The sequence below is a fragment of the Stenotrophomonas sp. CCNWLW162 genome (assembly GCF_037203745.1).
Taxonomy (GTDB): domain Bacteria; phylum Pseudomonadota; class Gammaproteobacteria; order Xanthomonadales; family Xanthomonadaceae; genus Stenotrophomonas; species Stenotrophomonas maltophilia_AQ.
This window is the reverse complement of the sequence record NZ_JBBCBL010000014.1, coordinates 1-44,929: the sequence shown is the minus strand read 5'-3', so window position 1 is coordinate 44,929 and position 44,929 is coordinate 1. Positions and strand designations below refer to the sequence as shown.

Sequence of the window (44,929 nt, the reverse complement as noted above, 5' to 3'; positions counted from 1 at the left end):
CCGCACCCACGCCAAGCAGGATGAGGTGTTTAGCCGTGAGGGTCCGTTTCAACGTGGCTTCGCCGTCCAGGCTGCCTTCGATGGGTTCGCCAGCATCGACGTGCCCGGCCGGTTCAACCGGCTTGACCCTCAACAGAGCTTTCAGCATGCAGTACTTCCTAGTGATCGGATTGGGTGGGCCGCCGATACGTTGCCGGCAACCCTGGAATGGTGAAGGCCGCGCGAACGGCCCGCTGTACCTTAGCCAAAGCTGAAGCCAACGCACAAGCGCAATCGCAACAATGAACGGCGATAATGAGCAGTATTTTTCCAAACGCCGCCCATTCATGAGCCAGACCGCCGAAACCCTTGCCGTGCTTGACGATCGCCTGCGTGGCCTGCTGCGGGACTATGCCCGCCGCGAGCCCGCCCACGACGCACTGGCTGCCGAATTCGGCACATTGTTGGACGATCCGGAAGATCCGTTCCGTCGTGAACGGCTGGCTGGCCACTTCACCGCCAGCTGCTGGCTGGTCAGTGCCGATGGCCAGCGCCTGCTGCTGACCCACCACCGCAAGCTGCAGCGCTGGCTGCAGTTGGGCGGCCACGCCGACGGCGACCGCGACCTGGCTCAGGTGGCGCTGAAGGAAGCCGAGGAGGAGTCGGGCCTGAGCGGCCTGGTGCTGGAAGACCCGGCCATCTTCGATATCGACAAGCATTGGATTCCGGAGCGCAAGGACGTGCCAGGGCACTGGCACTACGACCTGCGTTTCGTGATCCGGGCGCTGGGTGGCGAGGTCTTCGTGCTCAGCGAGGAGTCACTCGACCTGGCCTGGCGGCCAGTGACCGAGGTCGCCGCCGATCCGCAATCGGATGAGTCCATGCAGCGCATGGCGCGCCGCTGGTTGGCGCGCTAGCAACCTGTAGAGCCGAGCCGATGCTCGGCTCAATGCGGGCCGGAACCGCAGCCGAGCATGGGCTCGGCTCTACAAGTGCACGGCGGGATCCGCGTCAATACAGGATGCGCGTGCGCAGCGTACCCGGAATCGCGGCCAGCTCGTCGCGCACCGCAGCAGCCTGTTCCTCGCTGGCGGTGATATCGATCACCACGTAGCCCACCTTCGGGTCGGTGCGCAGGAACTGGCCGTCGATGTTGACGTTGTGGCGCGAGAAGATCTCGTTGACCTTGGACAGCACGCCCGGCACGTTCTGGTGGATGTGCAGCAGGCGCAGGCTGTCGGCGTGCTCGGGCAGGGTCACTTCCGGGAAGTTGACCGCCGACAGGGTGCTGCCGTTGTCGCTGTAGCGCACCAGCTTGGCCGCTACTTCAATGCCGATGTTGTCCTGTGCTTCCAGCGTGCTGCCCCCCACGTGCGGGGTCAGGATCACATTGTCGTGGCGGGTCAGCGGCGATTCGAAGATATCGCCGTTGCCCTTCGGTTCGACCGGGAACACGTCCAGCGCTGCGCCGCCGAGGTGGCCGCTGGCCAGGGCTGCATCCAGCGCATCGATGTCGACCACGGTGCCGCGCGCGGCGTTGATCAGGTGCGCGCCCTTGCGCATCTTCGCCAGCTCGGTGCTGCCGATCATCCACTGCGTGGACGGGGTCTCCGGCACGTGCAGGGTGACGATGTCGGCGCGCGCCAGCAGGTCGTCGAGGCTGGCCGCGGCCCGGGCATTGCCCAGTGACAGCTTGGTTTCCACATCGTGGAAGATCACCTGCATGCCCAGCGATTCGGCCAGCACACCCACCTGGGTGCCGATGTGGCCATAGCCGATGATGCCCAGGGTCTTGCCGCGCACTTCGTGGCTGCCGCTGGCCGACTTCGACCAGCCGCCGCGGTGGCATTCGGCATTCTTCTGCGGAATGCCACGTGTCAGCATGATCGCCTCGGCGATCACCAGTTCGGCCACGCTGCGGGTGTTGGAGTAGGGCGCGTTGAACACCGGGATGCCGGCCAGTTCGGCCGCGTCCAGGTCGACCTGGTTGGTGCCGATGCAGAAGCAGCCCACCGCGATCAGACGCTTGGCCTCGGCCAGCACTTCGGCGCTGAGCTGGGTGCGCGAGCGGATGCCGACGATGTGTGCCTCGGCGATGCGCGCCTTCAGTTCGTCTTCGGGCAGCGCCTTGGTGTGCGCTTCGATCTGGCTGTAGCCGGCGGCGCTGAACACCTCCACGGCGGTCTGGCTGACCCCCTCCAGCAACAGCACGCGGATATCCTGCTTCGGGAACGAGGTCTTCTTCGGCGACATGGGGCGACACGGCCAGTGGGACAGGGGCTGACCACTATGCCAGATCGTGTCGCCCATGGTGCAGTGCGCAATTGGTTGCATCCGTAGCTATCTGGGCCGCTGCAGGGCTGGACGCTGGCGCGCGCCGCTGGCACGCTTGCCCGTTCTTCACGCACCGCGCTGGACCGTCATGACCGATTCCCGCATTGCCTCGCTGCAACAGGCCTGTCCCGCCCTGAAGCTGAAGACCGACCCGGCCGACCTGGAGCATTACGGGCGCGACTGGACCCGGCGCTGGACGCCGGCGCCGCTGGCGATCGCACTGCCGGCCACGGTCGAGGAAGTGCGGGCGGTGATGCGTTGGAGTATGGAAGAGGGCGTGGCCGTGGTGCCGTCCGGTGGCCGCACCGGCCTTTCCGGTGGCGCGGTGGCCGCCAACGGCGAGCTGGTGCTCAGCCTGGAACGGATGAACAAGGCGCTGGCCTACGACGCGGTCGATCGCACCCTGGTAGTGCAGGCCGGCATGCCGCTGGAAGCCGTGCACAACGCCGCGCTGGACCACGGCCTGATCTACCCGGTGGATTTTGCCGCGCGCGGGTCCTGCACGATCGGCGGCAACATCGCCACCAATGCCGGCGGCATCCGCGTGATCCGCTACGGCAACACCCGCGAGTGGATCGCCGGGCTGAAGGTGGTCACGGCTGATGGCGAGTTGCTGGAGCTCAACAAGGGCCTGATCAAGAACTCCAGCGGCTATGACTTCCGCCAGCTGCTGATCGGCTCGGAAGGCACGCTGGGCGTGATCGTCGAGGCGACGGTGAAGCTGACCGACCCTCCGCCGGCCAGCAACGTGATGCTGTTGGCACTGCCCAGCTTCGACGTGCTGATGCAGGTATTTGCCGCGTTCCGCGCGCGCCTGCAGCTGCAGGCCTTCGAGTTCTTCACCGACCGGGCACTGGAGCACGTGCTGGCACATGGCGCACAGGCGCCGTTCGACGAAGTGCACCCGTATTACGTGGTGACCGAGTTCGCGGCCGGCGACGAGGCTCAGGAAGCGGCGGCGATGGCGGCCTTCGAGGACTGCATGGGCAATGGCTGGGTCAGCGACGGCGTGATCAGTGCCAGCGACGCCCAGGCCGCGCAGCTGTGGCGCCTGCGCGAGGGCATCACCGAATCGCTGGCGCGCTACAAACCCTACAAGAACGACGTTTCAGTGCGGATCTCGGCGATGCCGGCGTTCCTGGCCGAGACCCAGGCGCTGATCGGGCAGGCCTATCCGCATTTCGACGTGGTCTGGTTCGGCCATATCGGTGACGGCAATCTGCACATCAATGTGCTCAAACCCGACGACACCAGTGACGCTGATTTCGTGGCGCAATGCGAGCACGTAACCAAGCTGCTGGCACAGGTGCTGGCCCGCTTCGATGGCAGCATCTCGGCCGAGCACGGTATCGGTCTGGTCAAGAAGCGCTACCTGGACAGCACCCGCGGCCCGGCCGAGATCGCCCTGATGAAGGCGGTCAAACGCGCGTTCGATCCCCAAGCGCGGCTGAATCCCGGCAAGCTGTTCGACCTCTGAGTCGGGCAAATCCTTCACGTACCCGTTACGCTCCACGCATTCTCACAACCGGCTTCGAACCGATGACCCGTCCGCTTCTGCTGCTTGCCCTGCTGTCCCTGCCGCTGGCCGGCTTCGCTTCCAGCTTCGCTGGCACTTCGGCCGGCTCGGCCACCGGTGCGTCCTCCGGTTCGTCGGGCAGCAGCTCGGGCGATGACAAGGTGGTACTGGCTGCGCGCGACGATGCGGCTGCGTTCGTCGCCAGCGACGGCCAGATCCGTGGCGCCCGCCTGCAGGCGGCGCTGGTCCACCTGCGCGAGCAGAGCACCGCCGCACAGCAGCAGAGCGACCTGGAACTGGCCCGCACGCTGCTGGCGCGTTGATCCGGGCCGCATGACACCCGTGTTGAATGCCGCCGGGCATCGCCCGGCGCCACCGAAACGCGGGTGGCTTGTCGCATTGGCGTGGCTGGGCATTCCCGCGGCATATGCCGCTGACCGCCTGCAGCTGGACCCTGCCGGTCTCGACCCGGCGCAGCAGCAGCTCGCCCGCCAGACCCTGGCCGACGTGCAGTCGCTGTTGCCGCAAGGCCTGCTGCACGCCTTGCCTGCGCAGGTACGGGTGGCCTGGCGCGATGACCTGCCGGATGACGTGCACGGCCGAACCTTCGCCGGTCACATCGCGCTGCGCCGCGAGTTGCTGGATGACGGCATGCCCGGCGCCCGCCGTGCGCGCCGCAGTGCGCTGGTACACGAGCTGACCCATGTTGCCGACCGCAGTGGCGCGAACTGGTCGCGCAGTGCGCGTTGGCGGGACCTGGCGGGGTGGCAGCGCAAGCCGTGGCACCTCGGCCGTGGCGACAACGACTTCCGTGACCGTAGTCCGGATGCCTATGAACTGAAAAGTCCGGCCGAGTATCTGGCGGTGAACGCCGAGCATTTCGTGCTCGACAGTGAGTTCGCCTGCCGGCGACCGGCGCTGGCGCATTGGTACCAGGCGCATTTTGGAGCGCCGCCTTCGCTGCCTCAGCCGCACTGCTCTACGACAATGCCGTTGCTGCAGGCCGAACCGGAAGAGGGCGCTGCATCGCTGCTGCAACTTGACCCGGCGCGCGTCTACGCGGTGGATTACCTGTTTGCCGAAGGCAGTGCCCAGCCGATGAGCCGCTGGGGCCACAGCATGCTTCGGTTGGTGATCTGCCGGCCTGACCGTGCGCCGGGGCCGGACTGTCGCCTGGACCTGGAGTACCACCGGGTACTGTCGTTCCGTGCGTTCGTCGGTGATGTGCAGATTTCCAACTGGCGTGGGCTGACCGGCGGTTATCCCTCGCGGCTGTTCGTGCTTCCGCTGCAGCAGGTTGTGGACGAGTACACCAAGGTCGAGCTGCGCGGGTTGCAATCGCTGCCGTTGCAGTTGGAGCGCAGCGAGATCGCCAGCCTGCTTGAGCGCACAGCACAGGTGCACTGGAGCTACGACGGGCGCTACTACTTCGTCAGCAACAACTGCGCGGTGGAAACCGCAAAGCTGTTGCAGGCCGGCGTGCCGAGGTTGGGCGAGGCAGGCCTGGCCCAGCTCAGCCCGCGTGGGTTGAAGCGGCGGCTGTCGCGGCTGCAGGTACTGGATGAGCAGGTGCTGGCTGATCGCGATTCAGCACAGGCGCAGGGTTACTACTTCGCCTCGGCACGCGACCACTACCAGCAGTTGTTCGGCGTGGCGGCAGCCCGGCTGGCATTGCCCGCACGTGATGTACGCGGCTGGTTGAAGCTGCCTGCACAGCAACGGGCACCGTGGTTGCTGAAGGGCGACCTGCGCGCCAGCGCCGGCCTGCTGCTGCTGGAACAGGCCGCACAGCGGCGTGCCGAGCTGCGCGCACGTGACGTGCTCAAGCGCCGGTTGCTGGCCGCGCCCGACAGCGCAGAAACCCGCAGCCTTCGTGGGCTGCTTGAGCAGAGCGGGCAATGGCTGCGGCCGGGCACCCTGCTGCGGGACGCTGGCTACGGGCTGCCGTTGGCTGACGAACAGGCGGTGCTGACCGAGGCCGTGTCCACCGCCAGCGCACAGGCAGTACCGGCGTGGCAGGCGCTGCGCGTGCAGCTGCGTCAGCAGCTGCCGGTGAAGCAACGCGATGAGATGGATGCGATCGATGCCAACCTGGCCAGGCTCGGCGCGCATCTGCGCGAACAGGCCGCTGCACCGGCTACTGGCGCGGCAGTTCGATGACGAAACGGCTGCCGCCGGCACTGCCCGGCGAGCAGTAGACGCGGCCGCCGTGCGCGTCTGCGATGGCCTTGACCACCGCCAGACCCAGCCCGCTGCCGCCGCCCTGGCGTGAGCGCGAGCCATCGGCGCGCATGAACGGGGTGAAGATATCGGCATGCAAGGCCGGGTCGATGCCCGGGCCCTCGTCCTCGATCGCCACCTGCACATGGCCGGGCGTGTCGTGCACGGCAATCCGCACCTTGCCCGGGCTGGCGTAGCGGCGCGCGTTCTCCAGCAGTGCCAGCAATGCCTGGCGCAGCCGGGTCGGATCGCAATGGGCGGTGTGCTCCTCGCGGCTGGTTTCCAGTTCCAGCACGAAGCCGGCGGCGCGGAACTGGGGGTCGACCAGGGTCATCACCGAATGCACCTCGGCCACTACGTCGGTGCGCGCGCGGCGTACATCCAGCCGTGCATTGTCGGACAGGCTCAGCACGCGCAGATCTTCGATCAGGCGCGAAAGGCCTTCGACCTGGGCAAGCAGGCTGCGGAACTGGGATTCGTCTGGCTGGAAGACTCCTTCGGCCAACCCTTGCAGGCGGCCGCGCAGGATCGTCACCGGTGTCCGCAGCTCATGGGCGATGGCCGCATGCCACATCGAACGTTCGCTCTCCATGTGCTGCAGGCGGCGCGCCATCGCATTGAAATCCTCGACCAGGGTGGCCACTTCGCCCGGCGAGTTTTCCTCGACGCTGGCGCGCGCGCCGAGGTCGCCGCCCGCGAGCGCGCGCACGCTGTCGACCAGTGAATTCAACGGTGACAGGATGCGGTGGGCAAGACGGAACGAGGCGGCGATGGCCAGTGCCAGGCCAGTCAGGATCACGCCGACCATCCATGCCAGTTCGGGGCCTGTCGGCAGCCAGCTTTCCGGCTCATCGGTAGTGCCGGGGAAGAATTCGACCAGCACTGCATACAGCAGCCAAGACGACAGGATCATCATCACGATGACGCCGATCACCATCAGCGACATCGAAACGATGATGTGGCGGCTGAGCCCGGAGCGGCGCAGTCGGGCCATCAGCGGTCGGCCATCAACCGGTAGCCGACACCGCGCACGCTGGCAGGAACGTTGACCATGCCAACTTCATCCAGCTTGCGGCGCAGCTTGCTGACATGGCTGTCGACCGTGCGCTCCAGCGCCTCGCTTTCCGGCAGGCATTCGTGCATCAGTTCGCTGCGGCTGAAGATGCGGGTCGGCGCCAGCGCCATGCAGTGCAGCAGCTTGAACTCGGTGAGCGTGAGCAGCACCTCGTGGCTGTAGCCTTCGCCCTCGACGTGCACGGCATGGGTGGCCGAATCGATCAGCAGCGGGCCCACGCGCAGTGCGGTGGGCGCGTCCACGCGCGAGGTGCGCAGCGTACGCCGCAGCACGGCACGCACGCGCGCCGCCACTTCGGCGGGATTGAACGGCTTGACCACATAGTCGTCGGCGCCCATGCGCAGCGCGGTCAGCTTGTCCAGGTCCTGGTCCAGTGCAGTCAGCATTATCACTGGCGTCTCGCCGCGCTGGCGCAGCTGGGTCAACACGCTCCATCCATCCAGGCGCGGCAGCTGCACATCGAGCAGGACCAGGTCGGGGCGGGCGCTGCGATGCAGGTCCAGCGCACTGTGGCCATCGGCGGCACGGAGCGTGCGCAGTCCTTCGCGTTCGAGGTAGGCGGTGAGAATGTCGGCGATCTCGCCCTCATCCTCAACGATCAGGACGAGGGCGGCGAGGGCAGGGGAGGCTTGCATGCGGGGGGCGGGGCCTTAAGGTGCTTGCCTCCATCGTATCTCCACAGTTCCTCCATCGAAACCCCATCATCGCCACGCAGACTGCACGCTTCAGAACCTATCAGCCGCCTGCGCGGCATTGTGCACAACAATGAGAACCTTCAGGACTCCGGTCGCGTTGATCGCGGCCCTCGCCCTGGCCATGACGGCCTGTTCCTCTCCCGACGCCACGCCCGAAGCCGCACCGCGCGTCAGCGTGGTCACTGTCGGCCCGCAGGTGGTGCAGCGTGACGACGAGCTGCCCGGCCGCGTGGCCGCGGTACGTACCGCGCAGATCCGCGCCCAGGTGGGCGGCATCGTGCAACGCCGGCTGTTCGACCAGGGCGCGGAAGTCAGCGCCGGCGAGGCGCTGTTCCAGATCGATCCGGCCGCGTTCAAGGCCGACGTCGATTCGGCATTGGCCGCGCTGCAGCGCAGCGAGGCGGCACTGGGCCGCAGCCGCGTGCAGTCGCAGCGCCTGCAGGCACTGGCCGCCGCACAGGCCGTCAGCCAGCAGCACCGCGACGATGCCAGTGCCGAGTACGAACAGGCCCGTGCCGCCGTCAACGAAGCGCGCGCGATCCTCTCCCGCCGGCAGCTGGACCTGCGCTATGCGACGGTCAGCGCGCCGATTGCCGGCCGCATCGACCAGGCGCTGGTGACCGAAGGTGCGCTGGTCGGCGTGGCCGATACCGAGCCGATGGCGGTGGTGCAGCAGATCGACCAGGTCTACGTCGACGTGCGCCAGCCCGCCGCGCAGCTGGAGTCGCTGCAGCGCAGCGCCGCCGGTGGCGGCGAGTTGCCGGTAACCATCATCGGCGCCGCCGGCAAGCCGATGCCTGAGCGCGGACAGCTGCTGTTCTCCGGCATAAACGTCGACGCGCGCACCGGTGACGTGATCCTCCGCATCCTGGTCGACAACCCGGATCGTCAGTTGCTGCCCGGGATGTATGTGCGTGCCCGGGTGCCGCGTGGCGCGCCGGCCAGTGCATTGACCGTGCCGCAGCAGGCGGTGCTGCGCAGTGCTGGCGGCCAGGCGTACGCCTGGGTGATCGGTGGCGATGGCAAGGCAGTGATCCGCACGCTGGAGGTCGACGGCAGCGTTGATCGCCAGTGGCTGGTGCGCACGGGCCTGAAAGCGGGCGAGAAGGTGGTGGTCGAGGGCCAGGAGCGCCTGCAGGAAGGCGTGGTGGTCGATGCGCGCGACTGGCGGATGCCGGTCGCTGGCGCCGGTGCGGTGCAGGCCGGCAGCAAGGGCTGAGCCCGCTCCGGGCCAGCCTTCCAGGAAAAATCCAACATGGCACGTTTCTTCATCGATCGCCCGGTGTTCGCCTGGGTGCTGGCGATCTTCATCATCCTGGCCGGCGTGCTGGCGATTCCGCGCCTTGCGGTGGAGCGCTATCCGGCGGTTGCGCCGCCCAGCGTCAGCATCTACGCCAGCTACCCGGGCGCCAGCCCACAGACATTGAACGATGCGGTGGTCGGCCTGATCGAGCGCGAGCTGTCCAGCGTCAAGCACCTGCTGTACTTCGAATCGTCGGTGGATACCTCCGGTGAGGCCTCGATCACCGCCACGTTCAAGCCTGGCACCAATCCGGAGCTGGCGCAGGTGGACGTGCAGAACCGGATCAAGGCGATCGAGCCGCGCCTGCCGCGCAGCGTGCGCCAGAACGGCCTGTTCGTGGAGGCTGCCGATTCCGGCTTCCTGATGCTGGTCGGCCTGCGTTCGCCGGATGCGAGCGTGAGTGAGGCGGCGCTGGGTGACTTCATGGCGCGCAACATCATCGAAGAGCTGCGGCGCATCGATGGCGTCGGCCGTGTGCAGCTGTTCGGTGCCGAGCAGGCGATGCGGGTGTGGCTGGACCCGACCCGGTTGACCGGCTACGGGCTGACCATGGGTGATGTGGCCAGCGCCATCGAGCAGCAGAACCTGGAGATCTCGCCAGGGCGCATCGGTGATTCGCCGGGCGTGCCAGGCCAGCGCATCACCGTGCCGCTCAGCGCCGACGGCCAGCTGTCCACGCCGGAACAGTTCGCGGCGATCGTGCTGCGTGCCGGCGCCGATGGTTCGCGCGTGCTGCTGGGTGACGTCGCCCGCATCGAGCTGGGTGCGCAGAGCTACGCCTGGGGCACCCGCGAGGACGGCCATCCGGCGACGGCGGCCGGCGTGCAGCTGCGCCCCGGAGCCAACGCAGTACGGACCGCCTCGGCGGTGCGCGAGCGCATGGCCGAGCTGGCGCCGCTGCTGCCGCGTGGCGTGCAGTCGAGCATTCCGTTCGACACCGCGCCGTTCGTCAAGATCTCGATCCAGAAGGTGGTGCAGACGCTGCTGGAAGCGATGCTGCTGGTGTTCGCGGTGATGTACCTGTTCCTGCAGAACTGGCGCTACACGCTGATCCCGGCGCTGGTCGCGCCGATCGCGCTGCTCGGCACCTTCGCGGTGATGCTGGCGCTGGGCTTCTCGATCAACGTGCTGACCATGTTCGGCATGGTGCTGGCGATCGGCATCATCGTCGACGACGCGATCGTGGTGGTCGAGGGCGTGGAGCGGATCATGACCGAGGAAGGCCTGCCGCCGCGCGAGGCGACCATCAAGGCGATGCGCGAGCTGACCGGTGCGGTGATCGGCATCACCCTGGTGCTGACCGCCGTGTTCATCCCGATGGCCTTGGCCAGTGGCTCGGTGGGCGCGATCTACCGTCAGTTCACCGTGGCGATGGCGGTGTCGATCCTGTTCTCGGCGCTGCTCGCGTTGAGCCTGACGCCGGCGTTGTGCGCGACGCTGCTGCGCCCGAACACCCATGGCCACCATGGTCGTGGCGGGCTGTTTGGTGCCTTCAATCGTGGCTTCGAGAGAATGACCGGGCGCTACCAGCGTGGCGTGGCTTCGGTGCTGCAGCGCAGTGGGCGGGTGATGGGCGTGTTCGCCGCACTGGTGGTGGCACTGCTGCTGGGCCTGCACTGGTTGCCGGGTGCGTTCCTGCCAGAAGAAGACCAGGGCTATTTCATGACCTCGATCCAGCTGCCGGCCGAAGCCACCGCCGAGCGCACGCTGGCCGTGGTCGAAGCCTACGAACAGCATGTGGCGTCACGCCCGGGCATTGGCTCCAACCAGTCGATCCTCGGCTACAGCTTCTCCGGTTCCGGCCCGAGCGCGGCACTGACCTATACCATGCTGAAGGACTGGGGCGAGCGTGCAGGGGCCACCGCAGCCGGCGAAGTGGAGGCCGCGCAGAAGGCGATGGCGACGATTGCCGAGGGCGAGGTGATGAGCGTGATGCCGCCGGCCATCGACAGCCTGGGGCGTTCGTCCGGCTTCTCGCTGGCGCTGCAGGCGCGCACCGGGCAGGGCCAGGCAGAGCTGCGCGCGGCCCTGCAGCGGCTGCTGAAACTGGCCGAGGCCAGCCCGCTGCTGTCGGAGGTGCATGCCGATGGCCTGCCGGCCGGCACCAGCGTGCGGCTGGACATCGATCGGGCCAAGGCCGAGGCGATGGGCGTGGGTTTCGCCGATATCAGCAGCACGCTGTCGGCAGCGATGGGCTCGCAGTACGTCAACGACTTCCCCAACAAGGGACGGCTGCAGCAGGTGATCCTGCAGGCCGACGCCTCGCACCGGATGGAACTGGAGGACGTGCTGAAGCTCTATGTGCGCAACAGCGAAGGCGGCATGGTGGCGTTGTCCGAGCTGGTGACCCCGCACTGGACCGAGGCACCGCTGCAGCTGCAGCGCTATCTCGGTTTCCCGGCGCTGAACCTGTCCGGTGCACCGGGATCCGGTGTTTCCACCGGCCAGGCGATGGCGGAAATGGAGCGCCTGGCCACGCAGCTGCCGTCCGGCTTCGCCCTGCAATGGACCAGCCAGTCGCTGCAGGAGCGCGAATCCGGCGCACAGGCGCCGTGGCTGTTGCTGCTGTCGATGCTGGTGGTGTTCCTGGTGCTGGCGGCGCTGTACGAGAGCTGGTCGATTCCGCTGGCGGTGATGCTGGTGGTACCGCTGGGCCTGCTCGGTGCGGTCGTGGCGGTGTTGCTGCGCGGCATGCCCAACGACGTGTTCTTCAAGGTCGGCATGATCACGGTGATCGGGCTGTCGGCGAAGAACGCGATCCTCATCGTCGAGTTCGCACGCCAGCTGCAGCAGCAGGGCCGGGGCCTGGTGGAAGCGGCGCTGGAGGCGGCACGGCTGCGCCTGCGGCCGATCGTGATGACCTCGCTGGCGTTCGCGCTGGGCGTGGTGCCGCTGATGCTGGCGCAGGGCGCATCGAAGGAAACCCAGCAGGCGATCGGGACCGGCGTGTTCGGCGGCATGGTCAGCGCGACCGTGCTGGCGGTGTTCTTCGTGCCGGTCTTCTATGTAGTGGTGCAGGGCGCGCGGCAGTGGATCGCGCAGCGCCTGCACAGACGCCGGCCGACGCCGGAAGGATCCGTGGATGGAACGGAACATCGTTGACGATCTGCATGAACTGCAATTGAGGGCGCTGGAGCAGCGCCTGTGCGAAGCGCTGTTGGGCGATGATCACGATGCGCTGACCGCGTTGGTATCGCCGGCCTTGTTCATGATGGACGGGCAGGGTGGGCGCATGCTCGACCTGCCGTGGTTGCGCGAGTGGCTGGGCGGCCGCCTGCAGGTGCATGGCCTGCAGTCCTGCGCGACGGAAACGCTGCTGTGTGGCCGCTTGGCGCTGCTGTCCAGCGACGTGCGCTTGTCGGTGCGTGAGCAGGGCCAGGAGCGCGAGCTGAAACTGCGCCTGCTGCGGGTCTGGACCTGCAGTTCCGGCGGCAGCGGCGCACAGTTGCTGTCGATGGCGGTGCTGGCCGCATGAACGCGGTCAGGCCGCTTTCAGGCCCCGCTCACCGGCAGGTGGTAGGGTCGAACATCTATGTAGTGTCGACAAGGAGTCGAGCCATGCGTGTAGTTCCCAGTCTGTTGGCAGCCTCCCTGGGGTTGGTGCTGGCCGCGTGCCAGCCGGCCCAGCCGCCCGTCGCGGGCAGCAGCAACCCCGAACCGGCTGCTCCTCAGCCAGGCGCCAGTACCGGCGCCAGTGTCGGTAGCGAGACCACCTATCGCTGTGGCGATCTGGACGTGCGCGCGACCTTCAATGGCGAGGATGCGGCCACGGTGGTGATCGGCGACCGTACCTTCGCCATGACCTCCGAGCGTGCGGCGTCCGGCGCCAAGTACGGTGATGGCCAGGGCAACACCTTCTGGACCAAGGGCAGCGATGACGGCCTGCTGAGCCTGAAGGGTGAGGCCGACCGCGAGTGCCATGCGGTGGAAGCCACCGAGGGCGATGGCAGCGCCGGCAATGCCGCGTTCCGTGCCACCGGCAACGAGCCGGGCTGGCTGGCCATCGTTGACGGCGACACGCCCGGCCTGCAGGTGGAAGTCGACTACGGCGAGCGTCGCTTCGACGTCGCCAAGCCCACCGAAGGTGCTGACGGCTGGAGCGGCAAGGCGTCCGATGGCACCGACGTCAAGCTCAGCTTCCAGCGTACTACCTGCCAGGACGACATGAGTGGCGAGGCGTTCGATGCCAAGGTGAACCTGACCATCGGCACCCGCCAGTATCACGGCTGCGGCAATTTCGGCGCGAAGTAACGCGTGATTGCGCGGATCGGTGGCGCCGGGCGATGCTCGGCGTTGATCGATCAGCCCTCGCAGGGCTTCAGGTCGAGATCGAAGTCCAGGTCGTAGCGGCTGTTGATCCCGATCAGCGCTTCGCGGACAGCGCAGTCGCCGCGATGACGCGCGACCAGGCCGGTGAAGATCTTCTCGCGGCCCTCGCAGTACTTCGCGCTGGCCTCTTCCAGTTCGCGGCGGCGCTCGTCGTCGTAGGGTTCCTCACCCGCAAAGTGCTGGCAGGTGTTTTCGCGCGCGAGGAAGGCCTGCACGTCGGTCGGCATCGCGCAGTAGATGCGCACGTCGTCGACGTCATACACATCCTCCGGAACCGGGCAGCCAGCGGCTGCGCGTGCCTTGTCCAGTTCCTCATCGCCCGAGGTCAGGTCGGTAGAGGGCTCCGCTTCGGCGGTGGCCTCCACGGCGGCCGGTGCCTCCACCGCCGGTGCTGCCGTCACGGCCGGTTCAACAGGCGCTGCGTTCGGCGCAGCATCGGCCGTGCTGTCCGTTGCCTGCGGCGAACACGCCGCAAGCAGGGACAGGCAACCGATCAGCGCAAGGCGCTTAGTCGGCACGGCCAGCGAATTCGCCGGTGGCGGTGTTCACCAGCACGCGCTCGCCGTTGACGATGTACTCCGGCACCATGATTTCGATGCCGGTGTTGAGCTTGGCCGGCTTCGGGCGCTTGGTGGCGGTGCCACCCTTCAGTTCCGGCGGCGTCTCGATCACTTCCAGCACCACCGAGGCCGGCAGCTGGATCGCCACCGGCTGCTCGTCGATCACCTGCACGTAGATGCCGGTCAGGCCGTCGGTGATGTAGCCGGCGTCGTCGCCGATCACGTCCGCGTCCAGGGTGTAGGGGGTGTAGTCCTCGTCATCGAGGAACACGAACGCATCGCCGTCCTTGTACGAATAGGTGGACTGGCGGCGCAGCAGTTCGACCTCGACCAGGTTGTCGTCGGCATCGAAGCTGGCGTCGAGCTTGTTGCCGCCCGGCACGCTGTACATGATGAAGCGGAAGCGGACGTTGCCGCCGCGACCCTGCGGCGAGCTGCGCTCGATGTCGCGGATCTGGTACACGCCGTTGTTGAACTCGACGACGTTGCCCTTCTTGATGTCGTTGGCTTTCATGGTGATCTAGGTCGTTGGGGGAGGGCGCCGTCCCGGCGCCCGGGGGGAATCACTTCGGAGCGAGCCGGGTAGCGCCGTCCAGGCGGATGGTCTCGCCGTTGAGGTAGGTGTTGCCGAGGATGAAGCCGACCAGGCCGGCGAAGTCTTCCGGCTTGCCCAGGCGCGACGGGAACGGGATCGAGGCGGCCAGCGACTGCTGCACGGCTTCGGGCATGCCGTCGACCATCGGCGTCCAGAACACGCCCGGAGCGATGGTATTGACGCGGATGCCGAAGCGCGACAGTTCGCGCGCCATCGGCAGCGTCATCGAGACCACGCCGCCCTTGCTGGCGGCATACGCGGCCTGGCCGATCTGGCCTTCGTAGGCAGCGATGCTGGCGGTGTTGATGATCACGCCGCGCTCGCCGTCCACGCCGGCTTCGTTGTGCTGCATGCGGTTGGCCGCAGCCTTGGCGATGTTGAAGCTGCCGACCAGGTTCACCATCACTGTGCCCTGGAAGCCGGCAAGCGGCATCGGGCCCTCCTTGCCGAGTACGCGGCCGGCACCGAGGATGCCGGCGCAGTTCATCGCGACGTTCAGGCCACCCAGGAAGTCGTGGGCCTGGTCGATGGCCGCAGCCACGGCTGCCTCATCGCTGACGTTGACGTTGAAATAGCGGGCCTTGTCGGCACCCAGCCCGGCAACGGCGGCAGCACCCTTGCCGTCGTTGAGGTCGAACAGGGCCACCTTGCCGCCCTGGGCGACGAGGTGCTGGGCCACGGCCAGGCCGAGGCCGGAGACGCCGCCAGTGATCACGGCACGTACGGAAGACAGCTGCATTGAACGGTCCTGCAGGTTCGAGAACCGCCGATTCTAACGGAAGCCGCGACCGCCGCTGTTGTGCACTGCGCCGCCTTTGCGGGGCGGCACAGTGCGGTGGTCAACCGGCCGCGGCCAGCGCCTGCCCGGTGCGGCTGGCAGTGGCGCGGCCGAGCAGGCCGGCCAGCCAGCGGCCGGTCTCGGCCAGTGCCGGCAGGTCCACGCCGCTGTCCAGGCCCAGGCCCTGCAGCAGGTAGACCACGTCTTCGCTGGCGACATTGCCGCTGGCGCCCTTCGCATACGGGCAGCCACCGGCGCCGGACACGGCGCTGTCGACCACGCGCACGCCTTCTTCCAGGCAGGTGGCGATGTTGGCGATGGCCTGGCCGTAGGTGTCGTGGAAATGCACGGCCAGCGCCTCCATAGGGATCTCGGCAGCGACCGCCTGCAGCATCGCCCGTGCCTTGCGCGGGGTGCCGACGCCGATGGTGTCGCCCAGCGAGATTTCGTAACAGCCCATCTGGTGCAGGGCGCGTGCCACGCGCACCACGTCGGCCAGCGGTACCTCGCCCTGATAAGGGCAGCCGAGCACGGTGGAGACGTAGCCACGCACGCGCACGCCATCGGCGGCGGCGCGGCGCAGGATCGGCTCGAAGCGGGCCAGCGACTCGTCGATGCCGGCATTGGTGTTGGTGCGGTTGAAGGCTTCGGACGCGGCGGTGAACACCGCCACTTCCTCCACGCCCACCGCACGGGCGCGGTCGTAACCCTGTTCGTTCGGGACCAGCACCGGGTAGTGGATGCCCGGCCGGCGCTGGATGCCGGCATAGACCTCGGCGGCGTCGGCCAGCTGCGGGACCCATTTCGGGCTGACGAAGCTGGTCGCCTCGATGCTGCGCAGGCCAGTGGCCGACAGGCGGTTGATCAGTTCGATCTTGTCGGCGGTGGAGACCGACTGCTTTTCGTTCTGCAGGCCGTCACGCGGGCCGACCTCGACGATGCGGACGTAGTCGCTCATGCGCTCACCCCACCGGCTGGGTGGTGGCAGACCGCCTCGATGTTGTTGCCGTCGGGGTCGAGCACGAAGGCGCCGTAGTAATCGGGGTGGTACCAAGGGCGCAGGCCCGGGGCACCGTTATCCTGGCCGCCGGCGGCGAGCGCGGCGGCATGGAAGGCGTCCACCTGGTCTCGGCTGATGCAGGCGAAGGCCACATGCACGCCGTGGCTGGCGGTGCCGCCATTGCCGAGCCAGAAGAACGGCTTGCCGTCGCTGCCGAAGCCGATGTGATCGTGCGCGCCGGTCTGTTCGGCGGTGACTTCCATCACCACGCCGATCTGCAGTGGCGCCAGCGCCTGCAGGAAGAAGGTCTTGCTGCGCGCCAGGTCGGCGCTGGTCAAACCAAGATGATCGAGCATGTTCAGGCTTCCGTGACCCAATGGGGGGCGCGCTTGTCGAGGAAGGCGCCCAGGCCTTCCTGGCCCTCGGCGGACACCCGCAGGCGCGCGATCAGGGCGGCATTATCCCGATCCAGCGCGTCGCGGTCATGGCTGTCGCGGACCTGCCGGACCAGCTGCTTGGCGGTGGACGAGGCGATCGGGCCGGCCTTGTCGAGCAGGGCCAGCTGCCGCTCCAGCGCCTCGTCCAGGCGCTCGGGCTCGACCAGCTGGTGGACCAGGCCGATGCGCAGTGCGGTATCGGCGTCGAAGTGCTCGCCGGTGGCGAACCAGCGCCGCGCCTGGCGTGGGCCGATGGCCTCGATCACGTAGGGCGAGATCACCGCCGGCAGCAGGCCGAGGCGGCTTTCGGTCAGGCCGAAGCGGGCCGAGGTGCTGGCGATGGCGATGTCGCAGCAGGCAACCAGGCCGACGCCGCCACCGAAGGCCGCGCCGTGGACCCGGGCCAGGGACGGCTTGGGCAGCTCGTCCAGGGTGCGCATCAGCCGCGCCAGGGCCAGCGAGTCCTCGCGGTTGTCGGCCTCGCTGGCGGCGGCCATGCCGCGCATCCACTGCATGTCGGCGCCGGCGGAGAAGGAGGCGCCGTGGCCGGCCACCACCACGGCCCGGACCGAATCATCGCGGCCGGCGGCTTCCAGTGCGGCGGTCAGCCGGGCGATCAGGCTGGCGTCAAAGGCGTTGTGCAGCTCCGGCCGGTTCAGCCAGAGGGTGAGGACGGCGCCACGGCGCTCGATCTGCAAAGCATCGTTCATGGGATTCCAGGGTCACTCCATACCTGTATGGATCATAGCGGGCCATTGGTCATGGGCCATGACGCGACGCGGGAATGTTAGAATCGAGAACCATTTACATCCAGCAGAGAACACGCTAGATGACGCTGTCCGAACTGCCGCTGCACACCTCGGCCGTGGTCGAGTCCGTGCAGGACCTGCATGCCAACGATGCCATTGCCCGTCGCCTGCGCGAGCTGGGTTTCGTGAAGGGCGAGGAAGTGCGCCTGGTGGCCAAGGGCCCGGTGGGTGGGGAGCCGCTGCTGGTGCAGGTCGGGTTCACCCGGTTCGCGCTGCGGATCAGTGAAGCCAAGCGCGTCGTGGTCGACGCCAACCGCCAGGAGCGTCGCGCATGACCGCTGCAGCCTCTACCGCGCCCCTGCGCATCGCGCTGGTGGGTAACCCCAACAGTGGCAAGACCGCGCTGTTCAACCAGCTGACCGGCAGCCGCCAGAAGGTCGCCAACTACACCGGCGTCACCGTCGAACGCAAGGAAGGCCGCCTGCGTGCGCCGTCCGGTCGTGAGTTCGCGGTGCTTGACCTGCCCGGTGCCTACAGCCTGCATCCGGCCAGCCTGGACGAGGCGATCACCCGCGACCTGTGCCGGGGCTTCTACCCGGGCGAAGCCGCGCCGGACGTGCTGCTGTGCGTGATCGACGCCACCAACCTGCGCCTGCACCTGCGTTTCGCGCTGGAGCTGCGCGAACTGGGCAAGCCGATGGTGGTGGCGCTGAACATGGTCGATGCGGCCCAGCGCCGCGGCATCCAGGTGGATGTGGCCGCGCTGGAGCGCGAGTTGGGCGTGCCGGTGGTGGAGACCGTGGCGGTACGCAAGCAGGGTGCCAAGGCCCTGGTCGAGCGCCTCGACGCGATGGTGCCGCACCTGGACGCACCGGTGCCCGGCCCGGAGGGCGGCATCGACTACCACGCCAAGGTGCGCGAGATCCTGTCGGTGGCCGTGCGCATGCCGGCGCGCACTGCGAAGATCGACGACGCGCTGGACCGCTGGCTGCTGCACCCGGTGTTCGGCCTGATCAGCCTGGCGGTGGTGATGTTCCTGATCTTCCAGGCGGTGTACGCCTGGGCAACACCGTTGATGGACGGTATCGAGGCCGGTTTCGCCTGGCTTGGTGCCTTTGTCGGCAGCGTGCTGCCCGAAGGTCCGCTGGCCAGCCTGCTGACCGATGGCATCATCGCCGGCGTCGGTGGCGTGGTGGTGTTCCTTCCGCAGATCCTGATCCTGTTCTTCTTCATCCTGGTGCTGGAGGAATCCGGCTACCTGCCGCGTGCGGCGTTCCTGCTCGACCGCATGATGGCGGCCGCAGGCCTGTCCGGTCGCTCGTTCATCCCGCTGCTGTCCAGTTTCGCCTGCGCGGTGCCGGGCATCATGTCCACGCGCAGCATCCAGGACCCGCGTGACCGCCTGGCCACGATCCTGGTCGCGCCGCTGATGACCTGCTCGGCGCGCCTGCCGGTGTATGCGCTGCTGATTGGCGCGTTCATTCCGCAGAAGACGGTGTGGGGCGTGTTCAACCAGCAGGGCCTGGTGCTGTTCGGCCTGTATGCGGCCGGCATCCTCAGTGCGCTGGCGATGTCGTGGATCATGAAGAAGTGGCGCCGCGACAAGAGCGAGCACCCGCTGATGCTGGAGCTGCCGTCGTACCGCCTGCCGCATGTGCGCGATCTGGCGGTGGGCCTGTACGAGCGCGGCATGATCTTCCTCAAGCGCGTCGGCGGCATCATCCTGGCGCTGACCATCCTGCTGTGGGTGCTGCTGTCGTTCCCGGCGGCCCCGGTCGGCGCCACCATGCCGGCCATCGATTACAGCTACGCCGGCCAGATCGGCCATGCGATGGCGGTGTTCTTTGCGCCGCTGGGCTTCAACTGGCAGATCTGCATCGCGCTGATTCCGGGCCTGGCCGCGCGCGAAGTGGCGGTGTCTTCGCTGGCCACCGTGTACGCGCTGTCGGCGGCCGATGACGATGCCGCCAGCCAGGCACTGACCCCGCTGATCAGCGACGGCTGGTCGCTGGCCACCGCGCTGTCGCTGCTGGTCTGGTACATCTACGCCCCGATGTGCATCTCGACGCTGGCCACCATCAAGCGCGAGACCAATTCGTGGAAGACGATGGCCTTCTCGGCGTTCTACCTGTTTGCTGCGGCCTACGTGGCGGCGCTGATCACCTACCAGGTGACCAAGGCGCTGGGGGGCGGCTGATGGACGGCGGACTGCTGCTGCAGTACCTGATCATTGCGGTGGCCGTGCTGGTCAGTGCCTGGGTGGTGTTGAAGAAGCAGTTCCCCGGCACCGTGCGCAAGCTGCGTGGCGCGCTGGCGCTGGCCCTGCTGAAGCCGGGCCGCGCCGCCTGGATGCAGGCGCTGGGGCGAAAGATCGCGCCACCAGCGAGCGGAGGCGGTGGCGCCTGTGGCGGTTGCGACAGCTGCGGACCGTCGCCGCCCAAACAGCACTGACTCTGCCTTGGTAGGTGCGAGCCTTCGGCCGGTGGGTGCGGACTTCGCCCGGTGGGTGCGAACCTTGGTTCGCACGCTTTCCGGAGTTCAGACCTCCCTGCGGATGATTGCCCGGAAGCTTCCATCCTGATTCAATCGCCGCACCGACTCCCGGTCTCCATGGGTTGTCGCGAAGCTCGCCACGTCGGCAAGGGCGCCGAGCAGCAGGCATTTCATCGCATCGCGATTGCCGGCCTCCAGCAGATCATCAAGATCCTGCTGGATGAAGGCCCGGCGCAGGCCTGGCGTCGCTTCGATCCGCCAGTCGACATGGGGCGTAGGAATGCTGGAGCGGTACCTGAAAGCCGTTTCAAGATCGTCAGGCGCGAGGGGATACGCGAGCAGCTCTGGAAAGTAGAGCCCGGCATTCACATAGAAGCCCCGGCTTTCACTGGCGCGTTGGTGATTCACGACAAGCAGGGCGTCATCCAGCAAGCGGTAGCGGGTCGTCGACGTGCCGGCAAAGCCGGTCTTCCTGGCGCACTTGCTGAAGACAGTCGAGGATTTCATGGGCTTTGCCTGGGCCGGAAGAGGGCTCTCAGCCTTTAGGTGCAGCGCCTTGGGGTCAATTGGCAAACGCGACACGCGCAACGAGCGCCGCAGGTAGGTGCAAACCTTCCAGGTGGGTGCAAATCCTCGCCCCAGGTGGGTGCGAACCTTGGTTCGCACGCTTTACCCATGGCTGCGGATCTACCCGGCCCGCGCTCCCAGCTCCGCTGCCAGTGCCAGCCATTTGTTGCGTTGCGCCGGGCTGCTGCTGCGCACCGCCCCCAGCCGGCTGACCCGCACCGGGCGGATGCCGCAGAACTCCAGGATGGTGGCGCGGATCTGGGTGATGCCCGGGTCGCGGTAGATCCAGCGGTAGTACCAGGGCGGCGTGTCCAGCGTGGTGATCACGCGCGCGCTGCGCCCGGCCAGCAATCGGTCCCACCACACCGAATCGCGCCGGTAGCGGAAGGCGTACCCCGGCAACAGCACACGATCGAAAAAGCCCTTCAGCAGCGCCGGCATCGCACCCCACCAGGTGGGATAGACCAGCACCAGGTGATCGCAGGCCTCGATCGCATCGGCGGCGTCCTGCAGATCGGCTTCCAGTGGCTGGATCTGGCGATAGCCATGGCGCAGCACGGGATCGAACTCAAGGTCACCCAGTGCGATCAGTCGCACCCGATGGCCGGCGTTCTCGGCGGCGGTGGCGTAGCGCTGGGCGAGGGCGCCGCACAGGCTGTCGCGGTCGGGATGGCCCAGCAGGATCAGGATGGAGCGGGACACGGCAACCTCGGGCAATGGAAAGTGCGCGAGGGTGCGGTCTGCCCCAGGGGCAGAGTCAAACGCCGGTGGGGCAGCCGCTGGGTTGCAGGACGCAATCAGTGCCGCCGGAGTGCAGCCATCGCTGCAGTTCATCGCGGACCTGCCGCAGGGCAAGGTCGACCTGTTCCAGCCGCGCCCGCTCACTGGCAATGCGGGTGCGCTGCTGTTCCAGCAAGGCCAGTACCGCAGGCCAGTCGAGCCGTCCATCGCGACCCTGCAGGCCGGATATCGCGGCCAGGGTGATGCCCAGCCCCAACGCCTGGCGGATCAGTTGCACCCAGGCCACGTCCTGTTCGCTGTAGTCGCGATAGCGGTTCAGTCGTGGCACCGGCGGCAGCAGTCCGCGTGCCTCGTACAGGCGGATGGCCTTGGCGCTGGCCCCGGTCAGGCGGCTTACCTCGGAGATGCGCATCGGCTCAGTCCCGCACCAGCCCGCCGTCCACCACCAGGTTCTGGCCGGTCACCGCGCGCGACCAGGGGCTGGCGAAGAACAGCGCCGCATCGGCGAACTCGGCCGGGGTCGTGACGCTGCGCAGTGGTGTATTGGCGGCGATGTAGTCGAATACCGCTTCGGGCGTGGCGGCGCTGGCATCGGTGGTGCGCAGCAGGCCGCCGGACAGCATGTTGACGGTGATGCCGTGCGGGCCGAGGTCGCCTGCCAGGGTGCGGGTCAGCGACAGCAGCGCGGCTTTGGCGGCAGTGTAGTCGTGATAGGGCACCACCGGATTCTGGAACAGGTTGGTGCCGATGTTGATGACGCGACCGAAACGGCGCGCCTGCATCCCGGGCAGGGCGGCCTGCACGGTGTTCAGCGCACCGCGCACACTGCCTTCGAACTGTGCCTGGAAGGCCGGCCAGCCGATGTCGGCAGCGCTGTCGCGGGCGTCGCCATTGAACGAGAAGGCGGCCAGCGCGTTGTTGACCACGGTGGTGACGCCCTGGCCGAAATGTGCCAGCGCGTGCTGCAGCATTGCATCGACCTGGGTGCGGTCGGTGACATCGGCCGGCAGCGCGATCGCCTGGCCACCCAGCTCGCTGGCCAGCGCACGTGCGACGGCCTCGCTGCGGTGATAGTTGATGATGACGCGGGCGCCCTGTGCGGCGAAGGCGCGGGCGATGTGCTGGCCAAGGCCGCGGCCGGCGCCGGTGACCAGCACCAGCTGTTCGCTGATCTGCATGGTGGAACTGCCATCCATTGCATGAAAGGGCATGCAGCGTAGCAGCGATGGCGCTTGCCGGAGCAGGCGTGCTGCCGCTAGCCTGCAGGCATGAACCAGACTCCCCTGCGATTGCTCATTCACGGCGCCTCCGGGCGCATGGGCCAGGCCCTGCTGCGGCTGGCCGCCGAACATCCCGAAACCCTGCAGATCGTGGCCGCGGTGACCGGCCGTGCACCGGCCCAGCGCGTGGTCGACGGCGTCCCGTTCTTTGCTGCCAGCGAGCTGCCCGGTGCGCCGGCGTTCGACGTAGCGATCGACTTCAGCCTGCCGGAGGGCTTCGACCCGCTGCTGGCGCTGTGCGTGGAGCGGGGTGCGGGCCTGGTTTCAGGCACCACCGGCATCTCCAGCAGTCAGCGCCAGGCGCTGGAAGCCGCGGCAACGACCATCCCGCTGGTCTGGGCCTCCAACTTCAGCCTGGGCGTGGCGGTGCTGGACGAGCTGGTCGAGCGCGCCGCGCAGGCGCTGGCTGGCTGGGACTGCGATGTGGTCGAATCGCACCACACCCAGAAGAAGGACGCGCCGTCGGGCACCGCGCTGACCCTGGGGGCGGCCGCGCAGCGGGGTGGGGCGGAGCCGCATTACGCCAGCCTGCGTGCCGGCGACATCGTGGGCGAGCATCTGGTGCAGTTCACCGGGCTGGGCGAGCGCATCGAGCTGGTGCACCGGGCCACCAACCGCGACATCTTTGCCCGCGGCGCGCTGTTCGCCGCCCGCCAGCTGCAGGGGCGGGCCCCGGGCAGCTATCGGGTGCGGGACCTGCTGCAGTAAGGCGGGCTGATTCCGGGGGTCGGATCCCTTTCCAGTGGAAAGGGCTCTGCCCCCACCCGAGGGCGCCTGGGGTCAGAGCCTTTCCCATCCGGGAAAGGATCCGACCCCGCCTCCGGCCCGCATACGCCGCCGGATTGAAATGAATACGCAATCGCCTGTTCATGAAGCGCGATAACCGCTGGCGCGCGGGCCCCGGCACCGCTACAATTCGCACTCGCCGAATCACGAAAGCCGGACCGGTCCCAGACCGTACGTCCGCGCTTTTTTGCAACCGGATTTCCGTGAAGCGCAGGCGTGACTTCGGCAGCCCCCTCGGTAGCCAAAGTGAGATTCCAGTGACCCAAGCCGCAATCCTCGTCCTCGAAGACGGCACCGTATTCGAGGGCGAATCCGTAGGCGCGCCCGGCCTGTCCGTCGGTGAGGTGGTGTTCAACACCGCCATGACCGGCTACCAGGAAGTGTTGACCGACCCGTCCTACGCCCGGCAGATGGTCACGCTGACCTATCCGCACATCGGTAACACCGGCATGACCGACCAGGACGATGAAGCGTCCAAGGTGTGGTCGGCCGGCCTGATCGTGCGCGATGTACCGCGCCGCCCCAGCAACTGGCGCAGCCAGGTGTCGCTGCAGGACTGGCTGATCCAGCGTGGCGTGGTCGCCATCGCCGGCATCGACACCCGCAAGCTGACCCGCATCCTGCGCGAGAAGGGCGCGCAGAACGGTGCGCTGATGGCCGGTGACATCGACGTGGAAAAGGCACTGGAAGCCGCCCGCAAGTTCCCGGGGCTGAAGGGTATGGATCTGGCCAAGGTCGTCACTACCGAGAAGACCTACGTCTGGACCGAGGGCCAGCTGGACCTGGATGCCAACGCCTTTGTCAGCGTGCCGGCCAAGCACAAGGTGGTGGCCTACGACTTCGGCGTGAAGACCAATATCCTGCGCATGCTGGCCGAGCGCGGCTGCGAGGTCACCGTGGTGCCGGCGCAGACCCCGGCCGCCGAAGTGCTGGCGCTGAAGCCGGACGGCGTGTTCCTGTCCAACGGCCCGGGTGACCCGGAACCGTGCGACTACGCCATCGAAGCGATCAAGACCTTCATCGAGCAGAAGATCCCGACCTTCGGCATCTGCCTGGGCCATCAGCTGCTGGGCCTGGCCTCGGGCGCGAAGACCATCAAGATGGGCCACGGCCACCATGGCGCCAACCACCCGGTGCAGGACCTGGACAGCGGCCGGGTGATGATCACCTCGCAGAACCACGGCTTTGCGGTCGACGAAGCGACCCTGCCGGCGACCCTGCGCGTGACCCACCGTTCGCTGTTCGATGGCACCAACCAGGGCATCGCCCGCACCGACGTGCCGGCGTTCTCGTTCCAGGGCCACCCGGAAGCGTCGCCGGGCCCGCACGATGTCGGCCCGTTGTTCGACCGTTTCGTGGTGCTGATGGAGCAGGCCAAGGCGTGATCAGTACGCCGCCGGCCCCCCGGTGGCGTCGCGATGGACCGTAAGCCCCCGCATCGCTGCTGCCCCTGGCGCGGCGCTGCGGATCAAGATTCCTGATCGACAGCGTGCGATCACCCCCCTTGTCACGCTGTACTGACTTAGAGAAGAAAATGCCCAAGCGCACTGACCTCAAGACCATCCTCATCATCGGTGCTGGCCCGATCGTCATCGGCCAGGCCTGCGAGTTCGACTACTCCGGCGCGCAGGCCTGCAAGGCCCTGCGTGACGAGGGTTACCGCGTGGTGCTGGTCAACAGCAACCCGGCCACGATCATGACCGACCCGGAGATGGCCGACGCCGTCTACATCGAGCCGATCAACTGGCAGACGGTCGAGAAGATCATCGCCAAGGAAAAGCCCGATGCGCTGCTGCCGACCATGGGTGGGCAGACCGCGCTGAACTGCGCGCTGGACCTGGCCGACAACGGCGTACTGGAGAAGTACAACGTTGAACTGATCGGAGCCAAGCGCGAAGCGATCCGCATGGCCGAAGACCGCGAGCTGTTCCGCGTGGCCATGGGTGAGATCGGCCTGGAATGCCCGACCGCCGCTGTCGCCCACACCCTGGACGAAGCGCTGGAGATCCAGACCCGCGTCGGCTACCCGACCATCATCCGCCCCAGCTTCACCCTGGGCGGCAGCGGTGGCGGCATCGCCTACAACCGCGAAGAACTGGTCGACATCGTCAGCCGTGGCCTGGAGCTGTCGCCGACCACCGAAGTGCTGGTGGAAGAGTCGGTGCTGGGCTGGAAGGAATTCGAGATGGAAGTGGTCCGCGATACGGCGGACAACTGCATCATCGTCTGCTCGATCGAGAACCTGGACCCGATGGGCGTGCACACCGGTGACTCGATCACCGTGGCCCCGGCGCAGACCTTGACCGACAAGGAATACCAGCGCCTGCGCGATGCCTCCATTGCCGTGCTGCGCAAGATCGGCGTGGATACCGGTGGCTCGAACGTGCAGTTCGGCATCAACCCGGACACCGGCCGCGTCGTGGTGATCGAGATGAACCCGCGCGTGTCGCGTTCCTCGGCGCTGGCTTCGAAGGCCACCGGCTTCCCGATTGCCAAGGTCGCCGCCAAGCTGGCCGTCGGCTACACCCTGGACGAACTGAAGAACGAGATCACCGGCGGCCTGACCCCGGCCTCCTTCGAACCGTCCATCGACTACGTCGTCACCAAGATCCCGCGCTTCGCCTTCGAGAAGTTCCCCGCCGCCGATGCGCGCCTGACCACCCAGATGAAGTCGGTGGGTGAGGTGATGGCGATGGGCCGCACCTTCCAGGAATCGATGCAGAAGGCACTGCGCGGCCTGGAAACCGGCAAGGTCGGCTTCGACCCGACCGGCCTGGACCTGACCAATGAGGACGATCTGCAGACCCTGCGCCGCGAGCTGAAGGCACCGGGCCCGGAGCGCCTGTTCTTCGTCGCCGACGCATTCCGTGCCGGCATGAGCGTGGAGGACATCTTCAAGCTGTCCTACATCGATCCGTGGTTCCTGGACCAGATCGAAGAAATCATCGCCGCCGAGACCCAGGTCGCAGCCGATGGCATCGACGCACTGGATGCCGCGCGCCTGCGCAAGCTGAAGCGTTCCGGTTTCTCCGATGCGCGCCTGGCGCAGCTGACCGGCACCAACGAAGCGGCCATCCGCGCGCTGCGCCGTGCGCACAAGGTGCGCCCGGTCTACAAGCGCGTTGACTCCTGCGCCGGTGAGTTCTCCACCGGTACCGCCTACCTGTACTCGACCTACGAGGACGAGTGCGAGGCCGCGCCGAGCAACCGCGACAAGATCATGATCCTGGGCGGTGGCCCGAACCGCATCGGGCAGGGCATCGAGTTCGACTACTGCTGCGTGCACGCGGCACTGGCGCTGCGCGAGGATGGTTATGAAACCATCATGGTCAACTGCAACCCGGAAACCGTGTCGACCGACTACGACACCTCCGACCGCCTGTACTTCGAACCGCTGACCCTGGAAGACGTGCTGGAAATCGTCGAACTGGAACAGCCCAAGGGCGTGATCGTGCAGTACGGCGGCCAGACCCCGCTGAAGCTGGCGCGCGCGCTGGAAGCCAATGGCGTGCCGGTGATCGGCACCAGCCCGGACTCCATCGACCTGGCCGAAGACCGCGAGCGCTTCCAGCAGCTGGTCGACACCCTGGGCCTGAAGCAGCCGCCGAACCGCATCGCACGCAACGACCAGGAAGCCCTGCTGCTGGCCCGCGAGATCGGCTACCCGCTGGTGGTGCGTCCGAGCTACGTGCTGGGCGGCCGCGCCATGGAAATCGTCTACGGCGAATCCGACCTGGCCCGCTACGTGCGCGACGCGGTGAAGGTGTCCAACGATTCGCCGGTGCTGCTGGACCGCTTCCTCGACAACGCCGTCGAGTGCGACGTGGACATCATTGCTGACAAGGATGGCAACGTCCTGATCGGTGGCGTGATGGAGCACATCGAAGAGGCTGGCGTGCATTCGGGCGATTCCTCGTGCTCGCTGCCGCCGTACTCGCTGTCGGCTGGTACCCAGGCTGAACTGCGCCGCCAGGTGGTGGAGCTGGCCAAGGCCCTGAACGTGGTCGGCCTGATGAACACCCAGTTTGCGATCCAGACCAGCGATGAGGGTGATGACACCATCTACCTGCTGGAAGTGAATCCGCGTGCCTCGCGCACCGTGCCGTTCGTGTCCAAGGCCACCGGCATGCCGCTGGCCAAGATCGCCGCCCGCTGCATGGCCGGCAAGACCCTGGAAGAGCAGGGCGCAACCAAGGAAATCGTGCCGGACTACTACTCGGTGAAGGAAGCGATCTTCCCGTTCGCCAAGTTCCAGGGCGTCGACCCGATCCTCGGGCCGGAGATGCGTTCCACCGGTGAGGTGATGGGCGTGGGCCGCACCTTCAACGCCGCCTTCGCGCGTGCCCAGGAGGCGGGCGGCATCAAGGCCCCGCCGATCGGCAAGGCCTTCGTTTCGGTTCGCGACCCGGACAAGAAGCGCGTGCTGCCGGTGGCCAAGGCACTGCTGGCGCGTGGCTACAGCCTGGTCGCTACCCGTGGCACCGCCGCGTGGCTGCAGCAGCATGGCATGGACTGCGAGATCATCAACAAGGTGGTCGAAGGCCGTCCGCACATCGTCGACTCGATCAAGAACGGCGAGATCGTCTACATCGTCAACACGACCGAAGGTCGCTCGGCGATCAACGATTCGTTCTCGATCCGTCGCGAGGCGCTGCAGCATCGCGTCACCTACTCGACCACCATTGCCGGCGCCAAGGCGCTGGTGGATTCACTGGAATTCCGCGGCACCGGCCCTGTCTGGTCGCTGCAGGAGCTGCACAAGGAGTTGAATGCATGAGAGCCCCCATCACCATGAAGGGCGCGCAGAAGCTGCGCGACGAACTGGATCACCTGAAGTCGGTCAAGCGCCCGAAGGTGATCGCCGCGATCGCCGAAGCCCGTGAGCATGGCGACCTGAAGGAGAACGCCGAGTACCACGCCGCGCGCGAGGAACAGGGCTTCATCGAAGGCCGCATCAAGCAGCTGGAAGGCGAGCTGTCGCATGCCGAGATCATCGACGTGAGCAAGCTCAATGCCGGCTCCAAGGTGGTGTTCGGCGCCAGCGTGACGCTGGCTGACGTGGAAACCGACGAAGAACGGAAGTACCAGATCGTTGGCGACCTCGAGGCGGACATCAAGCAGGGCCTGATCGCGATTTCCTCGCCGGTGGCGCGCGCGATGATCGGCAAGCTGGAAGGCGATTCGATCGTGATCGACGCCCCGGCAGGCCAGCGCGAGTACGAGATCGTCAGCGTCAGCTACCTGGACTGACCAGGTGGCGACGGCGACCCTGCTGTTGCCCGCGCGCAGCCGCTTTGCGGCGGCTGCGCTGCCCGATGACGTGGCCCGTGCCCTGGGTCGCGCCAACGCCTCGCAGCATGAGGCGGGCGAGCGCGCGCAGCTGACGCGCCATTTCATGGTCGCCGCGTCGCATTGGCCGGTGGCCGCATTGACCCGCCAGCGTGACGTCGGTGATGCCGCTGGCGCCAGCTGGCTGCGTGCCGATCCGGCCTGCATGGTGCCGGACATGCACGGTGCGCGGATGATGGCATATGGCGAAACGCTGCGGCCGACGCTGGCAGACTGCCTGGCACTGCTGCCGGTACTGCAGCCGTTGTTCGCCGACGCCGGGTTCGCGCTGGATGCACCGGACCCTTCGCGCTGGTACCTGCGGCTTCCGATCGACAGTGAGCTGCCGGACTTCGACAGTCCGGACGAGGTGCTCGGCGATGACCTGTTCGCGCACCTGCCCGAAGGCGAGGTCGGCCGCCGCTGGCGTGCATTGATGACCGAGGCGCAGGTGCTGCTGCACAACCATTCCTGGAACCAGCAACGTGCGGCCCAGGGGCAACAGCCGATCAATTCACTGTGGTTCTGGGGCGGCGGCGTGATGCCGGTGTCGGTCAATACACCGCACGCGCAGGTGCGCAGCCGCGATGCATTGCTGCAGGGTCTTGCGCTGGCATCCGGTGTGGCGGTGGATGGCGATCAGTCCGTGGATGCGCTGGTCGATCTGCGCCAGCTGCGATCACTGCAGCAGCTGGGCAACGACGCGATCCGGCCACTGCTGGCCGCGTTGAAGCGCGGCGAGCTGCAGCGGCTGGTACTGGATTTCGAGGATGGCCGGCAGTTCCAGCTGGACCGCGGGCAACGCTGGCAGTTCTGGAAGAAGCCGCGCCAGCTTCACGACGCCTGAGGCAATCTGCGCACGCAGGCCATGCCTGGCGGAATCCGGTGATTGTGGTAGCGCTGGGCCATGCCCGGCGGATGCCCTAACGGAATTCAGTGATATAGGTCGGCAGTCGCCAAGTGGAAGCTCCAGCGCCACTGCAGGTGCCACCAACGTACTCCATGCTCAGCTGCATCCGCTGGCCATCCCATGCCCAGTAGCGCCCCGTTCCGCAGCGATCCCGATCGGTCTCCACAGTCTCTTCAACGAACATCAGCTCCCGTGAGTACGGGAACAGTGCGCCCTGGGTAATGAAAACGGGATTGAACGGTGCCTGGTCGTTGATCGACCACGTCCCACCCGGCACATTGAGCCCCGGGATGTGGCAGACAACGGAGGCCAGTAAGTGATGGTCGTCCAGGCGCTGGATGGCGATGTAGGGTGCGCTGGTCTGTGGTACATCCGCCGCGCACGCCCAGCCCGCCTTGTTGCCGGGCCGAAGCAGCCGGCGCAGGTCCTCGCGTTCGCCCAGGCGCGCATTCTCCTCACGCGGAGGTACCCGCTTGGATGGCATGGCCAGCACCGGCTTCGGCAGAGCGGGCGGCACGCTCGACTCCGGTCGGCTTCCGCGTTGCACCAGTGCACCGGGCGTATCCAGACGCTGCTGGATCTGATCCATCTTCAGCATCAGTGCGGCTGCGCCGGATGCAGACAGCGACCATGCCTGTCCCCTGCCATCGGTGATGCTGATGCGGGATTGCCTGATGAGGGCGGTGTTGAACGCCTGCACTTGAGCCGGGGTGAGCTTTGCATGCTCCGTGGCTGACTCAAGTGCCCCGATGCTGCCCACGCGTTTTCCGTCCAGCTGCAGGTGCAGTGCGCCAACAGGAGACTGCGCTTGTGACTCGGGGTCGTCAGCGTCGTCGCGGGCGAGTACCAGCCGGATCTCCACCGCTTCCCCGGGTCCGCCATTGCGCTCGATCAGCGCGGCCAGCCTCAGCGGTGCGGAGGCGCCGACACCGGCGATGCGGCAGGCACGCGTGTTGTCGCATACCATGAACCAGTCGCCCTCGGCGAACGATGCGCCAACCGGAACCGTGGCCCAGGCAGGCGAAGACATCGCCAGCAATCCCAGCAGGAACATCGGCAATTGCGGCAGAGCTGGGCAGCGCATTCAACGAACCTCGCTGACCAGGGTCGGCAGCATCCAGTGTCCGCCCGGCATGCCACGGCACAGCCCGGTGCTGAAAGCACTGCTTGGCTGGAATCGGCGGCCATCCCATGTCCAGTCCGAGCCGGAGACGCAGTCGCCGATGCCTCTGCCTTTGGAGCGTGCGTACAGCGTGCGCTCGAAGTGCGAAAAACCTTCCGCTTCGAGCGTGACCGTCTGCGGGGCGAACGGAGGGCGATCACGCGCGATCCAGAAACCATTGCTGTAGTTGTATGCACCCATCTGGCACAGCGCCTGCACCAGTACATGGCTGTCGTCCAGCCGCTCGATCACCATTTCCGGGGTGCCCTTGTACTCGATCAGACGCGGACAGTCGTCACCGTCGTCGAGCGTGGCAATCAGCGCGTCGCGCAGCGCTTCGCTGCTACCCAGTTTGCTGTCTCCGGGGCGAGTGGCCACCAGCGTGGCGCGCATGATCACGGGCCTGGTCTGCGCAGCCGGCACACTCGCTTCAGCACGCGTGCCACGCCGTACCAGGGCGCCGGGCGTACCAAGGCGCCCTTGTACTTCGTCCATCTTCAACAGCACGGCGGCGGCACCACGATCGGAAATCGGCCAGCGCGTGGCCCTGCTGTCGATCACCTCGATGCGCGACTTGCCGGGCAGAGCGGCGAGCAGCGCATCAACCTGCGCCGGCCGCAGCGTCACGGATTCGTCGGCACCGGTGTCCTGCACGGACCCCAGATCACGGCCGTTCACCTGCAGGCGCATCGCGCCTTCGGGCATGGCACTTTCGCCATCCTCGCCCACGCGCAGCCGCGCCTTCACGGTTGTGCCGGGGCCGCCGGCTCGTTCCAGCATCAGGCCCAGCGAGCTGTCTGCGCTCTCCGGGCCATAACCGGCGGCGCGGCAGGTGCCGGTGTTGTCGCAGGCCAGGAACCAGTCGTGATGCACGAACTCGATGCCGGGTTCCAGTGGCGTATTTCCGGCATGGCCGGCGAGCGGCAGCAACAGGCCGACAATCAGTGCGGACAGCAGGCGGTACATGGCGAATTCCATTTCAGAAGCGGACAAGCATGGGTGATCACCGCGCCTGCGCCAAGCCCGGGAAGAGCCTGGCAAGCCGGGCGGGGTATCATGCGCGGGTCTTCCGTAACCCGGCGATGCCGATGTCCCTTGCCGCCGATGCCGTGCAGCCCTCCTCTGATACGCCGACGATCCGCCGCCGCGATGCGGTCGCGCCCGCCAACTGGCCGGAGGGCACGCTGCCACTGCTGGCGCGGCTCTACGCCAGTCGCGGTGCCGGTACCCCGGAGCTGGCGCTGCCGAAGCTGGGCAGCCTGCATGCGCCCGAGCTGCTGACCGGCATCGAGGCTGCGGTGGGCCTGCTGGTCGAGGCCATCGCCAACGACAAGCGCATCCTGGTGGTCGGCGATTTCGACTGCGATGGCGCCACCGCCTGTGCGGTCGGCGTGCGTGGCCTGCGCATGCTCGGCGCACAGCACGTCTTGCACGCGGTGCCGAACCGCATGGTGCACGGCTACGGCCTGTCGCCGTCGCTGGTGGAGGAGCTGGCCGAGCTGCAACCGGACCTGCTGGTCACGGTTGACCATGGCATTGCCTGCCACGCGGGTGTGACTGCAGCCAAGGCGCGTGGTTGGCAGGTGCTGGTCACCGACCACCATCTGCCCGGCCCGCAGCTGCCACCGGCCGACGTGATCGTTGATCCGAATCTGGATGGCGATGCGTTCCCCAGCAAATCGCTGGCCGGCGTCGGGGTAATTTTCTACGTGCTGATGGCGCTGCGCCGGCAGATGCGCGAGGCCGGGGTCTTCGCCGATGGCAAGGGCCCGGACCTGACCACACTGCTGGACCTGGTGGCAGTCGGTACCGTCGCCGACCTGGTTGCGCTGGATTCGAACAACCGTGCGCTGGTCAGCGCGGGCCTGCGCCGCCTGCGCGCAGGGCAGGGCTGTGTCGGCCTGCGTGCGCTGATCGAAGCCAGCGGCCGTGACGCTGCGCGGCTAACCGCCACTGACATTGGCTTCGCGCTCGGCCCGCGCCTGAACGCCGCGGGCCGGCTGGAAGACATGGCGCTGGGCATCGCGCTGCTGCTGACCGAAGACCCGCGCCAGGCGCGCGAGATCGCGCAGACGCTGGAGCAGATCAATTCGGAACGGCGCGCCGTGCAGCAGTCGATGACTGACGACGCCGAGCAGGCGTTGACCCGCGTGGTGCTGGACATGGCCGGCCAGCGTCCGGTGGCCGCCTGCCTGTTCGATGCCGATTGGCATCCGGGCGTGGTCGGCCTGGTCGCGTCGAAGATGAAGGATCGCCTGCATCGCCCGGTGATCGCCTTCGCGCCTGCAGAACCCGGCGCCGACACCCTGCGTGGCTCCGCCCGCTCAATTCCCGGCCTGCACATCCGTGACGCACTGGCATTGGTCGATGCGCGGCATCCGGGCCTGATCGAACGCTTCGGTGGGCATGCCATGGCGGCTGGCCTGAGCATGCGGCTGGATCACGTCGATGAATTCAAGACCGCCTTTGTTTCGGTGGTGCTGGAAATGCTCGACCCGGCGGCACTGCAGCAGCAGGTCCTCAGCGACGGCGAACTGGCCGCGGACGAACTGGACCATCGTCACGCCGATGCGCTGCGCCTGGCCGGGCCGTGGGGCCAGGGCTTCCCCGAACCGCTGTTCGACGGCCACTTCGAAGTGGCCAACTGGCGCGTACTGAAGGAGCGCCACCTGAAGCTGGAACTCCGCCTGCCGGGCGTACCCGGCACGATCAACGCGATCCACTTCGGTGGCTGGCACGGCAATGCACCCGGCCGTCATGTGCATCTGGCCTATCGACTGGCCTGCGATGACTATCGTGGCGGCAGCGCCATCCAGCTGATCGTGGAGCACTGCCTCCCTGCATGAAAAAAGGGGACGGAGGGGATTAAGTCGCTTGTGCCTTGTTTGCCACTTGCGACTTAATCCCCTCCGTCCCCTTTTTCTGTGGCGTCAGCGGACCTCGCTGACCAGCATCGGCAGTTCCCAGGTGCCACCGGGCACGCCCCGGCATAGCCCAGGTGCCACCTCGGACGTCGCGATGAAGTTCGTCCCGTCCCACGTCCAGGCTGCGTGCGACATGCAGTCAGCGAGGCCGCGGCCCTTCTGCGCGGCAATGATCTGGCCGTCGGCGTAGTCGATCGCATCGCTGGTCACCCATTGCGCCCGGAACGGCGCCTGCGGGCGCGCGACCCAATAGCCATCGCCGATGTTGTAGGCCCCGCGCCAACACGGGACCGTGACCAGCACATGCTGCGCGTCCAGGCGCCGGACCTGCAGCGGGGAGTTGCTGAGCGGAACGTCGGCATCAGTTTCCTGCAGGCCTTCGCAGCTGTCGTCCTCCAGCGTGGCACGCAGTGCTGCGAGCAGGGCGGGTGAGGCGGCCAGCCGAGCAAACGCGGGATCATCCGGAGTCGAGTCCAGGGTAGCGGCCTTGTGCACAACCGGCACCGGCAGTGCGGCGGGGACGCTGGATTCAGGCGTGCTGCCCTTGCGCATCACGGCGCCGGGCGTGCCGAGGCGGCCCTGGTACTCATCGATCTTCAGCAGTACCGCTGCGGCACCCTTGTCCGACAGCGGCCAGCGATGGCCAGCGCCATCGGTCACGCTGATCCCTCCATCGCGTACAAGTGCGGATAACAACGCGCTGGTCTGCGCGGCATTCAAGCTGTGCGTGCCTTCGCCCTTTGCCGGGGTCAGCACGCCCAGGTCCTGTTGCTGGATGCGCAGATGCAGCGCGCCCTTGGGCTGGGTTTGGCCTTCTTCCGGCTGCAGCGACAGGCGCCCCTGGATGACCTGGCCGGGGCCGCCCTTGCGGGTGAGCAGCACGCTAAGGGTGCTGTCATCGTCGGCGGCGTAGCCGGCGGCGCGGCAGGTCAAGGTGTTATCACAGGCTACGACCCAGTCGTGGTGCTGGAAATACAGGCTCTTGGCCGGAGCTGTCGCAAGGGCGGTCAGGGGGCAGGGAAGGGCCAACAGAGTGGCCAGCAGGGGCAATCGCATCGGCATCCTTGCGCGTGTGGGAGAGTGGGGCATGGTGCCTGTGGGTGGGGCCAAAGAAAAGCCGCGCACGGTCCAACCCCATTCCGGCTGTCCGTGCGTTCAGACGTCCACGATCCCACTGGAGCCCTGTCATGGTCTTCGTCCGTTGCTGCGCTGTGTTGTTGCTGGCCCTCGCGGCCGGGCCTGTCGGCGCTCAGTCGCCACGTATTGCCAGGCCGCAAGCCACCACCCCGCTGTTGATTGCGCCCGCCGCCGAACAGCCGGTGCAACTGCAGCGTGCCCGCATCGAAGGCGAGGTCCAGGCCGGCATCGCCCAGACCCGGATCACCCTGGAGTTCCACAACCCGAACCGGCGCGTGCTGGAGGGCGAGCTGCAGTTCCCGCTGGCCGATGGCCAGCAGATCACGGGCTTCGCACTGGATATCAACGGTGAACTGCGTGACGCGGTGCCGGTGCCCAAGGACCGTGGCCGCCAGGTATTCGAGGAGATCGCCCGCCGTGGTGTGGACCCGGGCCTGCTGGAACAGACCGCCGGCAACCAGTTCCGCCTGCGCGTCTACCCGCTGCCGGCCGGTGGCAGTCGGCGCGTGCAGCTGGTGATTCGTGAGCCGTTGGCCTTCGCCGGACAGGGCTGGCAATGGACGCTACCGCTACAGTTCGCTGCCGGTGCTTCATCGGTTGAACTGAAGCTGGAGGCGCCGGGCGCGGCCACCGCAGGTACGGCTCCGTTCCGCATCAATGCGGGCCAACTGCAGTGGCAGGGCAACGGCGCACAGTTGCCGAAGCAGCTGCAGTGGAGCCTGCCGGCAGCCCGCCAGGCACAGGTGCAGGTGGCGCCCTGGGAGGATGGCCATTACCTGCTGGCGCAGATGCCGGTGGCGGCCAGCAGCACGCCCCGCACGTTGCCCAGCGAAGTCGGCCTGCTGTGGGACGGCTCCGGTTCGGCGGGCCAGCGCGATCGCACACGTGAGTTCGCGCTGTTGGATCGCTACTTCGCCGCGATGGGTGACGGTACGGTGGCATTGACCGTGCTGCGCGACCGTGCCGAACCGGTGCGTCGCTTCCGTATCCGAGCCGGCAACTGGAACGAGCTGCGCGCAGCGCTGCAGGCCGTACGCCCGGACGGTGCCAGCGCGCTGGCGCAGTGGCAGCCGCAACCGAGCGTGAAGGAATACCTGCTGGTCAGCGATGGCCTGCTGACCTATGGACCGGAAGCATTGCCAGCACTCGCACCGCAGCAGCGCCTGTTCGCGGTCAGCAGTGCTGGTGCGCGAACCGATGCAGTGCGCCTGCGCGGCTGGAGCGAAGCCCATGGCGGACGCTTCGTCGCGCTGGGCAAGGATGTTGACGCGGCTGCGCGGGAACTGCTGTCGTCACCGTTGGACGTACAGGTGGATGCGGGCCGTGGCGTACAGGATGTTGTGATCGATCGTCGCAGCGAGGCCGAAGGCTGGCTATGGCTGCATGCTCGCCTTGCGGCGGACGGCGTGCCGATGCGGGTACGCGTCGGCGGCGGTGAATGGCAGGCACTGCCGGCAACGCAGAAGAGTGACGACGGTGAACTGCTGGCCGGCTTGTGGGCGCAGGCCCGTCTGCAGCAACTCGGCGCCGACCGCCGAGGCAACCGCGAGGCAATGCAACTGCTGTCGCAGCAGTTCGGCCTGGTCGGGCCGGATACCTCGCTGATCGTGCTGGAGACCCTGGAGGACTACCTGCGCTATGCGATCCGCCCTTCGGGCAAGCTGCGCGCCGAGTACGACGCCAGGTTTGCAGTGCAGGTAAGTGATCGCGCCGCTGCTGATCGCCGGCGTCTGGATGAAGTGGCGGCACGCTGGAAGGAGCGCCAGCAGTGGTGGAACCGCAGCTGGCCGAAGGGAGCGCCTCCACAGTTGAAAGGCGGGGCGCTGGAAGTTGCATCCGCGGAATACGCGATGGACTCGGCGCCGGTGGCGATGCTCGCTGCGCCGGCCCCCGCGGCACCGCCCGCGCCGGCACCGATGGCCGCCGCCGTCGAGCAGCGCATGGAAGCCAGCAGTGCGCGTGCACGTCGCTCAGCGCCTGCATCGAACAAGGCCCTGGATTCAATCACGGTCACTGGTGGCCGTGTCGCTGCGCCCGCTGCCGCCAACGAGGGCGAGCTCGGCATCCAGCTGGCGGCCTGGCAGCCGGACTCGGCCATCGCCAGACGCCTGCGCCAGGGCCCGGCGTCGCAATTGTATGACCGCTACCTGGCCGAGCGCGATGCGCATGCCGACAGCAGCGCGTTCTTCCTCGACGTGGCCGATCTGCTGCTGGAGCAGGGCCAGCGCGAACTGGCACTGCGTGTGCTGTCCAACCTGGCCGAGATGGACCTGGACAACAGGCACCTGCTGCGCGTGCTCGGCTACCGCCTGATGCAGGCGGATGCCCCGGCGCTGGCGGTGCCGGTGTTCGAGCAGGTGCTGGCGATGGGCCAGGAAGAACCGCAGAGCTTCCGCGATCTTGGCCTGGCACTGGCGGCTGCGGGCAAGCCGCAGCAGGCGTTGGCGCCGCTGTACCAGGTGGTGGTGCGGCCGTGGGACAACCGCTTCGACGGCATCGCCCTGATCGCATTGGACGAGCTGACCAACCTGGTGGCACGCAGCACGCCACGGCTGGATACCCGCAGCATCGACCCACGCCTGCTGCAGGCGATGCCGCTGGACCTGCGCGTGGTGCTGTCGTGGGATGCCGACAACAGCGACATGGACCTGTGGGTGACCGACCCGAACGGCGAGCGCGCGTACTACGGCAACCGCCTGACCTACCAGGGCGGGCAGATGTCGCAGGATTTCACCGGCGGCTATGGCCCCGAGCAGTTCTCGCTGCGTGACGCCAAGCCGGGCAAGTACAAGGTGGAGGCCAATTACTTCGGCAGCCGCCAGCAGCTGGTGACTGGTGCGACGACGCTGATGCTGCGCCTGACCACTCACTGGGGCACGCCGAAGCAGAAGGACCAGATGGTGACGATGCGGCTGAAGGATCGTGCCGAGACCGTGCTGGTGGGCGAGTTCGAGGTGAAATGATCGATTCCGGGCTTTTGTAGAGTCGAGCTTGCTCGACTGCCTCAAGGTAGAGCCGAGCCCAGGCTCGGCTCTATACGATGCAATCCAGCCGCTATTTTCCGCGCATCCATGCGTCGAGTTGTCTAGCCAACGTACGATTCTTGTAGGCAGATGCAACTGAGCCCGTGCCTGGAACCAGATTGATTCCTAGTCGTGCGTTTATCTGCTTGACCCATTCAGGAAAATGATCAAGCGTGGCGCCGATGATTGGCGGCAATTGGAAATCATTGCTGGTGGGTTCGTCCCGGTAGGCGACGTAGGAGCCATTGCCGACGCTCAGATTGATTGACCAAGGGGTATCAGGCCAGCTGTTGAGATCAAGTCTGATCCGGGGATGCCCCGGCTCGCTGCTGTACTCACCTCCGTGATAGAGGGTGATGCTGGCACTCCAATCACGGATGTTGTCAACGTGCCAGCCCTCCCGCTGCGCCAACTGGACTGCGTCACCCGTCATGATCCGGGTGTCGTGCAGCTGCGCCAGATGTTCGCAGAGAACGTCGAACTCGGCGTCCGCTGCGCAGTGGGGCCGGGTCGCCTCGGCGGTGTGATGAAGCAGGGAGAGCACATGGCCGCGTTCCCTGTCTTCGGGCCAGTTCCTGGCTATCAGGTCGTTTGTCATCTGGATGCGCGTGTCCTCATCGAGCAGTGCAATGAGCGCCATGCCCCAATAGAGGATTCGACCCATACCCTTGATATCCTGTTGCAGGAACCGGGCTGTCTCGAGAATGGTTCGCGCAAATGGGCGATATGGCAGAAATTTATCGACCTTCTCTCGCTGGGCCTGGAACGACTGGTACTTCCTGCAGTGCTCCACCAGACGCGTGCGCTGTTTCAGATCCGCGGCATTGTTAACCACACCGCTTGGCAGCTCGCCATGTTCATTGAAGCCGAAGCAGAAGAGATGCGGGAGGCTGAGGCCTGGCTGGCGTGTGTCGTAGCCCACAGGGAGCTTCGTGAGCTCCTGGTACGCAGCAACAAGGATGGGAAAGTCTCTCTGCGGGAGTCCTGCGACCTTCCAGTCTCCCACTCGCAGCCAATGGAAGTAGAAGCGTTGCAGCATATCCTGGGGCAGGTCGTTACCAGCCCTTGGTGCGAGTGCCGCGAGTTGATAGTGATAACTCGGATAGAAGTCGCCCTGACGTTCTTCAGCAAGCGCAGCCTCCTCTGATTCAATGAAGGCGGCCAGCATATTGATGTCGGATTGATCCATTGCAGGTCTCCAGGGCAAAGGTCCACTTCCGTCTGGAAGGCGACCGGGGAGAATCGCAAGGTTCTTGGGAACATCCAATGCGAATAGTTGCAAATGCCGTGAAGGTAACCAACAGGTAGGGTTAGTCTCAGACCTTGGAGACCCCATGCGGAATCCACCGCATCCACCGCGCCAGTGCCACGCCGCCACCGAGGATCAACAGCGTGCCAACGGTCTGCCACAGCACTTCGGTCGCCGGTACATCAGGCAGCGGAATGGCCGCGGCGAACAGATCGATCAACGGCCGTGCCAGTAGATAGATCACCACCACAGCCAGCACGCGCAACCCCCGCTGCACGATGCTCTTCGGATCCACCGGCCAGCCGCGCCATTGCAGCCACGCCACCAGCAGGCCCAGCGCGAGCAGTCGCCCGGCTTCACCAACTGGAACGTAGAGGGTGGTCGCTGCCGCCCACGCCAGCAGCACGCCAAGCCCCAACAGGACCGGCAGCTGCCACTGTCTGCTTGAGCGCATCCCTGGCATCAGCTGCCATGCCAACAGAGCCACGCCGATGCCGATCAGCCATCCGGCCAGCACGTCGGCCAGGAAATGCCGGCCCAGGTACATCCGTGACAGCGCCATCAGCAGCGGCCAGCCCAGCGCCAACGCCCAGCGCAGCCAGCGTCGGCGAATGCCGAAGGCCAGCAGCAGGCCGACGCAGGCAGCGGTGGCCACGCCAACATGGCCACTGTTGAAGCCATAGTCGGCGTCGGGCTGCGCGCGCAGCATGGCGGTGGCCTGCGCATCCGGCAGCGACCAGAACGATTGTCCGCCGCCGTTGACCACGAAGGGGTGCGACGGCACCCCTTCATCCAGCACGCGCGCATCCACATCCGACGGGCGGGGCAGGGCGGCACCCTGCTTGATCGCGTGGGTGGCGCAGGCCATCAGCAGTACCGCCAGCATTACGCACAATCCGGCGCGCAGCCGTGCGCCGAACGCGCACAGCAGGATCAGCGTCGTGTAGGCCATTTCGTAGCCGAGCAGGCTGATGAAGTGCATCAGCGACAGCATCCCGCCGGCGTCGAAGGTCTGCTGCAGCCACAGGTGCCAATAGGTCTGGAACATCCGTTGTCCTCATTGCGCTGTTGCCATGCGCGTAGGCGCTGACATTAGCGGATTATCGGTTGGTGGACGGGTAGAGCCGAGCCTATGCTCGGCTCAAGGCACAAGCAGCCGAGCGCGGGCTCGGCTCTACAACGTCGCGGCGTGTGCAATCGCCGTTGCTGGCCGTTCGGCGCGCAGACCGAACAGGGGGCGCAGCCAACGCGAGCGTCGGATCAGCAGTTCGTGGATCAGCAGGCAGCCGCCGACGGTGCCGGCCAGCAGCAGGGCCGGTTCCATCCACGGGCCCAACTGCAGTGGCTTGAGCCAGAACAGCAGGGCGATGATCAGGCTCTGGTGCAGCATGTACCAGGGATAGATGGCTTCGGTGCAGTACGGCAGCCAGCGGAACGGGCGATCGAGGAAGACCTTTCCCCAGCCGAGGATGGTAAGCAGCGCGGTCCATACGTAAAGCGACTGGCTGGTCCGGACCTGCAGGTCCCAGAACGGTTCGGGCCAATGCCGCAGCGAGGAATCAGCCGGCAGTACCTGGCCGAGGATGCGCAACCCGAGATACCAGCCGACTGCGGCCAGCGCCAGCCATAGCGTGGTGCGGCGCAGGGCGACTACGCGTTGCCAGAACGCCGGCTCGCGGCCGAGCAGGTAGCCTGCCAGGAACACCGTCGCGTACTTCGCGTGCTGGTACCAGTCGCCAAGCAGGGCATTGGTGGACGGATAGATCGGCTCCAGCCAGATCACCCATGCCAGCAGCAGGGCGGATGGAAGACCGACCAGCAGTATCGGTGATGCTGCGCAGAAGGCCATCGCGCGGCGCACCACTGCCGTTCCCAGCAACGGCATCAACAGGGCCAGTGCCAGCGTGTAGTTCCACAGATAGGCCAGGTACCACAGGTGGTTCCAGGTGATGCCGTACTGCCAGCCGGCGAAGCTGCCTTCCGGCCACGGCCGCACCTGCCAGTAGCGCAGCAGGAAGTGGCCGAAGCCCGGTGCCACATGGCCGTTGGCCACGCCTTCGCAGTACGGCTGGATCGGTACGATCACGAACATGCCGAACAGCAGGGGCAACAGCAGCTTCCACGTACGTACGCCAGCGAAGCGCAGCAGCCTGCTTTCGGGCCGCATCAGTGCGATGGCGATGCCCGAGATCAGGAACAGCAGTGACATCCGCCAGCGATTGACGAACACCATGGGCCACTGCAGCCATTCGGCGGTGTGCACGCTCTTGAGGTGAAAGCCCCAGTCGTCCACATAGGCCATCGCGGTGTGGTAGAGGATCAGCAGGGCGAAGGCGAACACCCGCAGGGCGTCGATGTCGTGGCGTCGGTTCATGGTCATGGTGTGCCGGGAAGTCGAGCCAATGTGACGCCGTCTCGTCCGTGCAGCGACTGCCAAGGGGTCGCCGGAACCCGTGCAGTGACCAATGGCGGGGGTGGTGGGACCAATGGAGCCGCTACCCTCGGTTCCTTGAGGCACGCTGGAGCACCGCAACACCATGGATCACCCAATGGCACCAGGCCGCCCACCGCGCTGGCGTACGTCAACCCGTCTATTGCTATGGGCGGCGATCCTGTCGGCCTCGGCAGTGACCAATGCGTTGGTCGAGGTGATGGACGCCAGTCGCCGCGGCGCCGATCTGGGCCTGTGGGAGCCGATGATCTGGGAATTCAGCAGCCTCGTCCCGATCCTGCTGACCCTGCCGCTGCTGTGGCGGGCGTGCGAGCGCTGGCCGCTGCATGCCGATACCTGGAAGCGGCGGCTGCCGCTGTACCTGCTGGCCAGCCTCGGTTGGTCACTGCTGCATGTGGGGGGAATGATGCTGCTGCGGCATCTGGCATACGCATCGCTGGGCTATCGCTACCAGGACGATGCCGGCTGGCTGGAACGCTTTGCGTACGAATACCTGAAAGATGTGCGCACCTTTGCGCTGTTCGTGGCACTGGAGCACTTTGCCAGCTGGTTCGGCCGGCGCAGGCAGGGCGAGGCGAGCCTGCTGGCCGAGCCCGACGTAGGTCCGCCGGTGGAGCCGGTCGAGCGTCCCCAGCATTTCCTGGTACGCAAGCTGGGCAAGGAGTTCCTGGTGGCCACCGCAGACGTGGAATACGCCCAAGCGGCGGGGAATTACGTGAATCTGCGGGTGCGCGGCCACGATTACCCGCTGCGGATCACCATGGCGGTGTTGGAGCAGCGGCTGGACCCGGGCCAGTTCCTGCGCCCGCACCGCAGCTGGCTGATCCACCGCAGCCAGTTGCGTTCGATCGAACCGCTGGATGGCGGCGAGGCCTTGTTGCATATGGCCGACGGGGCCAAGGTGCCCTGCAGCCGGCGCCAGTTGCCGCTGCTTCGGCAGGCGCTGGGCGGGGCGGGAGGGTAGAGTCGACTGTTAATCGACTATCGCGCGCAGCGCGGGCTTCACCGCAATCTGAATGAAAAGCAGTCGACTGACAGTCGACTCTACCAACGGACGGGTTTGCAGCCTGGGGCAGGCCCTGACCCCTCATTCCGGGCGCCCCCGGCCTGCGGTATCATTGCCAGTCATCTTTTGAATGCATAACCGCCGACATGATCGAACTGAATCCTGTCCGCCAGCGCATCACCGATCTGACCGATCGCGTGCTGTCGCTTCGGGGGTATCTTTGACTACGACGCCAAGAAAGAGCGTCTTGAAGAAGTAACGCGGGAGCTGGAAAGCCCCGACGTCTGGAACAACGCCGAATACGCCCAGAACCTGGGCCGCGAGCGCTCCAGCCTGGAAAAGACCGTGGGCGGCATCGCCTCGGTGCTCGACGGCCTGGCTGATGCCACCGAACTGCTTGAGCTGGCCGAATCCGAGCAGGATGAGGACACCGCGCTGGCCGTGGTCGCCGACCTGGACAAGCACCAGTCGCACGTCGAGAAGCTGGAATTCCAGCGCATGTTCTCCGGCGAGATGGACAATGCTGCCGCATTCGTCGACATCCAGGCCGGTGCCGGCGGCACCGAAGCCCAGGACTGGGCCGAGATCCTGCTGCGCATGTACCTGCGCTGGTGTGAATCGCGCGGCTGGAAGACCGAGCTGATGGAAGTCTCCGGTGGCGACGTCGCCGGCATCAAGTCGGCCACGCTGCGCGTGGAAGGCGACTACGCCTACGGCTGGCTGAAGACCGAGACCGGCGTGCACCGCCTGGTGCGCAAGTCGCCGTTCGATTCGGACAACCGCCGCCACACCAGTTTCACCTCGGTGTTCGTGTCGCCGGAAATCGACGACAACATCGATATCACCATCAACCCGGCCGACCTGCGTACCGACGTGTATCGTTCGTCCGGTGCCGGTGGCCAGCACGTGAACAAGACCGAGTCGGCGGTGCGTATCACCCACATCCCGACCAACATCGTCGTGGCCTGCCAGACCGGCCGCAGCCAGCACCAGAACCGCGACAACGCGATGAAGATGCTGGCCGCCAAGTTGTACGAGCTGGAGATCCAGAAGCGCAACGCCGAGAAGGACGCCGTGGAAGCCACCAAGTCCGACATCGGCTGGGGCAGCCAGATCCGCAACTACGTGCTCGATCAGAGCCGTATCAAGGACCTGCGCACCGGCATCGAGCGTTCGGATACGCAGAAGGTGCTCGACGGCGACCTGGACGAGTTCGTCGAGGCCAGCCTGAAGGCCGGCCTGGCCGTGGGCTCCAAGCGCGTCGATGCCTGATCGACGCGCCTGCGCGGATATCATCGCCCTCCGTGATGGAGGGAGATGATGCGCAGCGAAAGTGAACGCAAGGAACTCGGCGGCTTCCTCAAAGCCTGCCGCGCCCGTGTCGACCCCGCCACGCTCGGCCTGCCGGCCGGGCGCCGGCGTACCCCGGGCCTGAAGCGCGAGGAAGTGGCACTGGCGATCGGGGTCAGTGTCAGCTGGTACACCTGGATCGAGCAGGGCCGCGAAGTGCGCGCCTCGCCGGAGGTGCTTGAACGCTTGGCGCAGGTGCTGCGCATGAGCGACGACGAGCGCGCCTATGCGTTCGCGCTGTCCGGCTACGGCGTGCCGCTGGAGTCCCCGGACGAGACGGTCACCGATGGCCTGCGGCAGCTGGTGGAAGCCATGCAGCCGATCCCGGCCTACGTGCGCAATACCCGCTACGACATCCTGGCCTGGAACCCGGCCATCGCCGACCTGTTCGTGGATTACAGCCAGCTGGCGCCGCACGAGCGCAACACGCTGCGGCTGATGTTCCTGTATCCGCCGTACCGCACGCTGATCCTCAACTGGGAAGAAATGACCCGCGGGCTGCTGGCGGGCTTCCGCGCGGCGATGGCGCAGGCGCCGGACAAGGCCCCGTTCCTGGCGCTGGCCGAGGACATCGCCGCGCACAGCGAGGAGTTCCGCCAGTGGTGGCCGGAGCACGATGTGCGGCGGTTCGATGAAGGTGCGAAGAAATTGAACCATCCCACGCGCGGGTTGCTGGACCTGCAGTACGTAGCGCTGGTGCCGGAGAGCCGGCATGACCTTTCCCTGGTGACCTACCTGCCGCGTAGGTAGGTTGGTCGGCAGGGCTGCGCCCTGCACCCGCAGAGGCCGAAGCAACAGCAACAGCAACAGCAACAGTGGGCATTCCGTGGGATGGCGGGGCGGTGTGGGTTGGCAGGACACGCCGTAAACCCGTCCCTGGGGGCTCGATGGCGCCTTGCTCGTGTGCGCTGTCCTGCGCACACGGCAAGACCGGGGTTGGGCGTCCTGCCC

At 66.8% G+C, this 44,929-nt stretch carries 40 protein-coding genes and 1 pseudogene; 21 read left to right on the top strand and 20 right to left on the bottom strand.

From position 1 onward, the window contains the following. Positions 1 to 148 (bottom strand): annotated as a pseudogene (locus V9K93_RS20425) (amino acid permease); the annotation flags it as partial. 133 nt (positions 149 to 281) lie between these two features. Between V9K93_RS20425 and V9K93_RS20420 the strand changes: the two are divergent. Then, positions 282 to 896 carry an NUDIX hydrolase gene (locus V9K93_RS20420; protein WP_337303123.1) on the top strand — a complete coding sequence of 205 codons (615 nt, stop codon included), beginning with the start codon at positions 282 to 284 and terminating at the stop codon, positions 894 to 896. 94 nt (positions 897 to 990) lie between these two features. Here the strand turns inward: V9K93_RS20420 and serA are convergent, their stop codons facing one another. Then, positions 991 to 2,232, bottom strand: a complete 1,242-nt coding sequence (gene serA, locus V9K93_RS20415; protein WP_046983718.1) for a phosphoglycerate dehydrogenase — start codon at positions 2,230 to 2,232, stop codon at positions 991 to 993. A gap of 169 nt (positions 2,233 to 2,401) precedes the next feature. Between serA and V9K93_RS20410 the strand changes: the two genes are divergently transcribed. The 3 genes from V9K93_RS20410 (at position 2,402) to V9K93_RS20400 (ending at position 5,989) form a co-directional block, all read left to right on the top strand. Beyond that, positions 2,402 to 3,790 (top strand): FAD-binding oxidoreductase, encoded by a 1,389-nt coding sequence (locus V9K93_RS20410; RefSeq protein ID WP_295381657.1) that lies wholly within the window; start codon positions 2,402 to 2,404, stop codon positions 3,788 to 3,790. A gap of 62 nt (positions 3,791 to 3,852) precedes the next feature. After that, positions 3,853 to 4,152, top strand: a complete 300-nt coding sequence (locus V9K93_RS20405) for a DUF2388 domain-containing protein (RefSeq protein WP_046983720.1) — start codon at positions 3,853 to 3,855, stop codon at positions 4,150 to 4,152. 10 nt (positions 4,153 to 4,162) lie between these two features. Continuing rightward, positions 4,163 to 5,989 carry a DUF7844 domain-containing protein gene (locus V9K93_RS20400; RefSeq protein ID WP_489686279.1) on the top strand — a complete coding sequence of 609 codons (1,827 nt, stop codon included), beginning with the start codon at positions 4,163 to 4,165 and terminating at the stop codon, positions 5,987 to 5,989. Here the strand turns inward: V9K93_RS20400 and V9K93_RS20395 are convergent. Continuing rightward, complete coding sequence (locus tag V9K93_RS20395; RefSeq protein ID WP_046983722.1) at positions 5,967 to 7,043, bottom strand: ATP-binding protein; 1,077 nt, start codon at positions 7,041 to 7,043, stop codon at positions 5,967 to 5,969. The genes V9K93_RS20400 and V9K93_RS20395 overlap by 23 nt on opposite strands. Then, a complete protein-coding gene (locus V9K93_RS20390) occupies positions 7,043 to 7,759 on the bottom strand; it encodes a response regulator (RefSeq protein WP_136639671.1) in 717 nt (238 codons plus the stop codon). Before V9K93_RS20390 ends, V9K93_RS20395 begins: the two co-directional genes overlap by 1 nt. 130 nt (positions 7,760 to 7,889) lie before the next feature. On the opposite strand from V9K93_RS20390, the gene V9K93_RS20385 reads away from it, so the two are divergent. The 4 genes from V9K93_RS20385 to V9K93_RS20370 all read left to right on the top strand — a co-directional run bounded on the left by V9K93_RS20385 (position 7,890) and on the right by V9K93_RS20370 (position 13,373). Next, positions 7,890 to 9,038 carry an efflux RND transporter periplasmic adaptor subunit gene (locus V9K93_RS20385; RefSeq protein WP_136639670.1) on the top strand — a complete coding sequence of 383 codons (1,149 nt, stop codon included), beginning with the start codon at positions 7,890 to 7,892 and terminating at the stop codon, positions 9,036 to 9,038. Positions 9,039 to 9,074: 36 nt separating this feature from the next. Then, the gene (locus V9K93_RS20380) at positions 9,075 to 12,224 is read left to right on the top strand and encodes a multidrug efflux RND transporter permease subunit (protein ID WP_337303122.1); all 3,150 of its coding nucleotides are present in this window, start codon (positions 9,075 to 9,077) and stop codon (positions 12,222 to 12,224) included. Continuing rightward, entirely contained in the window at positions 12,205 to 12,597 is a 393-nt protein-coding gene (locus tag V9K93_RS20375) for a nuclear transport factor 2 family protein (RefSeq protein WP_046985646.1), read from the top strand. Before V9K93_RS20380 ends, V9K93_RS20375 begins: the two co-directional genes overlap by 20 nt. A gap of 83 nt (positions 12,598 to 12,680) precedes the next feature. Then, positions 12,681 to 13,373 (top strand): COG3650 family protein, encoded by a 693-nt coding sequence (locus V9K93_RS20370; protein ID WP_337303121.1) that lies wholly within the window; start codon positions 12,681 to 12,683, stop codon positions 13,371 to 13,373. Between the two features lie 50 nt (positions 13,374 to 13,423). Here the strand turns inward: V9K93_RS20370 and V9K93_RS20365 are convergent, their stop codons facing one another. The 6 genes from V9K93_RS20365 to V9K93_RS20340 form a co-directional block, all read right to left on the bottom strand. Next, positions 13,424 to 13,852, bottom strand: a complete 429-nt coding sequence (locus tag V9K93_RS20365; RefSeq protein WP_337303120.1) for a hypothetical protein — start codon at positions 13,850 to 13,852, stop codon at positions 13,424 to 13,426. Between the two features lie 106 nt (positions 13,853 to 13,958). After that, the gene (gene yeiP, locus V9K93_RS20360; protein WP_006363947.1) at positions 13,959 to 14,525 is read right to left on the bottom strand and encodes an elongation factor P-like protein YeiP; all 567 of its coding nucleotides are present in this window, start codon (positions 14,523 to 14,525) and stop codon (positions 13,959 to 13,961) included. A 49-nt stretch (positions 14,526 to 14,574) separates the two neighbouring features. Further along, positions 14,575 to 15,345, bottom strand: a complete 771-nt coding sequence (locus V9K93_RS20355) for an SDR family oxidoreductase (RefSeq protein ID WP_337303119.1) — start codon at positions 15,343 to 15,345, stop codon at positions 14,575 to 14,577. A 100-nt stretch (positions 15,346 to 15,445) separates the two neighbouring features. Continuing rightward, positions 15,446 to 16,342, bottom strand: a complete 897-nt coding sequence (locus V9K93_RS20350) for a hydroxymethylglutaryl-CoA lyase (protein WP_337303118.1) — start codon at positions 16,340 to 16,342, stop codon at positions 15,446 to 15,448. After that, positions 16,339 to 16,740: a VOC family protein gene (locus tag V9K93_RS20345; protein WP_337303117.1), complete on the bottom strand. Its 402-nt coding sequence runs from the start codon at positions 16,738 to 16,740 to the stop codon at positions 16,339 to 16,341. The genes V9K93_RS20350 and V9K93_RS20345 overlap by 4 nt, the downstream gene beginning before the upstream one ends. Positions 16,741 to 16,742: 2 nt before the next feature. Continuing rightward, positions 16,743 to 17,531, bottom strand: coding sequence for an enoyl-CoA hydratase/isomerase family protein (locus V9K93_RS20340; protein ID WP_094001943.1), 789 nt, complete (start codon positions 17,529 to 17,531; stop codon positions 16,743 to 16,745). Between the two features lie 119 nt (positions 17,532 to 17,650). Between V9K93_RS20340 and V9K93_RS20335 the strand changes: the two genes are divergently transcribed. From V9K93_RS20335 to V9K93_RS20325, 3 genes are read left to right on the top strand one after another with little or no spacing between them, the layout of a single operon-like run. Continuing rightward, complete coding sequence (locus V9K93_RS20335) at positions 17,651 to 17,905, top strand: FeoA family protein (protein ID WP_046985653.1); 255 nt, start codon at positions 17,651 to 17,653, stop codon at positions 17,903 to 17,905. After that, a complete protein-coding gene (gene feoB, locus V9K93_RS20330; protein ID WP_046985654.1) occupies positions 17,902 to 19,767 on the top strand; it encodes a ferrous iron transporter B in 1,866 nt (621 codons plus the stop codon). Before V9K93_RS20335 ends, feoB begins: the two co-directional genes overlap by 4 nt. Beyond that, positions 19,767 to 20,021 carry a DUF6587 family protein gene (locus V9K93_RS20325; protein ID WP_337303116.1) on the top strand — a complete coding sequence of 85 codons (255 nt, stop codon included), beginning with the start codon at positions 19,767 to 19,769 and terminating at the stop codon, positions 20,019 to 20,021. Before feoB ends, V9K93_RS20325 begins: the two co-directional genes overlap by 1 nt. A gap of 87 nt (positions 20,022 to 20,108) precedes the next feature. Here V9K93_RS20325 and V9K93_RS20320 read toward each other — a convergent pair whose 3' ends face one another. The 4 genes from V9K93_RS20320 to V9K93_RS20305 form a co-directional block, all read right to left on the bottom strand. Continuing rightward, positions 20,109 to 20,570 carry a DUF4304 domain-containing protein gene (locus V9K93_RS20320; protein WP_253079144.1) on the bottom strand — a complete coding sequence of 154 codons (462 nt, stop codon included), beginning with the start codon at positions 20,568 to 20,570 and terminating at the stop codon, positions 20,109 to 20,111. 180 nt (positions 20,571 to 20,750) lie between these two features. Then, complete coding sequence (locus tag V9K93_RS20315) at positions 20,751 to 21,332, bottom strand: NAD(P)H-dependent oxidoreductase (RefSeq protein WP_295379820.1); 582 nt, start codon at positions 21,330 to 21,332, stop codon at positions 20,751 to 20,753. 55 nt (positions 21,333 to 21,387) lie between these two features. Next, the gene (locus V9K93_RS20310; RefSeq protein ID WP_046985657.1) at positions 21,388 to 21,783 is read right to left on the bottom strand and encodes a MerR family transcriptional regulator; all 396 of its coding nucleotides are present in this window, start codon (positions 21,781 to 21,783) and stop codon (positions 21,388 to 21,390) included. Between the two features lie 4 nt (positions 21,784 to 21,787). After that, positions 21,788 to 22,549 carry a 3-oxoacyl-ACP reductase gene (locus V9K93_RS20305; RefSeq protein ID WP_426353574.1) on the bottom strand — a complete coding sequence of 254 codons (762 nt, stop codon included), beginning with the start codon at positions 22,547 to 22,549 and terminating at the stop codon, positions 21,788 to 21,790. Between the two features lie 90 nt (positions 22,550 to 22,639). Here V9K93_RS20305 and dapB point away from each other — a divergent pair, with 90 nt between their 5' ends. The 5 genes from dapB (at position 22,640) to V9K93_RS20280 (ending at position 29,612) form a co-directional block, all read left to right on the top strand. Beyond that, positions 22,640 to 23,359: a 4-hydroxy-tetrahydrodipicolinate reductase gene (dapB, locus tag V9K93_RS20300; RefSeq protein WP_253079143.1), complete on the top strand. Its 720-nt coding sequence runs from the start codon at positions 22,640 to 22,642 to the stop codon at positions 23,357 to 23,359. Between the two features lie 335 nt (positions 23,360 to 23,694). Next, complete coding sequence (gene carA / locus V9K93_RS20295) at positions 23,695 to 24,822, top strand: glutamine-hydrolyzing carbamoyl-phosphate synthase small subunit (protein WP_046985659.1); 1,128 nt, start codon at positions 23,695 to 23,697, stop codon at positions 24,820 to 24,822. 149 nt (positions 24,823 to 24,971) lie between these two features. Continuing rightward, complete coding sequence (gene carB / locus V9K93_RS20290; protein WP_337303115.1) at positions 24,972 to 28,214, top strand: carbamoyl-phosphate synthase large subunit; 3,243 nt, start codon at positions 24,972 to 24,974, stop codon at positions 28,212 to 28,214. Positions 28,215 to 28,222: 8 nt separating this feature from the next. Then, a complete protein-coding gene (gene greA, locus V9K93_RS20285; RefSeq protein WP_174238326.1) occupies positions 28,223 to 28,687 on the top strand; it encodes a transcription elongation factor GreA in 465 nt (154 codons plus the stop codon). Positions 28,688 to 28,691: 4 nt separating this feature from the next. Further along, positions 28,692 to 29,612 carry a phosphoglycerate mutase gene (locus tag V9K93_RS20280; protein WP_046985661.1) on the top strand — a complete coding sequence of 307 codons (921 nt, stop codon included), beginning with the start codon at positions 28,692 to 28,694 and terminating at the stop codon, positions 29,610 to 29,612. 76 nt (positions 29,613 to 29,688) lie between these two features. Here V9K93_RS20280 and V9K93_RS20275 read toward each other — a convergent pair whose 3' ends face one another. Both V9K93_RS20275 and V9K93_RS20270 read right to left on the bottom strand, forming a co-directional pair. Next, positions 29,689 to 30,729, bottom strand: coding sequence for a DUF1176 domain-containing protein (locus tag V9K93_RS20275; protein WP_337303114.1), 1,041 nt, complete (start codon positions 30,727 to 30,729; stop codon positions 29,689 to 29,691). 30 nt (positions 30,730 to 30,759) lie between these two features. Beyond that, positions 30,760 to 31,803, bottom strand: a complete 1,044-nt coding sequence (locus tag V9K93_RS20270) for a DUF1176 domain-containing protein (protein ID WP_337303113.1) — start codon at positions 31,801 to 31,803, stop codon at positions 30,760 to 30,762. A 122-nt stretch (positions 31,804 to 31,925) separates the two neighbouring features. Here V9K93_RS20270 and recJ point away from each other — a divergent pair, with 122 nt between their 5' ends. Next, entirely contained in the window at positions 31,926 to 33,683 is a 1,758-nt protein-coding gene (recJ, locus tag V9K93_RS20265; protein WP_136639657.1) for a single-stranded-DNA-specific exonuclease RecJ, read from the top strand. Between the two features lie 84 nt (positions 33,684 to 33,767). Here the strand turns inward: recJ and V9K93_RS20260 are convergent, their stop codons facing one another. Continuing rightward, complete coding sequence (locus V9K93_RS20260; protein WP_337303112.1) at positions 33,768 to 34,817, bottom strand: DUF1176 domain-containing protein; 1,050 nt, start codon at positions 34,815 to 34,817, stop codon at positions 33,768 to 33,770. A 131-nt stretch (positions 34,818 to 34,948) separates the two neighbouring features. Here V9K93_RS20260 and V9K93_RS20255 point away from each other — a divergent pair, with 131 nt between their 5' ends. Then, a complete protein-coding gene (locus V9K93_RS20255) occupies positions 34,949 to 37,861 on the top strand; it encodes a DUF2135 domain-containing protein (protein WP_337303111.1) in 2,913 nt (970 codons plus the stop codon). Positions 37,862 to 37,952: 91 nt separating this feature from the next. Here the strand turns inward: V9K93_RS20255 and V9K93_RS20250 are convergent, their stop codons facing one another. The 3 genes from V9K93_RS20250 to V9K93_RS20240 form a co-directional block, all read right to left on the bottom strand. Continuing rightward, positions 37,953 to 39,110 (bottom strand): hypothetical protein, encoded by a 1,158-nt coding sequence (locus V9K93_RS20250; RefSeq protein ID WP_295381184.1) that lies wholly within the window; start codon positions 39,108 to 39,110, stop codon positions 37,953 to 37,955. 127 nt (positions 39,111 to 39,237) lie between these two features. After that, positions 39,238 to 40,218, bottom strand: coding sequence for a phosphatase PAP2 family protein (locus V9K93_RS20245; RefSeq protein ID WP_295381181.1), 981 nt, complete (start codon positions 40,216 to 40,218; stop codon positions 39,238 to 39,240). A 126-nt stretch (positions 40,219 to 40,344) separates the two neighbouring features. Then, positions 40,345 to 41,544, bottom strand: a complete 1,200-nt coding sequence (locus tag V9K93_RS20240; RefSeq protein WP_295381179.1) for an acyltransferase family protein — start codon at positions 41,542 to 41,544, stop codon at positions 40,345 to 40,347. Between the two features lie 175 nt (positions 41,545 to 41,719). On the opposite strand from V9K93_RS20240, the gene V9K93_RS20235 reads away from it, so the two are divergent. The 3 genes from V9K93_RS20235 to V9K93_RS20225 all read left to right on the top strand — a co-directional run bounded on the left by V9K93_RS20235 (position 41,720) and on the right by V9K93_RS20225 (position 44,728). Continuing rightward, entirely contained in the window at positions 41,720 to 42,586 is an 867-nt protein-coding gene (locus tag V9K93_RS20235) for a LytTR family DNA-binding domain-containing protein (RefSeq protein WP_337303110.1), read from the top strand. Positions 42,587 to 42,774: 188 nt separating this feature from the next. After that, a protein-coding gene (prfB, locus tag V9K93_RS20230) for a peptide chain release factor 2 (RefSeq protein ID WP_097048047.1) occupies positions 42,775 to 43,900 on the top strand; the annotation gives its coding sequence in 2 pieces (ribosomal slippage) (positions 42,775 to 42,849 and positions 42,851 to 43,900; 1,125 coding nt in all). A gap of 45 nt (positions 43,901 to 43,945) precedes the next feature. Next, positions 43,946 to 44,728 (top strand): helix-turn-helix transcriptional regulator, encoded by a 783-nt coding sequence (locus V9K93_RS20225; protein WP_046985666.1) that lies wholly within the window; start codon positions 43,946 to 43,948, stop codon positions 44,726 to 44,728. The last annotated feature ends 201 nt before the right edge of the window (positions 44,729 to 44,929 follow it).

What these genes read in the sequence shown, in the direction of transcription:
- V9K93_RS20420 (WP_337303123.1), top strand. Translation starts at nt 282, where the DNA reads ATGAACGGCGATAATGAGCAGTATTTTTCCAAACGCCGCCCATTCATG.
- serA (WP_046983718.1), bottom strand. Translation starts at nt 2,232, where the DNA reads ATGTCGCCGAAGAAGACCTCGTTCCCGAAGCAGGATATCCGCGTGCTG.
- V9K93_RS20410 (WP_295381657.1), top strand. Translation starts at nt 2,402, where the DNA reads ATGACCGATTCCCGCATTGCCTCGCTGCAACAGGCCTGTCCCGCCCTG.
- V9K93_RS20405 (WP_046983720.1), top strand. Translation starts at nt 3,853, where the DNA reads ATGACCCGTCCGCTTCTGCTGCTTGCCCTGCTGTCCCTGCCGCTGGCC.
- V9K93_RS20400 (WP_489686279.1), top strand. Translation starts at nt 4,163, where the DNA reads ATGACACCCGTGTTGAATGCCGCCGGGCATCGCCCGGCGCCACCGAAA.
- V9K93_RS20395 (WP_046983722.1), bottom strand. Translation starts at nt 7,043, where the DNA reads ATGGCCCGACTGCGCCGCTCCGGGCTCAGCCGCCACATCATCGTTTCG.
- V9K93_RS20390 (WP_136639671.1), bottom strand. Translation starts at nt 7,759, where the DNA reads ATGCAAGCCTCCCCTGCCCTCGCCGCCCTCGTCCTGATCGTTGAGGAT.
- V9K93_RS20385 (WP_136639670.1), top strand. Translation starts at nt 7,890, where the DNA reads ATGAGAACCTTCAGGACTCCGGTCGCGTTGATCGCGGCCCTCGCCCTG.
- V9K93_RS20380 (WP_337303122.1), top strand. Translation starts at nt 9,075, where the DNA reads ATGGCACGTTTCTTCATCGATCGCCCGGTGTTCGCCTGGGTGCTGGCG.
- V9K93_RS20375 (WP_046985646.1), top strand. Translation starts at nt 12,205, where the DNA reads ATGGAACGGAACATCGTTGACGATCTGCATGAACTGCAATTGAGGGCG.
- V9K93_RS20370 (WP_337303121.1), top strand. Translation starts at nt 12,681, where the DNA reads ATGCGTGTAGTTCCCAGTCTGTTGGCAGCCTCCCTGGGGTTGGTGCTG.
- yeiP (WP_006363947.1), bottom strand. Translation starts at nt 14,525, where the DNA reads ATGAAAGCCAACGACATCAAGAAGGGCAACGTCGTCGAGTTCAACAAC.
- V9K93_RS20355 (WP_337303119.1), bottom strand. Translation starts at nt 15,345, where the DNA reads ATGCAGCTGTCTTCCGTACGTGCCGTGATCACTGGCGGCGTCTCCGGC.
- V9K93_RS20350 (WP_337303118.1), bottom strand. Translation starts at nt 16,342, where the DNA reads ATGAGCGACTACGTCCGCATCGTCGAGGTCGGCCCGCGTGACGGCCTG.
- V9K93_RS20345 (WP_337303117.1), bottom strand. Translation starts at nt 16,740, where the DNA reads ATGCTCGATCATCTTGGTTTGACCAGCGCCGACCTGGCGCGCAGCAAG.
- V9K93_RS20340 (WP_094001943.1), bottom strand. Translation starts at nt 17,531, where the DNA reads ATGAACGATGCTTTGCAGATCGAGCGCCGTGGCGCCGTCCTCACCCTC.
- V9K93_RS20335 (WP_046985653.1), top strand. Translation starts at nt 17,651, where the DNA reads ATGACGCTGTCCGAACTGCCGCTGCACACCTCGGCCGTGGTCGAGTCC.
- feoB (WP_046985654.1), top strand. Translation starts at nt 17,902, where the DNA reads ATGACCGCTGCAGCCTCTACCGCGCCCCTGCGCATCGCGCTGGTGGGT.
- V9K93_RS20325 (WP_337303116.1), top strand. Translation starts at nt 19,767, where the DNA reads ATGGACGGCGGACTGCTGCTGCAGTACCTGATCATTGCGGTGGCCGTG.
- V9K93_RS20320 (WP_253079144.1), bottom strand. Translation starts at nt 20,570, where the DNA reads ATGAAATCCTCGACTGTCTTCAGCAAGTGCGCCAGGAAGACCGGCTTT.
- V9K93_RS20310 (WP_046985657.1), bottom strand. Translation starts at nt 21,783, where the DNA reads ATGCGCATCTCCGAGGTAAGCCGCCTGACCGGGGCCAGCGCCAAGGCC.
- V9K93_RS20305 (WP_426353574.1), bottom strand. Translation starts at nt 22,549, where the DNA reads ATGCAGATCAGCGAACAGCTGGTGCTGGTCACCGGCGCCGGCCGCGGC.
- dapB (WP_253079143.1), top strand. Translation starts at nt 22,640, where the DNA reads ATGAACCAGACTCCCCTGCGATTGCTCATTCACGGCGCCTCCGGGCGC.
- carB (WP_337303115.1), top strand. Translation starts at nt 24,972, where the DNA reads ATGCCCAAGCGCACTGACCTCAAGACCATCCTCATCATCGGTGCTGGC.
- V9K93_RS20275 (WP_337303114.1), bottom strand. Translation starts at nt 30,729, where the DNA reads ATGTTCCTGCTGGGATTGCTGGCGATGTCTTCGCCTGCCTGGGCCACG.
- V9K93_RS20270 (WP_337303113.1), bottom strand. Translation starts at nt 31,803, where the DNA reads ATGTACCGCCTGCTGTCCGCACTGATTGTCGGCCTGTTGCTGCCGCTC.
- recJ (WP_136639657.1), top strand. Translation starts at nt 31,926, where the DNA reads ATGTCCCTTGCCGCCGATGCCGTGCAGCCCTCCTCTGATACGCCGACG.
- V9K93_RS20260 (WP_337303112.1), bottom strand. Translation starts at nt 34,817, where the DNA reads ATGCGATTGCCCCTGCTGGCCACTCTGTTGGCCCTTCCCTGCCCCCTG.
- V9K93_RS20255 (WP_337303111.1), top strand. Translation starts at nt 34,949, where the DNA reads ATGGTCTTCGTCCGTTGCTGCGCTGTGTTGTTGCTGGCCCTCGCGGCC.
- V9K93_RS20250 (WP_295381184.1), bottom strand. Translation starts at nt 39,110, where the DNA reads ATGGATCAATCCGACATCAATATGCTGGCCGCCTTCATTGAATCAGAG.
- V9K93_RS20245 (WP_295381181.1), bottom strand. Translation starts at nt 40,218, where the DNA reads ATGTTCCAGACCTATTGGCACCTGTGGCTGCAGCAGACCTTCGACGCC.
- V9K93_RS20240 (WP_295381179.1), bottom strand. Translation starts at nt 41,544, where the DNA reads ATGAACCGACGCCACGACATCGACGCCCTGCGGGTGTTCGCCTTCGCC.
- V9K93_RS20235 (WP_337303110.1), top strand. Translation starts at nt 41,720, where the DNA reads ATGGCACCAGGCCGCCCACCGCGCTGGCGTACGTCAACCCGTCTATTG.
- V9K93_RS20225 (WP_046985666.1), top strand. Translation starts at nt 43,946, where the DNA reads ATGATGCGCAGCGAAAGTGAACGCAAGGAACTCGGCGGCTTCCTCAAA.